The following is a 57671-nucleotide window of genomic DNA, read 5'->3' as shown; positions in this document are numbered from 1 at the left end:
ATTGCCATCTCTGATTCGGCTGCATTCCTCGAATAAATAGCGACGGTTCCACAACCCGGTTAACGAGTCTTGATTCGCCATTCGATATAGCTCATCAGTCACGTCTTTCATGTCGAGGATGTGTTGTACTCGGCAATAAAACTCTTCTTGGTTAAATGGCTTGTACAGAAAATCGTTGGCTCCGGCTTTTAGAAAACGAGCCGTTAAGGTTCGGTCACTGTTTGCGGACAGCCCAAGTATCGCGACATGGTTTCTATCAAAGTCGTGGCGAATCTCCCTAGTTAGGGTAATACCATCTTTATTCGGCATGTCATGATCGGTGATCACCAGAGTAATGTCTGGGTTATCTTTTAATGCTTGGAGGCCAAGTTCACCATCCTTTGCTTGAATGGTTTCGATAAACTGATGTTCTAGCAGGTAGGTCACGTGGTTACGCACCATGGCGGAATCATCTACCACTAAAGCTTTATGTGAGTGATTGGCAAGCAAGCGTTTTAGTAGTGGTCGTAAGTAAGAAACTGAAGCGGTACTGTCTTTGGTTATATAATCCAATACGCCTTTTGCGATCACTCTTTCTCTTACGGCATCACTGAACATAGCGGTAAGAATGATGACTCGAAGTTTGTACGATAGTACTAAATCAATGATCTCGCCGTCCTCTCCGTCGGGCAGACAGTAATCGAGAACCGCACACATAAAGTTGGTGTCGTTGTCTAAAATAATCTTTGCGTCCGAGCAAGACGCAGCTAACACCACATCAAACCCGATGGATGTTAATTGAGACTCTAAATAATTACGAAAAGCGCGGCTATCTTCTACAACCAAAATTCGGTTTAGCACTAGACCCTCTGATGACAAATCAATCCCTTGAATTAATTGTAATGCTTTGATTGGATTACGCCACGATAAATGCAGCTTTGATAACAATATTGGGTTAATTATCACTATTGGCTTAATGAGTTAGATTTATTATACTGTTCTTTTATACAGCTATTGGGTGGCAAGATGCAATTCGAGCGAAAAATTATCCATGTTGATATGGATTGTTTCTATGCAGCTGTCGAAATGCGAGACAACCCAAGTTACAGAGGGCGGCCTCTTGCGGTCGGTGGGCATGAAAAACAGCGTGGTGTTTTGAGTACCTGTAACTATGAAGCTCGTAAGTTTGGGATTCGCTCTGCGATGCCTACAGGGCAAGCGCTAAAGCTTTGTCCGTCACTGTTAGTAGTGCCAGGCCGAATGCAAGTTTATAACTCAGTATCAAAGCAAATACGCGCTATTTTTGAACGCTATACCTTAATCATTGAACCGCTATCGTTAGACGAAGCCTATCTGGATGTAACCGAATGTACCATGCTGCATGGTAGCGCAACCTTGATAGCGGAATCTATTCGAAAAGACATATGGAATGAGTTGAACCTAACGGCGTCGGCGGGTATCGCGCCGTTGAAGTTTCTTGCCAAAGTGGCTTCGGATCTCAATAAACCCAATGGTCAATACGTGATCCCGCCGGAAAGGGTACAAGAAGAGATCGATAAGTTGCCACTGGAAAAAATCCCTGGTGTTGGCAAAGTCAGCTTAGAAAAATTGCATCAAGCTGGATTTTACGTCTGCCTAGACATTAGAAACAGCGATTACCGAGAGCTGTTACTTAAATTTGGCCGAATGGGGGCGTCGTTATGGAAGCGAAGCCGAGGCATTGATGATCGAGAAGTGACCACCGAGCGGGAGCGAAAGTCCGTTGGCGTTGAGCGGACATTCAGCGAAAATATCTCTAGTTACGAGCAATGTTGGCAGGTGATCACCGACAGGTTATACCCAGAGTTAGATAAGCGACTTGAAAAAGCCAGCCCAGAAAAAGCCATCATTAAGCAGGGCATCAAAGTAAAATTTGCGGATTTTCAACAAACCACCATTGAACATATTCATCCCGAATTAGAGCTCGACGATTTTAGGCACCTACTTCGTGAAGTCTTAAAGCGTCAGCAAGGACGCGAGATTCGCTTGCTCGGTTTGAGCGTGATGCTTAAACCTCAAGAGCAAGCGAAGCAACTCAGTTTTTTCTAAGCGCGAGCGTGTACGATAGCTTGGACTACATCGGCAAACGGTAGGTGTTCAAGTGTAGCGAACCCCTCCATTTTCTTCGCTTTGGTTTTGGTTATCAAAGGTGTGGTGATGCCACAAAGAAACCTTGCCACGCTTTGGTCTGTTACCGAAGACGGGCAAGCTTGAAGAAAAGGGGCTATCCATTGCTGTATTTGTTCAATGGCCGCTAGGTGATGTTCGTGATGAGAACCCGGTAATTTAGCGACTTGCCCCATACACACCGAGCAGTGACCACATTTATCCGGTGCTTTTTCATCTGCAAAGTAGCGCGCAAGCTGATGACTCAAACACTGGTCAGATTCAAATAACTCAACCATATTTCGGATACGACCGATCTCACTGGCTTCTTTTTGTTCAAACAAGTTATATAACTCAAGAGCCAGTTGGGAAACGGGTTGGCTGGTGTCTATGACTTGATACACCTCAGTAATTTGCTTGCTTTCTAGTTCTATCCAGCCTTGCTCATTAAAGTAATCGATGGCGGCAACAACACGCTGACGAGGGGCGTTGTGGTATTGGTATAGCGCATCGAAATCAAGCTGGTGCCAAACTCGCGCCTTTGGAGCACATTGGAAGATGGCTTCAACGAAGGCTTGTCTCTCTCCTTGGAAGTGAGCCAAGATCTCGTGTTTGGTTTTGATTAATTTGAATCGATAATCGGCGAAATAACTGAACTTAGGGGAAATGACGTTTTTTAGTTCAAGATAAACCAGCAGTGTTTTCAACGATAACTGACGAATATTATACTCACGGGAAAGGTGATTAAGCGTAAATTCCCAGTCACCGTCTTGTTGGTAAATGAGCTGCAACACACCAGCAATCGCGGCTTCGTCTGGCGTATCGCCATAAACAAAGTTTTCCAGCACGGTTAACCCCATTTTATTGCCTAATAAAATACAGTCAGATTCGTTGCGGTCTCGGCCAGCTCTGCCAATCTCTTGGCTGTAGTTTTCAATCGATTTGGGTAAATCAAAGTGGATGACTTGGCGGATGTCGGCTTTATCTACGCCCATGCCAAATGCGATGGTGGCGACAATGCAGTTAATTTCCCCGAGCATAAACTGGCGTTGGATTGCTTCACGCACCTCAGAGGCTAGCCCTGCATGATAGGCGTGAGCATTAACGTCGAGCTTTTGAAGCTGTATAGCCACTTGCTCAGCGGTTTGCTGCAAGGTGACGTAAATGATGCTGGGTTTACTTTCTGATTCTTGCAGGTGGTTATATAACGCATCGAGTTTGTCGTCATTGTCACACGGTTTGATCATCAGATTAAGGTTAGGGCGATAGAACCCCGTGATCACGATATGTTCAGGAGCAATGGCAAATTTACTCTTCATATCCTCAATAACACTGGGTGTTGCCGTGGCTGTGAGCAGTAATACTTGAGGTATGTTCAACTGCTGCATGTATTGAGGTAGCTTTAAATAATCGGGGCGAAAGTTATGCCCCCACTCGGAAATACAGTGTGCTTCATCCACCACCATCATCGACAGTGGAATTTGGCTAATGAAGTGTCTGAAACGTTCGTTTTTGAGCCTTTCTACCGAGATCATCAAGATTTTTATTGATCCGTCGCGCACTCCTTGCATGACTTGCTGTACCGCGTCTCTGTCCATAGAAGAATCGATAGACGCCGCAGCGATGCCTTTACCTTGTAAGAAATCCACTTGGTCTTTGATTAATGCTAACAGAGGAGAAATGACCAAGGTCAGGTGTGGTAAATGTAGGGCAGGCAGTTGATAACAAAGGGACTTACCTGAACCTGTAGGAAAAATAGCAGCGCAAGAGTGGCCGGACATGACGGTATCAATCACCTCTTGTTGACCTTGTCTTAACGCATCAAAGCCAAAAATCTGTTGAAGTGAGTGTTCGATAGTCGGTGCTGTCATTGCTTCTTTCCCATATTTCGCTGATTCAGTGTATTCTACCCGTAAGTGAAATTAAGAGAGAGCATTTAGTGGATAAATCCGAGCTATGCCAACTAATACTGACTGAGTTGCATAAGGTGCATCAGGTTTCTTTGGCTGCCACCCAATCTGCTATTGAATCAGCAACCAACGAAGAAACCATTCCTGACAATAAATATGACACGCTGGCGCTAGAAGCTGCGTATCTTGCTCATGGCCAAGCACAACGGGTACAAGAGTGTGAAGAGAATATTCGTCAATACCGGGAGCTGGTATTAAGAGAATTTACGATAGATACGCCTATTACTGTCAGCGCGCTGGTGGAAGTTGTCGATGAAGATGATAAGTTGAGCTGGTTTTTTGTTGGCCCATGCGGCGGAGGTTTGAGTGTAAAGTTGCTCAATGAACAAGTTTCAGTTGCTGTAGTGACACCACAAGCACCACTAGGAAAAGCGTTGATGGGTAAATTTTTGCACGATGAAGTGGACGTTAAAATAGGTAATAAAATCCACTACTATGAAGTGACTCAGGTGTTGTAATTTTTGACATCGAGAAAGAACAAATAAGAGAGTATTAAGATGAAAAGATCATGGTTAGCCTTGGGGCTACTGCTATCAAGCCAAGGTGTGCTTGCCGGTCAGTGCAAAATAGATGTCGGCAATGAGGTTCACTTAGACGGTGCGCAGGTTGAAGTTTACCAGCAGGGCCAACCTAAAGTGCTCATTGATAAAGACAACAATGTATTCATCAATGGTGAAGCGTTGGATCTTGATCAGATGCAGCAACAAGCCGCGCAAGCTTACCGTGAAAAGATGAATAAGTACGTGCCCAAGGCAAAAACCATTGCCAACAGTGGTGTTGAGTTAGCGAAAGAGATTGTTGATGATGTCAGCAGCAGTTTTGACAACAGCGAAGCGTTCGACAACGTGAAAGTGGCCATTGATAAATTCTATGCCGACATAGAAGCTCGCTATACCCAAGACGGTAGCTTTGTATTAAAAGAAGAGGCATTTAGCGATGCTTGGAATAATTGGCGCAGTGAATTTGATCAGATGCGTGAAACCTTTGATTCTGAATTTTTCTCCAGTGCTTTTACTGCTCTATCTGAAAAAATGAAAACGGAAGGTGGCATTAACCTAACGGAGCTGAAAGACAAAATGACCGAGTTGAAAAATCAACTTGAAGCAAAAGTCAAAGGACGCTCTGAAGACATAAAACAAGATGCTGAGCAGTATTGCGACGAGCTTGAAGCAGTAGCGGAAGAAGAAAAAGCACTGCATGAAAAAATACCTGAGCTTAAAAACTATCGAGTATTTACGATTTAAACTGCAATAACGGTGCTGTAACGATGAGGCCACGTAAAGTGGCCTCTTTTTTTGCCAAATCCAGGCTTTTAAATTGGAACGTATGGCTGTGTATAGACATATTTACACTCGTTCCTATAAATATTAAAGCAAAATCATAGTGGATCTCACGTCCTTTACTTGCCTTAACAGTATTTTTTGTTAGTGTACCAGTCAACTAGTTCATGAAAGCATATTTACAATGGCAAACACACGCGAAAGTTTTGGTTCAAGATTAGGTTTTATTCTGGCGGCGGCAGGGGCTGCGGTTGGTCTGGGTAATATTTGGGGCTTCCCTACTCAAGCTGCGAGTAATGGTGGCGGCGCCTTTTTGATGGTCTACCTGGTGATGATCTTGGTGGTTGCTTACCCAATGCTGGTGGTCGAGATGGCGATTGGCCGACACGGTCAAGCAAACCCAGTTGATAGCATGCGCTCCTTGACTTCAAACTCCACTGGCAAGCGTGTTGGTAGCCTTATTGGTTGGGTTGGCCTAAGTGTGCCAAGTGCGGTACTCGCTTTCTACAGCATTGTAGGCGGTTGGTTAATCTGCTTCTTGCTTGGTGCAGTAACTGAATTACTCGGCATGGTGGACGCAACCGCTTGGTTTAAAGGATTTAGTGTAGAGCGAAACCTATTTGGTACCTTAACTTTCTACGTGCTGACGATTTTGATCGTGCAAGGCGGCGTGAAACAAGGTATCGAGAAATGGTCAACTCGCTTAATGCCAGCCTTGTTTGTACTGTTTGCTGTGTTATTTGTTTACATCATGATGCAAGACGGCGCTGTTGAAGGGCTTAAACATTACCTCATTCCAGACTTCGATAAAATCTGGAATCGTAAGCTGATATTAGCCGCTATGGGCCAGGGGTTCTTTTCTCTGACCATAGGTGGTTGTTCGATGCTGATTTACGGCTCGTACCTGAGTAAAAAAGAAAACCTGCCTAAGATGGCAATGAGCGTCACCTTAGTTGATAGTGCTGTCGCGTTTGTAGCCGGTCTTGTGGTTATGCCAGCAATGTTTGTTGCGATGCAAAAAGGCGTTGAGATTTACGCTCAAGATGGCTCGCTGTTAAGTTCAGACACGCTCGTGTTTACGGTGCTTCCTTTGATGTTTGATAGCCTTGGCGTGTTAGGGCTGATATTTTCTGTCGTGTTCTTCTTATTGTTAACGATTGCCGCACTGACATCCTCTATCTCTATGTTGGAATGCCCGGTTGCTTTGGTCAGTGAACGATTTGAAACCAAGCGTACGCCAACCAGTTGGGTGTTGGGCAGCTTAATCGCACTATTTAGTGTTGTGATTGTATTCAACTTCGGTGACCTGTTTGGCCTCGTTGCTATGATTGCAACCCAGTATCTACAACCAACCGCTGCGCTTATGTTCTGTCTCTTTGGTGGCTGGGTTTGGAACCGAAACAGCAAGATTAAAGAACTTGAGCAAGGTTATCCTGATTTCCAAATGGGCCTGTTTGGTAAAGTATGGCCTTTGTATGTTAAGTTCGTCTGCCCGATATTAGTCGCAACGGTGATCTGGGCTTCTTTCTAGTTCCGCTTTGTGCCTCTGAATTACCTTTAAACCCGCTAACCATGGTTAGTGGGTTTTTGTTTATACATTTGAGTATCTGCATGAATGATCAGTTGTTGGCTATTTTGACCATCTTGAGGATAAATAGCATAACCAATCGCGGATGATATTTGGCAGGTGCCCTCGCTGTATTCTATTGGAATGCTGATCACATGCTTGAGGCTTTCAATCAGTGCTTCGACCGTTTCAGTATTTTTAACATTATTAATCACAGCAACAAACTCATCGCCACCGTAACGAGCAACAACATCTGAGTGTCGGAGTTTACTGGTAATCCGCGTGGCAACGGTTTTGAGTACCACATCCCCCACGGTATGACCTAATGTATCGTTAATCTGTTTGAATTTATTGAGATCGAAAAACAGCACCGCAAGCTGTTGATCTTCTCGTTCTGCCAGATCAATCGAGTGCTGAAGATGCTCTTCCATCAAATATCGATTGGGCAGGGTGGTGAGCTTGTCGTGGCCGGCATGGTATTCCGCTTTTGCGACCGCATTATAAGCATCACCTAAGCGCTGCCCCATACGAATAGTGAGCGTCGCTAACGAATCTAACTCTTGGTAGTGAACCTTAGGTTTGGCTTGCCAGTAATGGCCACGGCCAATGCTTTCTATTAACCCACTTAAGGCGTTTAACTGGTGGATTGCCCCGCGAGCAACAAGGTTTGATTGGTATTTAATATAAAAGTAAAACAACAGGTAGAAGAAAAACAACCCGGCAACCATCAACCAGCCTATTTGCGTTAGTTCGCTTTTGATTTGGGAGTAACCGCGCTCAATTTGCTCTGCTGGTATCCAGTAAACCAGATTCCAATTCGTTTCCGGAAGTGTTGCCCAGCTAACAATTTTGCTTGCTTGTAACATCACTTCTGTCACACCGTTGTCGGACGCTTGTATTTGGGAAGTGAGGTTTTTCGTTTCTGCTCTCTGAGACAAATCAAATGTTTCTGGCTTAAAGTTGTCTTTCAGAATTGCTTTTCGGTAGTCGTGCTTCAGAAGTTCCTTTAGCTCCAAGTCTTGTTCTGCTTGGGTGGACATGGCAATGATTCGGCCTTGAGGACTAAGTACCATAGCGTATCCGCCCCAACCAATATTGAGGTTGAGAACCTCGTTGATCAGTTTGCTAAGAGTAATGTCTAAACCGACGACGGCTTCCAAGTGATCTATGCTTTGGGTGGAATATACCGGTGCGATGGAAGATATCATCCAGCCAGAGCCCGCAGGATCAAGGTAAGCGTCAGTCCAGACAGTAGAGCGAGTCGGATTATTCAGTTGATTGGCTTCGTAGTAAAAGTTGTAGCGTGGAAGATCCATTTTTGTTTTGTAGGTTGATTCCGGATCGAAGTAGGGATAAATGCGATTGTAAGAATCGTAAGTATTAAAATAGATTTGCGAGATGAGCGAATTAGATTGGTGAATGGATTTCATTAGCGGATCTAAAGCTGAGGTTCTCGTAACTTTATCTTTTTCTGTTTGGCCTATTGGGTGTATTCCGCTGTAATAAACCGCGGCTCCGCCAACGTCTTTGTGTGAGACATACATTCCTGACGGCGTAAAATGCAGATTATCGGCCTCTGGTGGTAAAGGGGTTTCGTGATCATTGATGATTCGGCTGACTTGATCTGCATAGATATTAGTGAGCATTGATACGCTATTTAGGCTATGGCTAACCGTCAAAGCGGCTTTTTTGGTGTGCAGCAGTAGGTCCTGATAGGCAAAATCTTTGGCTACTTTTACCGATTGTTCGTTACTTAAAGAAATCGTAAGCCAGTAGATCAATAAGAACGTGATTTCTATACAGATAAGGGGAAGGATAGCCGTCTTTAGAAAAGACCGCTTAATCATGTGCTGGATAGTGGGAAGCGTACGCTTTTTGAATTGCTTTGTTGCCATACCCGCCTACATTCTTACTAATAGATTACTTAGTAAGTTTAGACGGGTTTTTCTATTTAATCCGCTAGTTAGCGAGAAATGTGGCCGATATTTTACAAATTAACGAAATTGTCCAACCTCTGGGAGGAATTCGAATCCAGCTTGGGCTAATTTGGCTTCTAGTTCAGCCTTACCAATGTCAAAGAAACGGACTAGTTTGTCTAAATCGCCACCAAATTCATCTCTAAGCTTCATGTTGACAATACTCATCAGCATCACAGTATCCATGGATCCAAAATTAGCCAAATCCATGCTTAATCCTCAAAGTCTGAAATAAGAAGGTTAGCGGCGGCAAAGGCAGCACGTTCACGGGTTTCTTTGGGCAATGATTCATCGGCCGCGATGTCATTAAACGTTTTGAGAGCACAGGTGATCGCTTGTGGGATATAACCTTGATCGCCACTGCCAATCTGCGCATACAGCTCACGGACTAACGGGCAACAGTCGTAAATTTTCATAATATCTATCCATTTAAATGATAACTGATCTCAATATAACGTGAGTTAAGAGCAAACTCAAAAGTAGAGTTTGTTTTAGAACAAGTCGATGAAGAGAGTGGTGGGAAAGTAGGCAAAAAATTAATAGTTAGAGAGAGAACGGGGGGGAGCAGAATACAGAATTCGCTACGCTTACTAGAGGCTAGAAGCGCAGCGCTATAGCTTCTTTTCCGTATTCGCTGTTTACGCTTTGTCTCTCTTACTCTTTCACTTGCTGTTCAAGCTGGGCAACTAAATCGTCAGCTAACCCTAACTGGCTCGCTAACTCTTTTAGGTAGGCTTTTTCCATGAAGTTTTGTTCGTCGGCTACCAGCAGTGATGCAAGATAGATTTCTGCGGCCTGCTCAGGCGTTGCGGCATTTCGTGCCAGTTCGCTAGGGTCGAGTGGTTTGTTGAGTTCACTGGTCACTAACTGATTAACTAATTCACCAGCGCCCATGCTTTCTACCGCTTGTTGGATTTTTTGTTGCTCTTGCTCATCAACATGACCATCGGCTTTGGCTGCGGCAATCATGGCTTTTAGTATCAGGGTACTGTGTTGATCTTCGGTTAGCTGTGGTGTTGTATCGGTAGGAGTACTTGCGACGGAATGATCAGGCTGCTTTTTCTGCCAATCTCCGTAGACTTTAAAGGCGAGAGCTCCTAGAGCCGCAGCGCCACCAATCCCGGCTACTTTCTTACCCATTTTTCGTGTTTTCTTAGAACCCATTAATAAGCCAATCAAGCCACCACCAACGGCTCCAGCACCTAATGTAGCAAGCTGACTCTTATCCTGACCAAGCTTTTGTGCTCCTTGTCCCAGGCTTTGAGCGCCCTGAGAAAGGGTTTGACCACCTTGTTTCACTAGGTCTGAGTTGAGTGCTTGATTGAGTAAACTTTTAAGATCCATATTCGCCTCCATTAAGTTGATTAAGTGACGTTAACAGGTTGAACATGAATTGAAGATTAATGGCATAAAAAAAGCACCCATAAGGATGCTTTTTTGCGAGAGATGAATTTAGAATTCGTTCTATCTACGCCATTTGCGCTTTAACGTGCTCTACGATGTCGGCCATTGCGACAGCCGTTTTGTCACCGTTACGACGGTTTTTGTATTCGAAGTTGCCTTCATCAATGCTGCGATCACCGATAACAACTGTGTGAGGAATACCCACAAGCTCGATATCTTTGAACATAACACCAGGGCGTTCTTTACGGTCATCGAATAATACTTCAATGCCCATTGCGGTTAATTCTGCGTACAGTTTTTCAGCCGCTTCTTTAACACGCTCAGATTTGTGCATGTTCATAGGGACGATAGCCACTTGGAAAGGAGCAAGTGCTTCAGGCCAGATGATGCCGAACTTATCGTGGTTTTGCTCGATAGCCGATGCAACAACACGAGACACACCGATACCGTAACAACCCATTTCTAGAGTTGCGCTCTTACCATCAGGACCAAGCACGTTACAGTTCATCGCTTTTGAGTAAGTATTACCTAACTGGAAGATGTGACCGACTTCGATACCACGCTTCAGTTGGATAGTACCTTGACCACATGGGCTTAGGTCGCCTTCAACAACGTTACGTAGGTCTTCAACTTGAGCAAGCTCTACGTCACGACCCCAGTTGATGCCAAAGTAGTGCTTACCGTCTACGTTTGCGCCAGCGCCGAAGTCGCTCATTACAGCAACAGAGCGGTCAACGATGAATGGTAGCTCTAGGCCAACAGGTCCAAGTGAACCAGGACCAGCACCAACAAGCGCACGGATTGCAGCTTCATCAGCCATTTCTAGTGGAGAAGCAACCTGTGGAAGGTTTTCTGCTTTCACTTCGTTAAGCTCGTGATCACCACGGATGATTAGAGCAATGATATCTGCATCCACTTCATCAGAAGCTTTAACGAATAGCGTCTTAACGGTCTTCTCGATTGCTAGACCGTGTTGTTCTACAAGCTCAGCAATTGTTTTTGCGTTTGGCGTATCAACCAGTTCCATTTCTTGAGTTGGCACTGCAACTTCTTCAGCCGGAGCTAGTGCTTCTGCTTTCTCGATGTTCGCTGCATAGTCAGACTCAGATGAGAATGCAATGAGATCTTCGCCGCTTTCCGCTAGAACGTGGAACTCTTGAGAACCACTGCCACCGATTGCGCCAGAGTCAGCCAGTACAGGACGGTATTCAAGGCCCATGCGGTCGAATGCTTTACAGTAAGCATCGTGCATGATTTGGTAAGATTTCTCTAGGCCCGCTTTATCAATATCAAAGCTGTACGCATCCATCATTGAGAATTCACGTGCACGCATCACACCAAAGCGAGGGCGGCGTTCATCACGGAATTTAGTTTGAATTTGGTAAAGATTCAGAGGAAGTTGCTTGTAAGAATTAACGTCGTTACGAACGAGGCTCGTAATCACTTCTTCCGCTGTTGGGCTAAGAACAAACGGGCGTGAATGACGATCATTGAAGCGCAATAGCTCAGCACCCATCTTCTCAGAGCGGCCTGTTTCTTCCCAAAGTTCAAACGGCTGAACCACGGGCATCAAAGTTTCAACTGCACCGGCATTGTCGATTTCTTGACGAACGATGTTCTCAACTTTACGCAGTACACGCAGACCAGTAGGCAGCCAAGTATATAGACCTGAAGCTAGCTTACGGATCATACCCGCACGTAGCATCAGCTGGTGGCTGATAACTTCTGCGTCGTTTGGAGTCTCTTTAAGAGTGGCAAGAAGATAGTTACTGGTACGCATTCTATGGTATCCGTTTCATCATTGATAAAAGAAAATTTACTGCCATTGGTTACAACAATAAATTCGATATAGCCGACCATAATATCAGCCTATGAGTAATCTCAAAAGCGCTCAATTGCAGTAACTAACAAGCAATCCGGTGAAACCGTGAACTTTACGTTCAGATCGAACAAATTCACCGCATATTCTTTGTTATCCGTCTTATTTTTTTTATACGCGGGCCTAGGGTCTTGGCTCAACACTTGTTTGATCACGGCTTCAACTTGGCTGGCATTGTCGTGCTGCCGAACTTTGGCCAGTGCAATGGGAGTAAAGGTGACCTCTAGCGTTTCAGGTTCTTGCTGGGCATAACCGCCTGCGGCGTTAGGAATGGCGTCTGAGTATGGGATATAAGGCTTGATGTCTACGACAGGCGTGCCGTGTACTAAATCCACACTGCCCAGCTCTAACCAAGTTTGATTACCATCTTGGGTCACACCAAGCAATTCAACCGCAGACATGCCAATGCCATTCGGCCGAAAGGTTGCCCGAGATGCTAATACTCCAACACGTTCGTTTCCGCCTAATCTAGGTGGTCTTACCGTTGGTTTCCAGCCAGCATTCAGGTTTTGATCAAACAAAAATAATAACCAAACATGGCTGAACTGCTCTATACCACGAACGGATTCAGGGCAATTGGCTTCACCAAGCAGTTTAACTCTGGCGGTTGAACTCGGAGCAAGCCGAGGTTGGCGTGGTACGGCAAACTTTTCTTTGTATGGACTTTCTATTAACCCTATGGGCTCTATCTGGTGCATGTCTGTTCTGTGTATTGAGGAGCAATACCCTAAAACTATCACAAAAACACCGCACTTTCTTATTGATAATGATTATTAATTGCAATGTTATAACATATCATTTATTCTTGCATCATAAGGGTTTGAGAAACGAACCTGTGTTGAAGATATTTTTAAGGAGGAAAGAATGAAAGACGGTATTCACCCTGACTATAGAAAAGTGGTATTTCACGATACGAGCGTAGATAAATACTTTGTAATTGGCTCAACGCTAAAAACGGATCGCACCATTACCTGGGAGGATGGCAAAGAGTATCCCTATATGACATTAGATGTGTCGTCGGAGTCTCATCCGTTTTATACCGGTAAGCAAAGAGTGGTGAATAAAGAGGGCAGAATTGCTCACTATAATCGTAGATTTGCTCAATTTAGCAAAGAGGGTAAATAGCCATGAAAGTACTGAGCTCATTGAAAAGCGCCAAGAATCGTCACCCTGATTGCCAAATAGTAAAAAGAAAAGGCCGCATATTTGTCATATGCAAATCGAACCCTCGCTTTAAGGCTGTGCAAGGAAAATCCAAGAAAAAATAGTTTGGGGATAATACTGTGCAGCAGGTGTACGAGAACACCTGCTCACAAGGTGGTCGAAAAATCCAATTTAATTACATTTACCAGATGAATGTATTGATTTTCATTACATTTTGTAACATTTGCGGTTTTGAAAACTCTTTCTTGTGACGTAATCTGCCGATGCTTTTTGATAGGTATGTCAATTACGCTAGGAATCAATTACAAGGAGGAAACGGATGAGTTCATCTGCTTCGAATACGCAACAAGCCCCTAAAAAACCCCTTTTTACCCGTTTCCTTGATAGCGTGGAATATCTAGGTAATTTGCTGCCTCACCCAATCACACTTTTCGCTATTTTCTGTGTTGCCATTTTAGTGTTATCTGGTGTTGCTGGATATTTTGATGTGTCGGTAATAGACCCTCGCCCAGAAGGCGCTGCCGGTCGTGCTGCGGATGGAACTATTGAAGTCATTAGCTTATTGAATGCTGATGGTTTGCGCCTTATCGTGACCAATTTAGTGAAAAACTTCGTTGGCTTTGCCCCTCTTGGAACGGTATTGGTGGCTATGTTAGGTGTGGCCATTGCTGAGCACTCAGGCATGCTATCTGCTGCAATGCGTGGCATGGTCATGGGTGCGTCAAAACGCATGGTGACGTTCACTGTCGTGTTTGCTGGTATTATTTCTAATACTGCCTCTGAACTTGGCTACGTGGTATTGATTCCACTGGCTGCTATGTTATTCCATTCTTTAGGTCGTCATCCATTAGCGGGTCTCGCTGCTGCATTTGCCGGTGTGTCTGGTGGTTACTCTGCCAACCTCTTGATTGGTACCGTTGATCCTCTGCTTTCTGGCATTACAGAAACCGCAGCACAAATGATTGACCCAACCTACACAGTAGGCCCTGAGGCGAACTGGTACTTCATGTTCATCTCTACCTTCTTTATCTCAATCACTGGTGCGTTTGTTACCGAGAAAATTGTTGAGCCTAAGCTGGGTAAATACAACAGTGAAGAAGCGTCGGAAGATTTGACCAACGATAGCATGGGTAAACTGACGGCTATTGAGAAGAAAGGCCTTAAAATTGCGGGTATCGCGGTTTTGGTTGTGAGTGCTTTATTGGCGTGGACCGTTGTTCCTGCTGATGGCGTGCTACGTAACCCTGATACCGGTTTGATTGCGGGCTCTCCGTTCTTGAAAAGTATCGTTGCCTTCATCTTTGTGTTCTTCGCTATTCCGGGTTTTGTTTACGGTAAAGTCGTTGGCACAATGAAAAACGATCGTGACGTCATTGATGCAATGGCGAAATCAATGTCTTCAATGGGCATGTACATCGTTCTTGTTTTCTTTGCTGCTCAGTTTGTTGCTTTCTTTAAGTGGACCAACTTTGGTCAAGTGATCGCCGTTGGTGGTGCAGACTTCCTACAGACGGTTGGCCTAACTGGCCCTACGCTGTTCTTTGCGTTCATCGTGATGTGTGGCTTTATTAACTTGATGATTGGTTCGGCGTCGGCTCAGTGGGCGGTAACTGCGCCTATCTTTGTTCCAATGCTAATGTTGGTTGGTTACGCGCCAGAAACGATTCAGGCGGCTTACCGTATCGGTGATTCAACCACCAACATCATCACACCAATGATGAGCTACTTTGGCTTGATCTTGGCGGTAGCCACTCGCTATATGAAGAACTTAGGCATTGGTACGTTAATCGCGACCATGCTTCCATACTCGATTTGCTTCTTAGTGGGTTGGAGTATTTTGTTCTACGTGTGGGTGTTTGTCTTCGGCTTGCCAGTTGGCCCGGGCGCAGCAACCTACTATACGCCTTAAGCTGGTTTTCTCGGCTCATCAATCTAGTTCTGAACATTAACCCTGTTCATGACAATAAAACCGAAGCACTTGAGTGCTTCGGTTTTTTCGTCTAATCAGTAGGCGGTTACAGCATTAATGCAGCAGAACACAGCAATAAGGCCGCCATGGTGTAATTGAATATACGAGCAATATTGGGTTGAGCTAGCACGCGCTGTAGCTTTTGACCTGCCACCGTCCAAATACTCACTGAGGGTAGGTTTACTATGGCAAACCCTAATGAAATGATCGCCATACCTTGCCAAGACCCCGACACGTTATAGACCCCAATCGCTGTAATTGCCATGGACCAAGCCTTTGGATTGATCCACTGAAAGTTAGCGGCAGCAAAAAAGCTCATTGGTTTATAGCTAGAGTGCTCAGTACTCACTGGTGGGCTCATCGCAATCTTGAACGCTAAATACGCTAAATAGCCCAAACATAACACTTGCAAGATGTCTTGGCTGATAGGGTATTGGTGGAAAATACCCATTAACCCGAGCCCAACTAAAACCACCATAAAACTAAAACCAAAAGTGATGCCAAGCATATGTGGAATGGTGCGTTTAAAGCCAACGTGAGCACCAGAGGTCATGAGCATAATGTTGTTTGGCCCAGGTGATACGGTAGAAGCAAAAGCAAAAGTGATGAAAGCAAAGAGTTGTTGAATATCCATGTCGACTCCGATGTCGTTGAAATCTGTTCCTTGTATGTTAGTGATGAGTCGGGTAAATTTTGTGCTTATATTTGCACTAAATTGATTTAATCCACAATGAAGTGAGCTTATGGATAAGTTTGACGAAAGAATATTGCGCGAGCTAAAAAGTAATGGCCGTTTGAGTAATGTAGAACTGGCAGAGCGCATTGGCTTGTCACCGTCTGCTTCATTACGACGAGTGCAAGATTTAGAGCGTTCAGGTGTGATTAAGGGATACAGAGCCGTATTAGATGCCAATAAAATGGGCATTGGATTTGTGGCCTACGTGACCATAGGACTAAACAATCACAGCAAAAAATCGCAATTGGGTTTTGAAGAAGAAGTGAGTCAGGCAGACGCGGTGACTGAGTGCCACAACATCACGGGAACCAACGAGTACTTACTGAGAGTAGAAACAAAAGATCTTGCTGCCTATAAGCACTTTCACTCCAATATTTTAGGGGAGATCCCACAAGTGAAAGCGATCGGTACTTTAGTGGTTATGGAGACGCCTAAAGACGAGCGCTAGTTTCCAGATAAGAGAAAGGGCAGCGTAGAGTAGAGCTGCCCTTGAATAGAGATAGCGTTTAATCGAACTAGCGAACGACTTCACCTGATTCGATGATGGTCTTACGCACTACGTCAGTAAACTCTAACGCTTCTTTGCGAATTTTAGCTTCATCAACTGTCAGCATTTCACGATCTTGCATTAAGATTTTACCCGCAACAATTGAGTGTTTTACATTGCCTGCGTTCGCAGAGTAAACCAATGCAGAGTACGGGTTGTAAACTGGGATCATATTAGGCGCTTTAGTATCAATTACGATGATATCCGCTTGCTTGCCGACTTCTAATGAACCAATGGTGTCTTCCATATGCAGTGCACGAGCTGCGCCCATCGTCGCCATGTCGATAACTTTAATCGGAGGCATAGCAGCACGATCTTTATTGACAAGCTTGTGAACCTTAGCGACTTGGTTGAACTCATCAATGGTGCTCAAGCCGTTACCCGACATTGGGCCATCGGTACCCAAACCAATACGTAAACCCCGATCATACATTTTTAATGCAGGAGATACGCCCTTCGCCGACTTGATGTTCGCACTCATATTATGAGCAATACCAACGTCCGCTTTTTTGAGTAATGCAATATCATTGTCATCAGCGAGGATAACGTGAGCCGCAATTAAGTTCTTGTTTAGCGCACCAATGCTATCCATGTAAGCGATAGGAGATAAACCGTTTGAGCGCTCTGCGATCTTCTCTTCTTCACGGTGAGATTCAGCAAGGTGAATCATTACAGGTACATCTTTTTCTAAAGAGAGTTTGGCAACCTTCTTAAGGATTTCAGTGGTATTGGTGTAAGGCGCATGCGGAGCAAATGCTGGCGTAATACGTGGGTGATCTTTGTATTCTTCAATGAAGTTCAACGCGTACTGAATGCCTTCTTCAGCGTTAGCCGCATCAGCCACCGGGAATTTGATAACCGACTCGCCCAAAATGGCACGCATACCTATAGTGTCTACCGTTTTAGCCACTTCGTCTTCAAAATAGTACATATCTGCATAAGTGGTTACGCCGCCTTTGATCATTTCAACGTTACCAAGGTTTGCGCCAATACGAACCATGTCACGAGAAACCAATTTAGACTCAAGTGGGAAAATGTAACGGTGTAAACGATCCGGCACATCATCTGCTAATGAACGAAATACCGTCATGGAAACGTGAGTATGGGTATTGATTAGGCCAGGCATAACGATATCGCCATCGACGCTCAGCGTTTTGTTCGCTTTGTATTGCTTAGCTAACGCTTGGTCACCTACGGCGATAATCTTGTTGTCTTTAACCACAACAGTGCCGTTTTCATACACGGTTTTTTCTTGGTTCATGGTAAGAACCATGGCATCAGTAATGATGAGATCCGCAGGCTTTGCAGCGGCAGCAGAAAAAGAAAGTAGGCCAAGTACAGAGGCCAAAAGAGTGTGTTTCATTTTCATATTTAATCCTTGGAACAGGAGGGAGGTGCTGGCGATTATAGGCTTTATAAATACTGATGCAATCGTTTGTTTTATTGTTATTGGGATAAAAAAAGAGCTAACCGAAGTTAGCTCTCTCAATGTTTATATTGTAGCAGAAGACCTTACCAGCCCTTAACTACGCCACCTTGGAAGATTTCCATTGCTGCGTTGTATACTTCGTCAGTTTGGTATGCTTTAACGAAATTTTGTACATTTTCAGCGTTTAGATTTTCTTCACGTGAAACGATTAAGTTTACGTATGGAGAGTCTTTGTCTTCAACGAAGATGCCGTCTTTTTCAGGTGTTAGGTTAATGCTGCTTGCGTAAGTTGTGTTGATAACAGAAAGCGCGACATCATCAAGAGAGCGAGGCAGTTGTGCTGCGTCTAGTTCTACGATAGAGATGTTCTTTGGGTTTTCTACGATGTCACGAACTGTTGCTAGTAGACCAACGTTTTCACGCAGTTTTAACAGACCTTGTTGCTCAAGAAGCAGTAAAGAGCGACCTAGGTTAGTTGGATCGTTAGGTACAGCAATACGAGAACCATCAGCAATCTCATCAACCGATTTAACTTGCTTAGAGTAACCTGCGATAGGGTATACAAATGTGTTACCCGCGATAGTCAGTTTGTAACCACGGTCAGTCACTTGCTGATCAAGGTATGGTTTGTGTTGGAATGCGTTTACGTCGATTGATGTGTCATCCAAAGCGGCATTTGGTGTTACGTAATCAGTAAAAGTAACAAGTTCTACTTCCAAACCGTACTTGTCTTTCGCTACTTTAGCAGCCACTTCGGCTACTTGAGCTTCGGCACCCGCCATTACGCCAACTTTGATTTTGTTGTTATCAACGGCTTTTTCACCACAACCGGTTAATACGGCTGCTGTTGCGGCAAGGGCGAGTAAACTTTTAAGGCTAAATTTCATGGTAATCTCCTTTTAATGAATCCAATTTATATTTTTTATTAGGTGTCTGACTAATCTTGTTGTTCGAGGCAAATTGCTCAAGGCAATGGCCTCTATCTTCTATCGGTGGTCAACTTTACGAACCAGTGTGTCACCAATAGATTGAATAATTTGTACCAGTACAATGAGCATCACTACTGTTACAGCCATAATGGTTACGTCGTATCGGTGGAAGCCATATCGAATGGCTACATCACCAAGACCACCACCGCCGACGGTTCCCGCCATTGCTGAGTAGCTCACCAAGGTAACCAAAGTGATGGTCACTGTGTTGATGATGGTTGGCAGAGCTTCCGGAAGCAGTACTTTCGTAATAATTTGAGTCGGAGTCGCGCCCATAGATTGCGCCGCTTCCACCAGACCTGACGGTACTTCGAGTAATGCGCTTTCTATTAAACGAGCAACAAACGGAATAGCACCGATGGTTAACGGAACAATCGCAGCTGTTGTGCCGATGAATGTGCCGATTAACAGCTTAGTGACCGGAATAATCGCCACCATGAGCACTAAGAAAGGCACAGAACGACCAATGTTAACGATGGCGCCCAATATGGCATTGAGTTTAGTGTTTTCAAGCAGCCCACCTTTTTTGGTGGTATGGAGGATCACACCAAGAGGGATGCCAACCGCAAACCCAACAATACCAGCGACCGCAACCATGTATAAGGTTTCCCATGTTGCGCCAAGTAATAAGTTGCCATTTAGGCTAAGCCACTGCGTTACAGTATTAAAGGACATAACCAAGTACCTCTACTTTTACGTTGTTTTCACGTAGGAATTCGATAGCGGCAATGTCGTCTTGTTCTGTACCGAACAGTTCTGCGACCATCATGCCGAATTTTACGCCACCAGCGTAATCAAGATCCGAGCTTAAAATGCTGACATCAATATTGAATTTTCTCGCTATTTGCGTCACCAGTGGTGCGTCTACTGTTGCGCCTGTGAACTCTAAGCGAACCAATGGATAACTGCCTTCAACCCGCTTTTTCTTGAGGCGGATTTGGTAATCTTCTGGAATAGACAAGTCTAAGGTAGAGCGAATAAATTGATGAGCCAGCTCTGTTTTAGGGTGTGCAAAAATGTCGCCAACCGTGCCCTTTTCAACTAATTCGCCGTCGCCAATAATCGCTACTTGATGACAGATGCTCTTAACGACATCCATTTCATGGGTGATAAGTAACATGGTGATGTTTAGCTTACGGTTGATTTGCTTAAGCAGTTCAAGAATCGATTGAGTGGTTGCCGGATCAAGGGCACTTGTTGCTTCATCACAAAGCAGTACTTTTGGGTCTGATGCTAATGCGCGAGCAATCGCGACACGCTGTTTTTGACCGCCGCTTAAATTAGCAGGGTAGGTATCACGTTTGTCAGATAGCCCAACTAAAGACAATAACTCAGATACTTTGGTTTCAATCTTGTCTTTGCTTGCATCCGCTAATTCAAGTGGCAATGCGATGTTGTCAAATACCGTGCGTGAAGAAAGCAGATTGAAATGCTGGAAAATCATGCCGATGTTACGGCGAGTTTTGCTTAAATCTGATTTAGAGAGCTTAGTAAGGTCAACACCATCAACGATGACTTCACCCGATGTTGGTGCTTCTAACATGTTTACGCAACGAATAAGAGTACTTTTACCCGCACCAGACGAACCAATGACACCAAAAATCGTCCCTTGAGGTATGGTTAGGTTGATATCTTTCAGGGCAACAATTTCTTTAGTGCCTTGATAGAAAACCTTATTTACTTGATTAATTTCAATCATTCTTCGAAACCTGTGCAGAGTTGGCTGTAATCAACATGACGCCGTATATGGCCAATTTACTGTTGTTTATTCGATAAATCGGTTACCGAATAGTGTATGTTTGAGCTGGTTGGCTAGCAATTCAGCAGAAAATGTTGACCTTGCTCTCAATTATTAGTCGATGCTATGGGTTTCACATTTTTAAGTCAATAGATATTTTTACGTCTAGACGTCTAAAAGGTAATTGAATAGTGCTAACCGCTATAAAGCATGTAATAATTTGCGTTATAACTAGTTAATGAGGGTAGCATTTTGGCTAAACCTGCAGTGTTTTTAGATCGTGATGGCGTCATTAATGTCGATCATGGCTATGTGCATGATGAGCATGATTTTGAGTATGTAGAGGGCGTTTTTGAAGCGGCAAAAAAATTCCAAGACATGGGATTCATGTTAGTACTGGTAACAAACCAGTCTGGGATTGCTCGAGGCATGTTCAGCGAAGATCGCTTTCTATCGTTGACTCAATGGATGGACTGGAACTTTGCCGATAATGGCGTTGAGCTGGATGGCATCTATTATTGCCCACATCACCCTGAACATGGCGTTGGCAAATACAAACAAGATTGTGATTGTCGTAAGCCAAAACCAGGCATGTTCCTATCTGCAAAAGAATTTCTTGATATCGATATGGCTAAATCCGTCATGATTGGTGACAAGGCCGAAGATATGATGGCCGCAGAAGCGGCGGGTGTAGGGACCAAAATATTGGTACGCACTGGTAAACCTGTTACCGAGAAAGGTGAGTCTTTAGCAACCGTGGTAGTCGATAGCATTGCTAACGCACCTGAATTTCTGGCTTCACGATAACCTATTGGTGAATGATGTCTTCCAAAATAACGTTAATTAAAAAGCTATCATCACGTGGTGTTTTAGCCTCAGTGACTCTGGTGTCGCTCAGCGCTTGTATGTCACAACCAAAGGTTGTCGATCAAGTCTATCGTTGCAGTGATCATTACGATGTAGTCGTGAGTGATCGCAGTGAAACGAAAATACACGTCGAAATGCTAGGAAAATATTACGTGTTGAATCGCATCGCGAGTGCTTCTGGTGAGAAATTTAGGACCCACGATGAGCAAGTGAAGATGTGGTTTAAAGGTGAACAAGCCAGCATAAAAAACAGTGGCTACCCGATCCAGATGTGTAATTTGGTTGTTCCGATGAATAACATCGACGCTCCATCTAATGACACTATGTTTTAATGAGCACCGCGTAATACTGCTGTGACTTCATGTAAACCAACCATATACACAACTAATAAAGACAATCTTATCTATGAGCAAAAAACTCACCATTGTTGATATCGCTAAGCTTTCAGGTGTCGGGAAATCTACTGTATCTAGGGTGCTAACCAATGATCCAAAGGTAAAACCTGAAACACGACTAAAGGTTGAACAAGTGATAGCAACTCACGGTTATGTGCCTTCGAAGTCGGCTCAGTCGATGCGTGGCGGTAGTCAAAAGGTGGTGGGCGTTATTATTTCTCGTTTGGATTCCGCTTCAGAAAACAGGGTTGTCAGCGCAATGCTGTCGACTTTGTATGGAGCGGGATATGACGTTGTGATTATGGAAAGCTTGTTTGATAGCATTAAAACCAATGAACACTTGGACGTATTAAAGCGACGCAACGTTGATGGCGTTATTGTGTTCGGCTTTACTGATTGCGATGTTGCAAAGCTAGAAAGCTGGCAACAACGCATAGTTGTGGTGGCAATGGATACCGAGAACGTTTCATCGATTAACTATGATAATAAAGCCTTGATCCGGAATGCGCTTACTTACTTAGCTGCGTTAGGGTTAGACGATATTGCCTATGTTGGCGTCGATCAAAGTGATACCACAACAGGGCGTTTGCGTTTGCAGGCGTATCAAGAGTGGTGTACAAATCAGAACGTATCACCTCAAGCGATAACGGGTGAGTTAAGTCATGAAAGTGCTTATGCTTTGGTCGACAGGGTACTAACCGAAACCACTCAAGCCATTGTTTGTGCCAGTGACTCGCTTGCTCTTGGCGTGATAAAAAGGCTCCAAGAGCTTGGCCGTACTGATATTCGTGTCACTGGGATTGGAGGCAATCCTTTACTATCATTCCTTTTCCCTAATACATTCAGTATTGATCCAGGCTATCACCAAGCCGGCGAGAAAGCCGCTAACCTATTGATACAGCAGCTATCAGGTAATATTGGTGTGCAACATATTACTCAAGCCCCTCTTACTTAATAACGAAATATACCAGCAGTGTTGACTAAGTTTTCTACACTCTTTATGTGATCATGTTCAATTAATGGGAATGTTCCCATTTCATTGTTCTGATTGATTTGGCATTATCATACCAACTTATGGGAACAGTCCCATTTATAAAAAAGACAAACCGAATTCCAATAGGGTGGACATGAATATGAGTAGGATTTCGAGCCAAGACGTTTCTCGTCTTATTGAGCTAGTCGGGGGCAACGACAACATTGCAAGTGTGAGTCATTGCCTTACTCGATTACGCTTTGTGTTAAATGATACCGATGCGGCTGATCCAAAAGCGTTGGAAGCTTTGCCTTTGGTCAAGGGCTGTTTCACTAATGCGGGCCAGTTCCAAGTTGTGATCGGGACAGAAGTAGACGATGTTTACAAAGAACTGATCAAACAAGCTGGTAAAAGTGAGACCAGCAAAGACGACGCGAAACTGGCGGCTCGTCAGAACATGAATATTCTAGAGCGCGGTATTTCGCATCTGGCGGAAATCTTCGTTCCTCTGCTGCCTGCAATTATTACTGGTGGTCTGATCCTTGGCTTTCGTAACGTCATCGGCGACATTAAAATGTTCGATGGTCAAACTCTTACGCAAATCAGTCAATTTTGGGCAACGGTCCACTCTTTCTTATGGTTAATCGGCGAAGCAATCTTTTTCTTCTTACCTGTTGGTGTTTGCTGGGCGACCGTTAAAAAACTTGGAGGAACGCCAATTCTGGGTATCACCTTAGGTGTGACCTTAGTTTCCCCGCAACTGATGAATGCTTACGCCATCGGTAAGGAAATTCCGCAAGTTTGGGACTTTGGTTGGTTTGTTATTGAAAAGGTTGGGTATCAAGCTCAGGTCATTCCTGCCATGTTAGCCGGTGTTGCTCTGGCGTTTATTGAGACTAACCTGAAACGTATTGTGCCTGCTTACTTGTATTTAGTGGTAGTGCCATTTGTTTCTATCATCCTTTCTGTGATTTTGGCGCACGCGTTAATTGGCCCATTCGGTCGTATTATTGGTGATGGCGTTGCGTTTGCTGCAAAAGCTGCCATGACCGGTGACTTTGCTGTTATCGGCGCAATGGTGTTTGGCTTTCTTTATGCTCCGCTGGTTATTACCGGTGTGCACCACACAACCAATGCCGTTGACTTGCAACTGATGCAAGAAATGGGTGGTACGCCAATCTGGCCTTTGATTGCACTATCAAATATTGCACAAGCATCTGCTGTTGTCGGCATCATTATTATTAGCCGCAAAAATGGCGAGCGTGATATCTCAGTTCCTGCGGCTATCTCTGCTTACCTTGGTGTGACAGAACCTGCGATGTACGGCATTAACTTGAAGTATAAATTCCCAATGTTGAGCGCCATGATTGGTTCTGCGATTGCAGCGGCGATTTGTGGTAGTGCCGGTGTGATGGCGAATGGTATCGGTGTGGGTGGACTACCAGGGATTCTCTCAATTCAACCTCAGTACTGGTCTGTGTATCTAATTGCAATGGCTGTCGCGATAGTGGTTCCTGCTGCTCTTACTTTGTTCATGTACAAACGAGCTCAAGGTAAAGGCGAGCTAACAGCAGTCAGTGCCTAACGCATCTGAGTTCTATCAGTAATCATTTTTAAATGAATATGAGCGGTTATGTCGACGTGATGATATCGGCGGCCGCTCTATTTTCAATATTTTCTATTTTACATCGTTAAGTAAGTGAGCTTTGAAATGATGGCAGAACAAAAAGACTGGTGGCGCACGGCGTCTATCTATCAAATTTACCCTAAAAGTTTTTGTGACAGTGGAAGTCGTGGAACGGGCGATATAAAAGGGATCATTTCTAAGCTCGATTATCTAAAAGATCTGGGTGTGGATGCCATTTGGCTAACACCGGTTTATCAATCACCGATGATTGATAATGGTTACGACATTTCAGACTATTACTCGGTTAATCCAGAGTTTGGCACAATGGATGATCTCGAGCTGTTGCTGGCACAAGCTCACCAACGTGATATTCGTATTATTATGGATATCGTGGTTAATCATACTTCAACGCATCATCAGTGGTTTCAGTCTGCATTGGGTGACAAAAATAGCCATTACCGAGACTACTACATTTGGCAAGACCCAATCGATGATGAAGTACCGAACAACTGGCAGTCCAAGTTTGGTGGCAGTGCGTGGGAGCTAGATGGTGAAACCAACCAGTACTTTTTGCATTTATTTGCCAAAGAGCAAGCCGACTTAAATTGGGAGAACCCAAAAGTGCGCGCTGAAGTCAAAGAAGTGATCAGCTTTTGGGCAGAAAAAGGCATCGATGGTTTCCGTTTAGATGTCATCAATTTGATTTCTAAGCAGCAAGACTTTCCTAACGATGATATTGGTGATGGTCGTCGTTTTTATACCGATGGCCCGCGTGTACATGAATATTTGCAAGAAATCAGTGAAGCGGTATTCCAAAAGTACGGCAGTGTCACGGTGGGGGAGATGTCTTCTACAACGCTCGAACATTGTCAGCAATACTCCGCTAACAATAGTAAAGAGTTGTCGATGGTGTTTAACTTCCATCATTTAAAAGTCGACTATACCAACGGAGACAAGTGGACCAACGCGCCATTTGATTTCTTACAGTTAAAAGAGATTTTTAACCATTGGCAAACCGGTTTAAACGGTAAAGGTTGGGGAGCGCTGTTTTGGTGTAACCACGACCAACCACGCATTGTTAGCCGCTTGGGAGACGATAAACAGTACCGCATTGAGTCGGCCAAAATGCTGGCTGCATCGGTACACATGATGCAAGGCACGCCGTACATCTACCAAGGTGAAGAAATCGGCATGACCAACCCAGGCTATACCAGCATTGATCAGTACCAAGATGTTGAAAGTACCAACATGTACGACATCATGGTGAAACAGCAAGGCGTTGAAGAAGCGGACATGCTAGCCATCTTGGCACAAAAATCTCGTGATAACTCTCGTGCACCGATGCAATGGGACGACTCAACACATGCAGGCTTCACACAAGGCACACCTTGGCTCCAAGTCGCGGGTAACTATCCTCAAATCAACGCGCAACAAGCAGTCGCTGATACCAATTCGGTTTACTATTTTTATCAGAAGTTAATTCAGATGCGTAAAGAGGTTGAGGTGATAACGACAGGTGATTATCTGGATTTACTGCCTAATCATTCGAGTGTCTTTGCTTACCAGCGCCAATCAGAAACGCAAACTTTGGTGTGTGTGAATAATTACTATGGCAATGAAGTCGAAGTGACGTTACCAGTACAGATTGATGTTGCGAAAGGCCGTTATTTATTGGGTAACTATTCAGCCATTGAAGATACACCAGTGGCAGCTAAACAAGTTCTTAAACCGTATGAAACGCGTATTTTTCTTATTGAGCACTAACTTTCTTGTGGGCCACTTGCTAAGGAGTCAATTGAAATTGGCAGGCAAACCCCTAAGTGGTTCCCAGATAAAGTAAGATTTAGTCGTTACAGAATGTGGCTTTGGAGTCGTCTCCAAAGCCTTTTTTATACCCAAAGTGAGTCGGAGGGAGTGTTAACTGTATTTAACAGTGTAGCGAGTTGGCTTGTGGTTCATTGCCAATACGAGGTTGAGCATTACGGCCCCTAACACAGACACTGCGATGACTTCTAACGATACAAAAAAGAAAGAGGTAACAAGGATCGCCGCATCAATCATCATTTGGCTCTTACCTACCGAGAAGCCAGTCTTATCTTGAATAACCAGACACAGTACATTGAACCCACCTAAGCTTGAACGATGCCTAAATAGAATTAGCATGCCTAAGCCCATCAACAAGCCGCCTACGATAGCGCAGTACACATCGTTAATCGCATCAACACTAATAACGTGATGTAGGTTGTCGGTGAAAATTGAGACGAGCGCACCAGAGATCGCACTATTGAAAGCGAAACGAGGCCCAAAACGACGCCAAGCCAATAGATAAAACGGGCAGTTAGCGATGAAATAGATCATACCGAAGCTTAATGGCACAAATTGAGTCAATAAAAGGGCAAGGCCCGTGGTGCCACCAGTGAGCAAATTAGCCGATTGTAGAAAGAACACGCCCTGGGCGACAACAAATGTGCCGGTTAAAATAGCAATCCAATCTTCTTTACTTGAGTGTTTTTCCATCATTTTTATAGTTATCTAGCCATTAGAGGCGTGAATAGTAGAGAAAAGTTTGTATTTTCGGTAGCTACAAAGGTAAAAATGACGCTAAGGCATGTAACTGAAGCTTTACACCGTGTAAAGCTGGTGGTTGACACTTATCGGTGATAAGTTAATCATATTGACCTTGATGATGCTAAGGACTAATGCACATCATGAGATATTTACATAAAGAAAGTGTAATTTACACTTTATGACCTAGATCAAATTATGTAGAATATCGGCAATTAATACGGTGACGAAAACGTTTGCTTTTGGTCGTTGTGTGGTTTTTTGAAACTTTGAGATTATCTGAGTCAGGAGATACAGATGCTAAAGCGTGACATGAACATCGCTGATTATGATGCGGATCTATTTACCGCAATCCAGGAAGAAACTCTTCGTCAAGAAGAGCATATTGAGCTAATTGCTTCAGAAAACTACACCAGCCCACGTGTAATGGAAGCACAAGGCTCTCAGCTAACGAACAAATACGCAGAAGGCTACCCAGGTAAGCGTTACTACGGCGGTTGTGAGTTTGTTGATAAAGTAGAAACGCTAGCAATCGAGCGTGCATGTGAGCTATTTGGCGCACAGTATGCAAACGTACAGCCTCATTCTGGTTCTCAAGCTAACAATGCTGTTTACATGGCGTTGCTAAATGCAGGCGATACAGTACTAGGCATGAGCCTTGCTCACGGTGGTCACCTAACTCACGGTTCTCCAGTAAACTTCTCTGGTAAGCTTTACAACATCATTCCTTACGGTATTGATGAAGCTGGCCAAATTGATTACGAAGAAATGGAAGCACTAGCAGTAGAACATAAGCCTAAGATGATCATCGGTGGTTTCTCTGCATACTCTCAAGTTTGTGATTGGGCGCGCATGCGTGAAATCGCAGACAAAGTAGGCGCTTACTTCTTCGTAGACATGGCACACGTTGCTGGTCTTATCGCGGCAGGCGTTTACCCGAACCCAGTTCCTCATGCTCACGTAGTAACGACTACGACGCACAAAACACTAGCTGGCCCACGTGGCGGTCTTATCCTTTCTAACGAAGGCGAAGATCTTTACAAGAAGCTAAACTCAGCTGTATTCCCTGGCGGCCAAGGTGGCCCTCTAATGCACGTTATCGCGGGTAAAGCAGTAGCGTTCAAAGAAGCGTTGGAGCCTGAGTTTAAAGAATACCAAACTCGCGTTGTTGCTAACGCAAAAGCAATGGTTGCTGAATTCCTAGCTCGCGGTTACAACATCGTTTCAGGTTCTACAGAGAACCACCTGTTCCTAGTTGACTTAATCGACAAAGACATCACAGGTAAAGAAGCCGATGCTGCACTAGGTTCTGCCAACATCACGGTTAACAAAAACTCAGTACCAAACGATCCTCGTAGCCCGTTTGTTACTTCTGGTATCCGTGTTGGTTCTCCTTCAATCACTCGCCGTGGTTTCTCAGAAGAAGATTCAAAAGCACTTGCTGGTTGGATGTGTGACATCCTTGATAATCTAGGCGATGAGTCTGTTATCGAAGCAACAAAAGTGAAAGTTCTAGAAATCTGTAAGCGTTTGCCTGTATACGCTTAAGCTTGAAGGCTGAAAGCTAGAAGCTAGAAACGATAAGAGCAAGAGACCGTTTGGTTCCCTTGCTCTTTTTTTTGTATCTAAATCGAATAGAAGAAGTAGAGTTGGGACTTCATTCGTAAGATGATGCCTCGAATAACGTCAAGAAATGCCATGAATCCAACTGGTTTTTCTCCGCTAACCCACGCTAACCCAACCGAGCCGACGGGTAAGTCGTAGCCGTCACTTTCTGCTACTTTAAGTCGCACAAAGTGGTGCTTGTTTTGTAAGTTTTTCCCAGTTGTCGCACGTACCGAATCATCAAACCCAAGTAAGTTACCTTGTGCTTCTCCCGTTGCTTCAACAATGCCTTCCACTTCTGCTGCAAATACCTTTCCGGGGTATACCGATGAGGCAAATTCTGCCGCTTGGCCGGGTTTTACATTTCGGATTGCTTGATGATTTACGCGCATCAAAACGTACTTTTCATTAGTGTACATTTGTAAACGAGGCATCATTGATACCCTTTGTCCTTCGCGCAAAATGAAATTGGTAACAAAGCCGTCAGCGGGTGCGTATACCTTGGTACTGTCTAAATCCCATTGCGTTTGTGCTATCTGTTCATCAATGGTACGTAAGTCGGCGCGCCTGCTTTTTACCGCCAACTCTGCCTTAGTGATGGCTAGTTTTGCTTTATCGGCATCGACGCGCTTTTTCTCTATCTGTGAGTTAATAACGCTAATGTTTTGCTTCGCCATTTCAACGCTGCTGGTTTGCTTATCAATGTCGCTGGCGGTAATCGTGTTCTTTACAACTCTATTTTGTTCGTTGTAGCGTTTGAGCATTTTGTTTTGTAGTTCATAGTCGATTTTAGCTGCGGCTAATTGGCCCTTTGAGGTTTCTAGATCTTGTAAGAATGATTGGTAGCTTGCTTTAGAAATAGCGATGTCTTCCTTTGCAACATCCAGTGCCACTTCTGCTGCTTCCTTTTTCACCGTTATTTGATTGAGGGCGATTTGGTAGCGGGTGTCGTCAAGCTCATAAATCAACTGGCCTTTTGTCACGTCTTGATTAGGCTTAACGTAAATACGCTCTACCTTTCCAGTCACATTGCTGGAATCGGGACGCAGCTGAATATGAGGCGACTGAACCACTGAGCCTCCAGACAAGTCCATCGGGGTAAAGTTAATAAGCCCAACCCAAACGAACAGCAGCCATGAAGTTCCGCCCAGATAAGCGAACGACTTAGTTGCTTTATTCCAAGGCATACCGACCATTCGTAATAGGTAAATAAATAGTGACCATACTGCTAAGCCTTCTAACATTTTGGATCCTCTTGTTTGATTGCTACGGGTGTATGACGCCATGTGTCTCTAAGGTTGATGATGGCTTTTTCCATATCAACAAACGCGAGAATAACGGCCAATACCCATACCCAGTGCCAAACGAAGCCAATCCATGTGAGGGCAGTAATCAATCCGATTTGATGATGATCTTTACTGTGTGCTTTGTTGATTGGTAGTTCATGTAATTTCCAGAAACCAAATACCGCAGCGCCAATAGTAGCGATTAGGATTACTGCTGCGACAATGTGTAGTGCCGTATCGGCACCTGTTCCTACAAACGGGACACTAAGTAAACTCATTAAATACTCCTAATGATTAATATGAGCGTATTGTGATTTAGAATTGAATAATGGGTTTTAATATGACAGATTACTTAATTAATGAGGTTATATTGATGTAATTGGTAAGGTGGTGGTTATGGGCAGTGTTCATTTCATGCGTGCGATAGCAATTGTTAATATCGGAGAGCTAGCGGTAAAACGGTATGGGATAGACATCAATCAATTAGGCATACCAGAATCGGTATTTCTCAACCCGATGAACTTGATCCCAATTGGTGAAGTGAACAACTGGTTTAGCCTTTTAGTACAACAGACAGCGAACCCAGACATCATCCTTGAACTGGCACAGGTCTTAGACATAGAAAGTATGGGATCCATCGGGCGCTGGTTGTTCTCGGGCTACGACTTGGCTTCCACCATTCGGCGGATTAATTATGGTGTGGGGAGCTTACAATCTGGCGCGTTCATGGCCGGCGCTCAAGTTGGTTCCATTATTAAATGGACTTATAACAACTCCAGTTTTTCACCACAAGTCAAAGTGCACGATAGCGTGCGTGCAGCAGTATTCATGACGAAAGTACTGCGTGAATACCTAGGTGCAGACTTCGCGCCTCAACGGATCATGATTTCTGGCGTATGTAAAAATGAGCAAGCGTACAAAGAATTTTTTGGCTGTGACATTGGTTGGAGTCATTCAAAAACCGAGGTATGGATTCATTCTGACTTAAGGCTAGCAACCAAGCAATCTCGTCAAATTTCGAATAAACGTTTGGCGATGAATTTTGCAGAGCTGGATGAGATATTGAACATGCCAGAACCAGAAGATGAGCTAAAAGTGATCTATGAAATGGTTAACTATAGCCGCTACTTTGGTTTACCAACCCTGTCTTCGGTATCAAGCTTACTGGGCTTGTCGGAGCAGCAGTTTCAACGCCGATTACATAGCCTAGGGCTTAACTTTTCGACCGTATGCGGCTATGTGATGAGTAATGTTGCGGTTGATTTACTCAGCAAAGGGATCGAAGTCGATCAGATTGCCGTGAGGTTAGGTTATACCAACGTAGCCAGTTTTAATCGAATGTTCAAAAAACATCGTGGCTTAACCCCTAAACAATACATCCGGCATTTTCATGATGTTTTTTAGTGCACTCTCAAGTAGAGTCTTGATAACCACCGACCAAACTCGGTTACTCGTTTTCACGCCTGTGTGGTAATGTTTACCCGATTACATTCCATTGGATTACCGTATTTACATGAGCTTTTTATGCTTAAAATACTGCGGTCTTTGCCACAGATACTCCTTATTTAAACGAAAAGAATTATTATGAATTTTGATATCAATGCACTGAAGCACCACCAACTGGTCGAAGATGGTCAACTAGAAGGGTGTTACATTCATCAGCCAGGACAGGGTAGTCAGCAAGATGATGAAGCTGTGTTAGCAGAGCGCCAAGCGCTGGAAAAGATGGGGTATAAGGTAATACAGGTTCAAGCTAAAGGCGGAACAACAACGTTTGCCGAGGCAATGCAAAAGCTTGCGAAGAAGACGGGCCACCAACCCAATGACTAAGCGAATGGCTATTGAGGTTTGTAACATTCGGTAATGCCAATTAATCGACTGTCCCTGTTGAGTGATTTCGATATGCACTCTGTTGAAAATTGAAACGCTTGCGGATGAACATCTAGGGATGCCAATCCGCCGATTTCAACGTTCTGAATAATTTTCAGTCTATTCGGGTAATAAAGGTTTGGTCGTCATCCATAAAAGCCACAAAGCCGCCGTGATAGATAAACACCCGGCCACGCCCCTCAACTAGGCAGGCAAGCTGTGGGTTCAGATCTTCTTCATTATCCTTGCTTTGAAAAGTTCCGGTATCGGTGATTACGCCGCGGAGTGTAGGCAAGTACCCATAAGTGCGCTTGGCTTGACCAATCAGGTCCAATTCGCTAGTGGTAGAGAAGCAAGAGGGGATCGCACCAGCCTCTTCGATAAATAGAGTTTTCAGTTCTTCAAAAGCGGTAATCACCAGCCAGTCGATGCCGTTAACATGATGGATAAACATAGAGTTTCTCGATAATTCTAATGCGGAGATTCTATCACTATCAGGGGCAGAACGTAGCAGAGATTTGGTTACTAAAGACGGTAATTCTGTGCCATTTTTGGACATTCACTAGGTCAACTTGAAACACGTTTTTGCCCCATTCCTTCTTACCCTATTGTTGACTCTCATTTCACTAACCTGCCATTTGACCAACTTTTACTAATACATGTAATGTGACTACTGCGTCGAGAGAACATCACCAAACAGGAGCGAATTCGCTTGGACGAAATAGAAAATATCATAAGTCGATACGACGAAGCTTATGTTGGCGACAGTTTAAGAACGCTAGAGGACATAAATAGATTTACGGGTACTTTCGTAAAGGATGTGGCCGAAATTTATGATTGCATTACAAGGATTAGAAACATCGAGCGCAATCCTACTGGTTTCAACTTAGAAGATGCTCCTATTTTGGGATTATTGACGAGGATCTGGAAGCTACTCAAAGAAGTTGTAATCTACTACGAACAGGATAATGCAGAAATTATAAGTATTTTAGAAAGGCCGCTAATCGAAGCAGCAGTAACTGCCGAATATTTGTTATTAAGTGAATCTGATGTAATTGAAGATTACAGAAAGTGCTCATACAAAGATAGATTGAGAATACTTCGTGAGTTAAAGGAAGGCTCTAGATTTTTTGAGACCAAAGCAGGAAAACGGCTTCTTAAGTCAGTTCAAGAGAAAATGGACTTAGAAGGCTTCACAGAAGAAGACTTCAAGGTACAGAAGAAAAATCGATGGAAGCTTCAAGGGAAGACTTTTTTTGACATATTTAAAGAAATTACATACGAGGATCTATACAAGTACACTTACGGGATGATGTCTGAGTCTATTCACGGTTCTTGGAACGAGTCTATGGACTGGTGCCTTCAAAAGAATGAGGATGCAACATTCTCTGTATACCCTTTTTGTCATCCAGCCGACATAAGATATATCTGTCCCACACTCAAATTTTGCAATGAGTCATACAGGCTTTGGTTGAGACGGATTGATTGTGAAGACGAGAATATGACCAATATCCTTGACTGGATTGAAAGAGTTAACAATAGAATATTTATGATATTTGACCAGAAGTATGATGGGTCAAATTGCTAACTTCCAAGCCAAAGAATGCTACTGCTTCAGCGGCTTATGGTATCACTCATAATTATGACAGTTGGCACCTTGTGACACAAAAACTCCCCATTTCAAGTTTCAGCCACTCAAATTCGGGATTAGATTTGCTAGGCTCATGTGAATAACTCTACCTTTAAATATTTTGCGTACAGGTTTTGTCTTGCTGCTGCTCTTCTAAAGCATTGAAGATGACACAGAGTGATTCATGGCATCTTTCGCAGAGGTCATTGAAGTGGTTTCTAAGTGAACCAAAATCCTTGATAGCATCTAGTCTGATTTGCTCAGCGGTTTGTCCTGAAATATGCCCCTTGAGGACGCTTCTCAGATTATGAGCATCATGCCAAGGAGTAATGTCGAAGCGATGAGTACATAAACGCCAGTCGTAAGTCTTCGTAAACTGATAATTTAAATGGTCCACCTGTTTACGTTTAGTGGTGCTAAAGGCGAAAAAGATAAGAGCAAGAGATCCGTTTGGGTTCTTGCTCTTTTTTTATCAAATGCCAATGTGCCCACCTAGTCATGGTCTATTCATGTGTTGGAGCGAGGTTATGCTTACAAACTTCAAGACAAAGGGCGTTTAACGGACCTCATTAGTTTTTGAAATGATAAGCAGTCCAAGTGAGAAGGTTGTGGGCAAGTTGCTACATGTTGAAGACTGTCTCGTACTACTTTCAAGCGCTTAATTTGAATATCAATCTCTTCGGTCTTCTGCGTGAGCAAAGTTCGGTCAATCGCCAATTCATCGGATGTATCAAACATCGTTGAGATTTCATTTAGTGATAATCCTGCAATACGTCCAAGTGAAATAATATTCAATTTATTCAACACCTTTGGTGAGTATTGTCGCCTCAACCCTTTTCTTCCATTTGAACGAATAAGACCGATTCTCTCGTAATATCTTAGTGTTGAAGGAACGAGTCCAGACTCCTTCGAAACTTCTGCAATGTCCATAAAATTCACTGTTGACTTAAAGTCAGCTTCAAGTGGTAAGGTATTTTCAAATATAACAATTTTTAGATAAAGCACAAATTACGGGAGTGATGTTAAATGGAAAGTTTCGTCTGGTTACAAGCGATATTGATTGGTATTGGTGGGACTTTAGTGATGGATGCATGGGTTTGGCTGCAAAAAAAATTGTTTGGAGTGCCATCACTTGACTATGCACTCGTGGCCCGCTGGTTCGTTTTAATTTCAAAAGGGCAGCTGATACATCGCCCAATCATGGCGACACCAAAAGTTAAAGGAGAAAAGCTTTTGGGTTGGATATTACACTATTTGATAGGTATCGTTTTTGCGATGGTTTTAGTTTCACTTTGGGGGGAGGCGTGGCTAACAGAGCCGAGTTTTATTCCTGCTTTGTTTACTGGCATTGTGACGTTAGTATTTCCATTCTGCGTTATTCAACCTTGTCTTGGCTTTGGGGTAGCAGCAAGTAAAACACCTAATCCGTGGAAAGCACGGTGGTTTAGTTTATTGGCACATAGCGCTTACGGAGTCGGTCTATTTGTGAGCGCTCTAGTGGTAACAATCCTATTTTAATCCCTGAACGATGTCGTGTGTCGCTTAGTGTTATTTACCCCATGTAGAGACCATTCGTCGACGGCTAAATGGACGAATGTCATGGCAAATTTATGCCCCGAAATAAGTAAAGGGCACCTGCGCTCGCTTAAGCCTGTTTCTCCAGCCCCAAATATAAAAAGAGCAACAGACCTTGCGGTTCTGTTGCTCTTTTTTAAACCTTAAAGCGAAGCGTCCTACAGCCTAAAGCCGAGCAGGGAGCCCGCGACCAGCCTTAATTACTTATTAATACTGATAATTTCGCCAGACTTACAACGGAACTGGTAGTAACGAGTGCTTTCGTTGAACTTAGACAGGCCTTCACCGCTGCAGTAGTCTGCGTTGATGTCACGCATGACTTCTAGAGTTTCAGCGCTACGAAGAGCGAATTTAGAATCGTCAGCACAAACGATACGAACACGGCCGTCATCGCTGGTGGAGTAAACTTTTACTTCAGTGTTACAAAGCTCAAACGATGCATCCATGTAGTTGTCTTGTTGACTTGGTGCTGAAGCACAACCGGTTAAAGTGAATGCAAAAAGTGCCGCTGCTGCAAATAATTTCATGGGTAATATCCAATTCAATTTTTATAGATGTTAAGTTGAAGACCAAATTGGCAATAGATGCGGTGTTAAACTGTTGAGCCCGCTTGTCTATCAACTTAGTGTAAATTAATCACTTTTTAGTTTAACGTACTAAACGTGTTGAGTAAAATTTAGACATAAAAAAACGCCCCAACGAATAGGTTGGGGCGTTTATAATCAATTGGTTACTTAACTTCTTCGCCTTTCGCTTGAAGATCTGCGTGATAAGACGAACGTACAAACGGGCCACAAGCCGCATGAGTAAAGCCTAACTCTAGGGCAATCTCTTTTAGCTCATCAAACTCCGATGGCGGTACATAACGTTCTACAGGTAGGTGATGGCGGCTCGGCGCTAAGTACTGGCCTAGGGTTAACATAGACACGCCATGTTCGCGTAAGTCTTTTAGTACTTGAACGATTTCTTCTTTGGTTTCACCAAGGCCCATCATAACGCCTGACTTAGTCGGCACGTCTGGGTGTTGTTCTTTGAACTTCTTCAGTAGGTTCAACGACCACTTATAGTTCGCGCCCGGGCGCGCTTTACGGTAAAGGCGTGGTGCGGTTTCTAAGTTATGGTTAAACACATCTGGCGGGTTATCTTTCAATAACTCTAATGCAACGTCCATACGGCCGCGGAAATCGGGGACGAGTGTTTCAATGCGGATGTTCGGGTTCTGTTCACGAATTTCACGGTTACAGTCAGCGAAGTGTTTTGCACCGCCATCTCTTAAGTCATCACGGTCTACAGAGGTGATCACCACGTATTTTAATTTCATGTCAGCGATGGTTTTTGCCAGTTGCTTAGGCTCTTCTGCGTTTGCAGCCATAGGGCGACCATGGGCAACATCACAGAATGGACAGCGGCGTGTGCAGATAGCACCCAAAATCATGAACGTGGCGGTGCCGTGGTTAAAGCACTCAGCAAGGTTAGGGCAAGACGCTTCTTCACATACAGAGTGAAGGTTGTTCTTACGCATCGCAGATTTGATTTCTTGAATGCGGTGGCTATCTGACGGTAACTTGATTTTCATCCAGTCAGGTTTACGCAACACTTCTTTCTGCTCTGTTGGCATGTTCTTGACGGGAATTAATGCCATTTTGTCAGCGTCACGATATTTGACGCCTTTTTCCATCTGGATAGGTTTGCTCATGATTGTTCGCTTTCTGTAAGAATGTCTACCTGCTTGTAATCAAGTATAGAAACAAGCTCTTGAACTAATGATTTTTCAATGTCAGCTAACTCTATCGAGTTCACTAAATCGCTGACTTGAATCATTTCCATTCCTTGATAACCACATGGGTTAATGCGTAGAAACGGGGATAAATCCATATTTACGTTGAGTGCAAGACCGTGAAATGAACAACCTTTGCGGATGCGCAATCCCAATGAACAAATCTTCTTTCCGTCAACGTAAACACCCGGAGCATCAGGTCGTGCTGCGGAGTCAATATCATAATGGTTTAACGCACCAATGACAGTATTTTCGATATGAGTGACCAATTCGCGGACACCCATTTTCTTACGGCGTAGATTAATTAAGAAATACGCGACTAACTGCCCAGGGCCATGGTAAGTAACTTGACCACCTCGGTCGCTTTGCACTACGGGGATATCACCAGTGTTGAGAAGGTGTTCGGCTTTACCTGCTTGTCCTTGAGTAAATACAGGGTTGTGTTCAACCAACCAAACTTGATCAACGGTTTCGTCGTCTCGAGTATCTGTAAACGCGTGCATGGCTTGCCATACTGGCTGATAGTCTTGTCGACCGAGTTTTTTTACAACTAACTGATCTTGGACGCTAGACAAAGATAGACCCTCAGGTGCTTCAGAGTATATAAAGTAAAAGGATTATAAACGTGTTTGGCACAACTAACTACCAATAAACGGACAAAGTTGTTACATCTTGAATAAATTCAATCTAACTGTTTGAAAGATTTTAAAGAAAACGGAACTGAGTGGATAAGTAAGGTGGTTGAGTGGTGTGCAGATACAAAAACAGCGACTCGTGGTCGCTGTTTTAACATTGTTGCTTCGGAACTTAATTTTTAACTCATCAGTGTGAGTGATTAAAGCACCATGCGAACAATGTCGATTTCACCCAATTCTTTGTATAGGGTTTCTACTTGTTCAATAGACGTCGCGGTAATGCTTACAGAGACCGAATTGTAAGTGCCTTTGCCACTTGGCTTAACACTTGGGCTGTAATCACCCGGAGCGTGACGTTGAATAACCGCAAGAACCAACTCTGGTAGTTCTGGCTTAGCGTAGCCCAATACCTTGTAAGTAAACTGACAAGGGAACTCAAGTAGATCTTTCAGTTTTGCATCAGAGTTGATGTTCATAGTGATGGAATGCTCCAATTTGGTTATTTTCGGTGCGGAATAGTACTGCCATTCGCACAGGATCTCAAGAACAACAAAAGCCGCACTAGGCGGCTTTTAAAGTATTATGTCAGCGGATTTTTAGTTAAACCAGCTCTTGAATAGTAGAACGATGTAATCTAGCAATCGGCTGAACAAGCTACCTTCATCAACACTTTCTAGTGCTAGAAGTGGGTATTCAGCGATGTCTTCACCGTCAACTTGGTAGAACAAACGGCCTACTACGTCACCTTGGCTAATCGGAGCTTGCAGTTCAGTATCCAGTACAAAGTTTGCGCTCATGTTTTTAGCTTGGCCACGAGGAAGCGTAACGAATGTATCTTCAGCAACGCCTAGCGCGACTGTGTCGCTTGCGCCCATCCAGATTTTCTCGCTTACGAACGTTTCGCCTGCTTTATGAGGAGAGACTGTTTCAAAAAAGCGGAATCCGTAATTCAGTAGTTTTTTACTTTCGGCTTTACGAGCATTCGCATTTTTTGTACCCATAACCGCTGCAACTAAGCGCATTTTGCCTTGAGTAGCAGAACTAACCAGGCTGTAACCTGCGTTATTTGTGTGGCCAGTTTTAATGCCATCTACGTTCATGCTTTTATCCCAAAGCAAGCCGTTACGGTTGTATTGAGTGATGCCGTTGTAGGTAAACTGTTTTTCAGCGTAGATACGGTACTCTTCAGGTACGTCACGGATAAGTGCTTGTCCAAGCAAAGCCATGTCGTAAGGCGTTGAGTAAAGTTCGTTGTTATCTAAACCGTGTACGTTGGCGAAGTGGCTGTCATCCATACCGATAGACTTAGCCCAAGCGTTCATCAGATCAACGAATGCGTCTTCAGAACCTGCTACGTGCTCGGCCATTGCAACACAAGCATCGTTGCCCGATTGAATGATGATACCGCGGTTCAGTTCTTCAACAGTGACGGTTGTACCCACTTCGATGAACATTTTTGATGAATCTGGGAAGTTTTTCGCCCATGCATTTTTGCTGACCACTACCTTATCGCTAAGGGCAATGTTGCCGCGATCGAGTTCTTGGCCGATAACATAACTTGTCATCATCTTGGTCAGACTTGCAGGAGAAAGACGCGTGTTCATTTCTTTTTCGGCAAGTATTTTACCTGAATTGAAATCCATCAACACGTAACCCTTTGCTGCAATCTCTGGAGCATCAGGGACAACAATTGGTGCTGAATGTGCGTAAGGTGCCAAGCTAGCCGTTACAGCTGCTGAGGCAATGAGCAAAGTTTTTAAGTATGATTTTTTCATTTTTTAATAATCGTTATGTAATTTTTGAAGCTAAACTGCCCGTATCTTAGCAGAATCAATCGGCTAAGTCAGAGTGTTAGAGCGAAATTGAAATTGTTATTGTCACAGTCCATGTCAAGGTTGTGCTCTAAAGCGTTTAATAAAAGCGGAGGGATAACCTTCCGATTGTACTTGGATCAACGTCGCTTTTGTTAAATCTGCGTCAGTAAAGGGCCCAAGGAATATTCGGTGTACCGACTTATCTGCCTGGGTAAAACTTTTGACTGATAGTTTTTGACCCATTTTCTGGGCTAAAGTTCGCGCTTTTTCACCATCTTTTGATGCGGCGAACTGAATAATAAACTGATGGGTATTATTCAGTGGCGTATTGCTTGGCTTTTCGACCGTGATGTATTCGATTTCTACGTTGGCTGTACCTGTTTTTAGGACGTCCAGTTTATACGCTGCAGCGTAACTTAGATCGATGATTCGTCCATCATGAAAGGGGCCGCGGTCATTGACTCTTACTATCGTCGTTTTGTCGTTGTCTTTGTTCGTGACCTTAACATAGCTTGGTATTGGCAATGTTTTGTGTGCTGCCGACATGGAGTACATGTCATAAACTTCACCGTTAGATGTTAAGTGGCCATGGAATTTTTTCCCGTACCAAGATGCAATGCCTTGTTGTTTGAAGTCTTTAGGCTGTTTTACTATTTGATAAGACCCACCACGTAAGGTGTAGTCTTTGTTGCCGCCTAAGCTGATAGGTTCGTATTTTGGGTGCGCATCTTCAAGATGCTCAACGGCAATCGGTTTGGCTGGGGCTAGGTCATCATCAATACTATAGCGGCCTTTATCAGAACTCGAGCAACCAGCCAGTATTAAAGGTGTTGCAAAAGCGAGCAGTAGAATCTTTTTCAGCATGATATTAGGTCGCCTTAGAGAGCATTTTTCTGTGTGTATGAATCGACATTAAAATGCCAAAACCTGCCATGAGCGTCACCATTGATGTTCCACCATAACTAATAAGGGGTAGGGGAACCCCAACTACAGGTAAGATGCCACTCACCATGCCAATATTTACAAAAATGTAGACAAAGAAACTCAGTACTACACTGCCTGCCATCATGCGGCCGAAGGCTGTCTGAGCTTTACTAGCGAGGATCAGGCCTCGACCAATAATAAATAAGTAAATACTCAGGAGTGCAATAACGCCGATCATTCCCCATTCTTCAGCGATAACAGCGAAGATGAAATCAGTGTGACGTTCGGGCAAAAACTCTAATTGTGATTGAGTGCCATGAAGCCAACCTTTACCAGACATGCCACCAGAACCGATAGCAATTTTACTCTGAATAATGTGGTAGCCAGCACCAAGAGGGTCGGATTCCGGATTAAACAAGGTTTTCACTCGTACTTTTTGGTATTCCCGCATTAAGAAGAACCAAAGCACAGGGATAAAAGCGCCAACCGCAATGGCGGCTGCCCCGATGATTTTCCAACTGATCCCAGCCAAAAAGATAACAAAAATACCAGAAGCAGCAATCAAAATGGACGTGCCAAGATCCGGTTGTTTTGCAATTAATATGGTTGGAATAAAGACCATAAGCAAAGAAACAAATAGAGTTCGAATCGTTGGTGGTAGTGCTTGCTTACCTATGTAACGAGCCACCATTAGTGGTACGGCCAACTTGAGTAACTCTGAAGGCTGAAAACGGATGAATCCAAGGTTGAGCCACCGCTGGGCTCCCTTTGAGGATTCGCCAAAAAACAGTACGCCAAGCAGTAACAGAGCCCCGGAAACAAACAGCAGAGGCGCAAGCGCTTCATAGGTTCGAGGCGGGATCTGAGCAAGAACAAACATGACAACCAAAGAAAGCGCCATACGCATGGCTTGGCGATCCATCATCGCTAGGCTTTGCCCACTGGCACTGTACATAATGACCAAACCAAAGGCCATTAACAGTAAAATCCCCAATAACATAGGTAAGTCGATGTGCAGGCGATCAAAAAAGCTACGGTTCTGACCCGTTGGGTTTAATTTCATTGTGCTTTATCACCGTCTTTTTTGTTGAGCAATACATGATCAAATATCTTACGCACGACAGGGCCACCTTGCGATGAACCTCCGCCAGCATTTTCTAATACGATAGTAACCACAAGCTCTGGTGCTTCCCATGGAGCAAAGCCGGTATAAAGGGCGTGGTCGCGTAAATGCTCTGCGAGTTCGTCTGCGTTATATTCTTGGTCTTCTTTTAAGCCGAATACCTGCGCGGTCCCGGATTTTCCTCCGGTTAGATATTCGGTTTTATAGAACGCCCTTCTTGCTGTACCGCGCTTGCCATGGTTAACCAGCTTCATGCCGTTTAGAGCGATATCCCAGTATTTATCTGGAACCCCTTCAATGGGCGGATAAGTTTCAATTGGGGCCATTATTCGATTGTAGGGTTCAACAGATTTGTCGATCGTTGCGCGTAATAAGTGCGGAGCCATGACTGTACCTCTGTTAACTAATACAGAAGTGGCTTTCGCAAGTTGCATCGGTGTTGAGGTCCAATAGCCTTGGCCGATACCAACCGGAATGGTGTCACCTTGATACCAAGGTTGGCGATGGCGGCCCATTTTCCATTCGCGAGTTGGCATGTTGGCTTTACTTTCTTCTCGAATATCAATGCCGGTGTAATCGCCGAAGCCAAATAGCATCATCCATTCGGAAATACGATCAATGCCCATGTCATAGGCAATTTGATAGAAGAAAGTGTCGACGGATTCTTCAATTGATTTGGTGATGTCGACCTTACCGTGCCCCCAACGTAGCCAATCTCGAAACGGCTTGGTTTTTGAATTTGGTATTTTCCAATAACCTGGGTCGTTACGTGTGGTGTTCGTCGTGATCACTTTTTCTTGTAATGCCGCCACCGCCATAAAGGGTTTAATGGTTGATGCTGGCGGGTAAATACCTAACGTTGAACGGTTAACCAACGGGCGGTCTTTGTTTTCAAGCAGTGCTCGGTAGTCTTTACCAGAAATACCATGTACAAATGAGTTCGGGTTGTAGCTTGGACTAGATACCATCGCAAGTACGCCATTATCTGATGGGTCCAAGACAATGGCTGAGCCACGACGGCCATCAAGTAATCCGTAGATAAAATCTTGCAAGTTGATGTCTAAATTCAGAACGATATCTTGCCCTGGTATTGGCGGTACGTATTTAAGTGTTCTGATGACGCGGCCACGGCTGTTGACTTCAACTTCTTGATAGCCAGCCGTGCCATGAAGCACATCTTCATAAAATCGTTCAATACCAATTTTACCAATATCGCGAGTTGCCTGATAATTTGCCGCTTTGTCTTCCAGTGTTAAGCGGTTTAAATCTCGATCATTAATGCGAGAAACGTAGCCAATAACATGGGTTAAAGACGCGCCAAACGGGTAGTTTCGCTTCAAAATAGCGGAAACTTCAACCCCTTTAAATTCATGTTGATTGACGGCAAATAAAGCAACTTGCTTCTCTGTTAGTTGGGTCAATAACGGGACGGATTTAAATCGCCTGGTGCGGCGTCGCTCTTTGTTAAAAGCGTCGACTCTGGCTGGTGATATATCGAGAAATGTTTGTAGTCGAGCGATGGTATCGTCGATGTCGTCTATTTTTTCCGGTGTCAGCTCTAGGCTAAAAATGGGGCGATTTTCGGCCAGTAATATGCCATTTCGATCGTAAATTAGACCGCGATTGGGCGCAATAGGCACCACTTTAATTCGGTTGTCATTGGAACGAGTTTTGTAGTCTTGGTACTGGTTAACCTGAATATTATAGAGATTTAGCAGCAACACCCCCATCAAGGTTACAATGCCGACAAACGCGACAATGGCTCGACGAGAGAAAAGCGCGGACTCAGCATGGTAATCTCGGATTTGGGTGCGCATGCGTCTCATGGAATTCTATTCTCGGTGGTAAGGGTGGTTCGCGGTTATGCTCCACGCACGGTATAAGCTTTCTGCCATAACAACACGCACCAACGGATGCGGAAGTGTTAATGGCGAAAGTGACCAGCTTTGCTCAGCCGCCGCTTTACATGCTGGTGCTAAGCCCTCTGGGCCACCGATGAGAATCGACACATCGCGTGCGTCGAGTTTCCAATTCTCTAATTGCTGGGCAAGTTGCTCTGTATTCCAAGGCTTTCCAGGAATATCAAGCGTGACAATGCGGTTACCCTTTGGAACTGCTGCTAACATAGCTTCGCCTTCTTTTTGCAAGATACGAGCAATGTCTGCGTTTTTACCGCGTTTACCTGCGGTGATTTCAATCAGTTCTAAAGGCATGTCATGAGGGAAGCGACGGCGATATTCAGTAAAGCCTTCTTCCACCCATTTCGGCATTTTTGTGCCAACAGCGATCAGTTGAATCTTCAACGAATTAGCTCCACAGTTTTTCTAGTTGGTATAGCTCGCGATGCGTATCTTGCATAACGTGAACCATAGTAGAGCCAAGATCAACAACAACCCATTCGCCTTCTTGTTCACCGTCAACGCCTAAAGGCTCTAGACCTGCTTTTTTCGCTTCGCGTGATACGTGATCAGCAATAGAAACAACATGGCGCTTTGAAGTACCAGTACAAACAATCATGTAATCCGTTACTGATGATTTGCCTTGTACGTCAATCATTACGATGTTTTCTGCTTTCATGTCGTCAGCTTTGTCAGCTAAAAAGTCTTTCAGTTGTTCAAGTTGCAAGGTAGTTTCCTCAAAATTAGTCAATTTAAAGCGGGCAGGAGTATAGCACGCTTTTTCGATCAGCTAGGGATGAGTGCGTCAGGTGCGCAACACTCAAGCGATAACTGCGCAAGTAATGGCCAAACGGAGCCGTAACTTGTTTTACTTTCGATTTCAGCTTTGGTCACTAGCGACAATAGTTGTGCCAATTTAGCGGGCTGAAGCCGCCCAATCGCCGCGTTATACAAGGGGCGTTTGATTTGCCAAATACGTCGAGTTTCAAATATACGGCTGATGGGCTGTTGAGTCATCTCGCTGTGTATTTCGAGTAAGAGTAATAGCTCTTTTTGTATGGTGCGAAGCATGATGATGGCTTCAACACTTTCAGACTCTAACTGACGTAGAATTCGTTGTGCACGCTTACTTTGCCCGGCCAGTAGTGCATCGACCCACTGAAATGGGGTGAAATGGTTATGGCGGCTTAATGCTTCTTCAACACGCACTAATGTTAGTTGGCCATCGGGATAAATGAGCGCCAGTTTTTCTAAGCTTTGCGAGAGCGCTAATAAGTTGCCCTCATGCCATTGCGCGAGCATTTGAGTTGCTTGCGTGTCAGCCACTAAATTAAGAGCTCGGCAACGCTGCGCAACAAATTGAGGCAGGCGATTGATGTCTGGTGTTAGGCAGTTAACGATCGCAGCGTTAGCCGAAAGGGACTTAAACCACTTACTGCTCTCTTGCTGACGTGTGATTTTCTGGCCAATAAAGATCAACAGTATGTCTGGGTTCAGAACACTCACTAATTGGGTTAACTCTTTTGCCGCGCCAGCAGGAAGCCCTGAATCTGGCACTTCAAGCTCGATAATTTGGCGAGTGGAGAACAAGCTTAATGCTTGGCAGCAGTCGTAGACTTGGTTCCAATCCAGTTGTGCATCCAATGCGAAGCGGTGTTTTTCATCAAAGCCTGATTGTTGAGCTTTTTGATGAATGGCCTGCCTGCTTTCGTGGATAAGCAGTGGTTCGCTACCAATGATCATATAAATCGGGAAGAGTTGTCGTTCCAGATGTTCTGGTAATTTGTCAGCAAAAATGCGCATGACGATTATAACTCTTCCAATTTTGTTTCAGTGCTTTGAGTGACACCTTCGTCAATGAGTTGCTCTTCTTTTTCGAGCTCTGCTTTTAATCGTGCCATTTGACGCAAGATCTGACGAGCCGCTAGCTTTTCCATTTCATCCAGAATCATTTCTTTTTCTTCTGATTTTGCTAGGGCGGTTAATGGGTTATCAAGGTAACTGCGGTTAACGGTGGTGGAATACGTTTGGCTACCCACGTTTGGAATCGTCACTCGGAATTCTGCGGTGTACGTTAATTCATATTCTGCTGCCCGGCTATTTTGATACAGCGATAGGGTACGCTCTTCCGAAGAGCCGCTAACTAGGTGCAGATTAGGGGTGCTTTCAGACGGGGCAACCATGTCTACGCCATTCATGTGCAGCTCAGTACGCACGTAACGGGTTAACGCGCTGTACGAATCGTAACTTGTGAAAGACAAGCGAGACACTTCGTCTGGTAGTAAGTACGTACCACGGAAGCTGAAACCACAGGCGGTCGTCAGCACGGCAATCGATGCGACGATAAATAAACGGATAGATGGAGAGGAAAAAAGACGGTTCACTAAAGAACTCCCTTGGAATTAGCAAAATAGGCTTTTATAAATGCTCTGTAAAAAAGCACTGATAAAAACCAAATAAACAGGGTGATTACTCACCCTGTTTTATTCGATTACTGAACCTTGAATTAGTTTCAGTTGGCTCAGCTTATTGTGACTAGTTCGCTACGATGTTCAGAAGTTTTCCTGGTACGTAGATCACTTTACGGATAGTTAGTCCGTCTAAGAACTTAATCGCGTTCTCGTCGTTAAGGCCAAGTTCACGAACTTGCTCTTCAGTGGCATCAGCGGCAACGGTGAGTTTTGCTCGCAATTTACCATTGATCATAACAACGATGGTTTTTTCATCTTCAACCAATGCTTTCTCATCGAAAGTTGGCCATGTTGCTGTATCAACATCTGATTCGCCTAATGCCATCCACATTTCGTACGAGATGTGTGGAGTCATTGGGTAAAGCATGCGAACAACGGCTTTTAGTGCCTCATCAAGGATAGCGCGATCTTGCACTGATTCTTGTGGAGCCTTCGCCAGTTTGTTCATCAATTCCATGATTGCAGCGATAGCGGTGTTGAATGTTTGGCGACGACCAATATCATCCGTTACTTTTGCGATGGTTTTGTGCACGTCACGGCGAAGTGCTTTTTGGTTGCCTGACAGAGCAGCAACATCAACGGCTTCAGAAGCGCCTTTTGATGAATGTGCGTGAACCAGTTTCCAAACACGTTTTAGGAAGCGGTTAGCCCCTTCAACGCCAGACTCTTGCCATTCAAGTGTCATGTCGGCAGGAGAAGCAAACATCATGAATAGACGCACGGTATCAGCACCGTATTTGTCGACCATTTCTTGTGGGTCGATACCGTTGTTCTTAGACTTAGACATTTTGATCATGCCTGAGTGCTCAACGTTACGACCTTGGTCATCAACGGCGGTTTCAATGCGGCCTTTTGCATCGCGTTCAATCGTTACGTCCGTTGGGGCAACCCACTCTTTAGTGCCTTTCTCGTTCGTGTGGTAGAAAGCGTCGGCTAGTACCATACCTTGACAAAGAAGTTGCTTGAACGGTTCGTCAGACGTTACATAGCCTGCATCACGTAGCAATTTGTGGAAGAAGCGAGAGTACAATAGGTGCATACAAGCATGCTCGATGCCACCCACGTACTGGTCAACAGGTAGCCAGTAGTTTGCTTTAGCAGGGTCTAGAATGTCGTCTGCTTGTGGCGAACAGTAACGTGCGTAGTACCAAGATGATTCCATAAAGGTATCGAAGGTATCGGTTTCACGCAGTGCTGGTTCACCATTGAAAGTGGTCTCAGCCCAAGACTTATCGGCTTTGATAGGGCTAGTCACGCCGTCCATTACGACGTCTTCTGGCAGAATAACCGGTAGTTGATCTGCAGGCACTGGGTGAACTTCACCATCAGCTGTTGTTACCATAGGGATTGGCGCACCCCAGTAACGTTGACGAGAAACACCCCAGTCACGTAGACGGAAGTTAACCGTTTTCTTGCCTTTGCCTTCTGCTTCTAATTTAGCTGAGATAGCATCGAATGCGTCTTGGAACGCTAGGCCGTCAAACTCACCAGAATCAAACAATACGCCTTTTTCAGTGTAAGCCACTTCAGAAACGTCAAGCTCGCTGCCATCTTCAGGTTTGATGACAGGAACGATGTCTAGTTTGTACTTAGTTGCGAACTCGTAGTCACGTTGGTCATGTGCAGGAACGGCCATAACAGCGCCTGTGCCGTAATCCATCAATACGAAGTTAGCAACGAAGATTGGCACTTCACGACCGTTAAGCGGGTGGATAGCGGTTAAGCCAGTATCCATGCCTTTCTTTTCCATTGTTGCGAGTTCTGCCTCAGCAACTTTGGTGTTACGGCATTCGTCTACGAACGCAGCAAGTTCTGGATTTGTCTTTGACGCTTTTTCTGCAAGTGGGTGACCAGCTGCGATGCCAACGTATGTCACACCCATTAGCGTGTCTGGACGGGTTGTGTAGACTTCTAGAGGCGCTTCTTCACCATTAACGGTAAAAGACAGCTCAACACCTTCTGAGCGACCAATCCAATTACGCTGCATGGTTTTCACCATTTCAGGCCAACCTTCAAGGTTGTCTAGATCATCTAGCAGCTCTTGTGCGTATTCTGTGATCTTAATAAACCACTGTGGAATCTTCTTTTGTTCAACAGGAGTGTCACAACGCCAGCAGCAACCGTCTTCTACTTGTTCGTTAGCAAGTACAGTTTGGTCATTCGGGCACCAGTTAACAGAAGAAGTCTTTTTGTACACTAGGCCTTTTTCGTAAAGCTTAGTAAAGAATTCTTGCTCCCAACGGTAGTACTCTGGTGTACAAGTTGCGAACTCACGTTTCCAATCGTAACCAAAGCCCAATAGCTTAAGCTGGTTTTTCATGTATTCGATGTTTTCATATGTCCACGGTGCAGGTGCCGTGTTGTTTTTAACAGCTGCGTTTTCAGCGGGTAGGCCGAATGCATCCCAACCGATAGGCTGCATAACGTTTTTGCCTTGCAGACGTTGGAAACGAGATACCACATCACCGATGGTGTAGTTACGTACGTGACCCATGTGCAGTCGACCACTTGGGTACGGGAACATAGACAGGCAGTAAAATTTATCTTTCGTTGAGTCTTCAGTAACAACGAAAGTTTCGTTGTTATCCCAGTGCTCTTGAACTTTTTGTTCAATTTCTTGCGGGTTATATTGCTCTTGCATCGATGATATCCGGTTATCTTGGAATTTGTGAGATCGGTTAGATCAGATTCGTTTTGATCAGCATAGAATACATAAAGGAGAGACAGTCAACAATAGCCAATGCACGGAGGTGTTTAATGCCTAAGCGTAAAGCCAGTTACGAAGAGATGCTAGAAGGTGTCGTCGATACACTAAAACACAGCCCAGAAGAGTTAGAAAGGGCAGTGGATACGTCGGCGGAAGTGGTGTCTGCGGCCAGTGATATGACCAAAGACGAAATGGCACTAATATCTGCCTATGTGAAATCTGATCTCAAAGAGTTCGCAGATAACTATCAACAAGATAAAGAAAACAGCCCGTTTTATTTGATGTTGTCAGATTCCATTTGGCAAGGTTTGCTCGATATCACAGACAAGACCCAAGTTGAGTGGCAAGAGCTTTTCCTTGATTTAGAACACCGAGGTCTATATCAAGTAGGGGATGTCATTGGCTTAGGATATTTAGTGTGCGATAAGTGCAACCATAAAACGCGATATACTCACCCGACAAGCATTGAGTCTTGCAGTAAATGCGGTAGCGGCGCGTTTACACGCCATGCATTGAAACCATAAATAGATAGCTCATCAGGCGGGCTTCGCCTTGAGGGCACGAAGCGGTCGAGACCTCTATAGCAAGAGGGCTAGGCCGCTTCGTCGTTAAAAAAGCGGCATCAATGCTAGAGCGGCAGCACAATTCTAATCATCGTCTTTAGCCTTTAACCTCGCCATCATAAAGCCTAAAGCCAAACTTAGCCCAACCAAAATATACAAGGGCCATGTACCTACATGCCTATATGGCGTCATGCCAGTCGTAGACGTTACGGTTGTCTTTAATACTTGGGTTTCAAACTGCGGTACTTCACTGATGATTTTGCCTTGATAATCGGCGATCGCGGTTACGCCATTGTTGGTGGTACGGATTACCGGTTTACCTAACTCTAACGCACGCATGCGAGCAATTTCCATGTGTTGTAGTGGGCCTATTGAGCGGCCAAACCAAGCATCATTAGACAGCGTTAAGATAAAATCTGTTTGTTCGGTAATGTTCTGCCTAACTTGTTCGTTAAAGATGATTTCATAACAAAGAGCCGGGGCAAGGTGGCGACCGTTTGCTTCAATATTCGTTTGAACAAAGTCCCCGCGGCTAAAAGAAGACATCGGCAAATTAAAGAAAGGAGCCAGTGGCCTTAAAATAGCTTCAAATGGCACGAACTCACCAAAAGGCAATAAGTGATGTTTGTTGTAGCGAGGTTGAGTCTCGTAGTTGTACTCACCGTGTTCGTTACTACCTAAAGATATAATGCTGTTGTAATACTGGTTTCGTTTAGGCTGAGTGACAACTCCGGTGATCAGCGCCGTGTGATTCATCTTGGCTGCAGAGTCGAGGTTGTGCAAAAACGAAGGAAGCTCTCGTTCGAATGCAGGAATGGCGGCCTCTGGCCAAATGATGATATCGGCATCCCAATTTTCACGGCTGAGATCGGTGTAGCGCATCAATGTTGGCCAGCGCTGGCTTGGTAGCCATTTTAAGTCTTGAGCGATATTGCCTTGAATTAAGGCGACCAAAGTTTCACTTTGTGGATCTTCTTTTACCCATTGTACCGATTGAAGCCCGCCGGAAAGAGCAAACAAGGCCGCAGGCATCGCGAGGTAAGCGACTTTTCTTTCAAGCAGAGCCATACTGATGGCGCCACTTACGAGCAGCAGCACGTAAGAGATGAGGTCAACCCCGCCAATAGGCGCAAAGCTGGCCAATGGGCTGTCTATTTGACTGTAACCCAATGTTAACCAAGGGAAACCTGTCATTACCCAGCCACGTAGCCATTCTGATATTAGCCACAAGACGGGAGCACCAATGAGTAGCTTTAGCCAATTAGGTTTGTAGAACCAGCGATTCAATGCGCCAGCGAACAGAGCGGGATAAATTGCAAGATAACCAACCAAGCCTGTCATCAGCAGCACGCTGACCGGTTTTGGCATGCCACCAAAGTTATCAATACTGACGTGTACCCAGCTGATCCCAGTTGCGAATTGACCAAAGCCCCATGCATAGCCAATAGCTAAAGCTTGTTTGGTTTTCACTTGGTTTAATAGCAGTAAAAGTACTGTTGGGCTAATTATGGCGAAAAGCCACATCTGATAGGGAGCGAATGCAAGGGTAGTTGAGGCGCCAATAAAAACGGCCACTAAAGGCCGCCACAGGCGATGAATCCATTTCTGTATCATCTGTCTATTCTTTTCGTTAATTCAGCTCCTAGCGCAGTTTGTGGCGCTAGGAGTGAATACTTTATTCTTCTTCAGTTGCAGGAAGAGGCTGGCTATCTGGAATCGTCACTTGAAGTTGTACGACTCGACGGTTATCAGCTGCGGTTACTTTGAAGTTATAGCCGTCAATTTCGACTATTTCACCGCGAGATGGCAAGTGGCCAAAGCTGGTCATTACCATCCCCCCCACTGTATCCACTTCGTTGTCGCTGAAGTTGGTACCGAAGGTGTCGTTAAACTCTTCAATCGTCGTCAGGGCTTTGACGGCAAATGTGTGCTTACTCAGTTTGCGAATGTCGACTTCTTCTTCGTCATCAAACTCATCTTCAATTTCCCCAACAATTTCTTCAAGGATATCTTCAATGGTCACAAGGCCTGAAACGCCACCAAACTCATCGACGACGATGGCCATGTGGTAACGTTCTTCGCGAAACTCTTTCAGTAGGCGATCGACTCGCTTACTTTCAGGTACGACGACGGCTTGGCGGATAACTTGCTCGATATCAAAATCGGCGCTGTCTGATCCTAAGTATTTAAGTAGGTCCTTCGCTAATAGAATGCCTTCTACATGGTCTTTATCTTCGCTAATTACTGGGTAGCGAGAGTGTTGAGCGTCGGTGAGAAGTGCAACCAGTGCATCTAAATCATCGGTTCGTTCAACGGTGACCATTTGAGAGCGTGGCAACATGATGTCACGTACACGCATCTCTGATATTTCCATGACTCCTTCGAGCATGTCTCGAGTGTCGTGGTCTATCAGGTCATTTACTTCAGAGTCACGGATGACATCTACAAGCTCTTGGCGATCTTTTGGATCACCTTGAAAAATTTGACCTAGGCGTTCAAAGAAGGACTTTCTACTCGGACCTTCAGTTTTTCCTTCCGAAGGAGGAGGTTGATTATCGGCGTTCATTAGTTCTCTGTCGTTATCGCTATCAAATGTGTGATAGCACACTTTATAGTAGGCTAAAGGCTAAAGCTGGCTACTATTGTTTTTCTGCGATGTATGGGTCTTCGAAGCCCATAGATTGCATAATTTCTGTTTCGAGAGCTTCCATTTCGTCGGCTTCTTCGTCATCAATATGATCATAACCTAACAGATGCAAGCTGCCATGTACAACCATATGCGCCCAATGTGATTGCAGGGTTTTATTCTGCTCTTTTGCTTCACTTTCGACAACTTGACGGCAAATGATGAGATCGCCTAATAGATCGATTTCCATCCCGGGAGGTGCCTCAAAAGGAAAAGACAACACATTGGTTGGTTTGTCTTTTCCACGGTACTCATGGTTTAGCTGGTGGCTTTCTTTTACATCAACAATGCGAATGGTGACTTCGGCTTGCGCCTGAAACAAGCTGACCGCTTTTGTTAACCATTGTTGAAAGTCTTGCTCACTTGGCAAGCCACTTTCACTTTCGACAGCAAGTTGCAGATCAAGTTCGATAGTCATTTATTCGTTACCTGGTGTAGTTGTGCTTGGTTGTGTAGTTTCAACTTGTTTTGGGGCGTATTCTTCACGACGTTGACGTTCGCGCTCTTTACGTTCTTTGGAGTCTTTTGCTTCCCATTTTTCATACGCAGTAACAATGCGAGCTACGACGGGGTGGCGCACAACGTCGTCGGCTTGGAAGAAGTTAAAGCTGATTTCATCTACATCGCTTAACACTTCAATCGCGTGTCTTAGGCCTGATTTAGCACCACGAGGTAAGTCGATTTGGGTGACATCACCTGTGATCACCGCACGCGAGTTAAAGCCGATACGCGTCAGGAACATTTTCATTTGCTCAACGGTAGTATTTTGGCTTTCATCTAAAATGATAAAAGCATCGTTGAGTGTGCGTCCACGCATGTACGCAAGCGGTGCGACTTCGATGACGTTGCGCTCAATGAGTTTTTCTACACGCTCAAAGCCAAGCATTTCAAACAATGCATCGTAAAGAGGGCGTAAGTATGGGTCTACTTTTTGGCTCAAATCACCCGGCAGAAAACCTAATTTCTCACCGGCTTCAACCGCTGGTCGCGTAAGCAAAATACGGCGAATCTCTTGGCGCTCTAGTGCGTCTACCGCTGCTGCAACCGCTAGGTAGGTTTTACCTGTACCAGCCGGCCCAATACCGAAGCTAATGTCGTGCGTAACCATATTAACCAGGTATTGGCTTTGGTTCGGTGTACGAGGCTTAATAATGCCTTTTTTGGTACGAACGAAGACTTCTTTACCTGGCTGGAAATCGTGACTTGTGATTTGTTCAAGTGCGCCGGTTTCTTTAATAGCTAAATGAATATCTTCCGGCTCAATGTCTGGAATGTTGCCACGTACAGGCGCTGTGTTGACATAGAGCGTCTTTAATATTTCGAGAGCCGCTGCTGATGTATGTGGCTGACCCACGATAGAGAATGCATTGCTGCGATGATTTATTTCGACACCTAGACGGCGTTCAATTTGTTTAATGTTGTCATCAAATGGGCCGCATAAACTTGCAAGACGCTGGTTATCGGAAGGTTCTAAATCGATTTCTAAAGTAATGATTTTATTGCTCAATGTAGCCTCACTTATTGGCAAACCAGCACGGAATCGATGCGTTACAACGTCGAGGTAACATGAATGCATTCCGGTTGCTGTTAGTGTTCGGATTCAAAAGAGCCCGATTAAAAACCGGGCTCTTTAATATTAGTCTTTATTTAGACACTAAGGCGTGAAAGTTGCAACACCTAGCTCATCTTCTCTGCGAGTTTTTGCCATCATTTGTGTTGGTGACATGACACTACGTAGATCCATGTCTTTCTCTGTGCGGATAAGCTCGCCACGCAATGAGTTAGTAAATACGTCGACGATTTTCACATCAACGAATTGGCCAATAAGATCCGCAGAGCCTTCAAAGTTAACAACGCGGTTATTTTCGGTACGGGCACGCAATTCCATTAGGTTCTTTTTCGAAGGGCCTTCAACCAATACGCGCTGTTCTGTACCTAGCATTAAGCGAGAGAAGCGCATTGCTTGGCTGTTCACTTGCTGTTGAAGTTCGTATAAACGCTCTTTCTTGGTTTGCTCGCTTAAATCACATGGGTAATCGGCTGCAGGCGTACCTGGGCGAGGAGAGAATACGAAGCTAAAGCTCATATCAAAATCCACTTCTTTAATCAGCTTCATTGTGTCTTGGAAATCTTTGTCGCTTTCACCTGGGAAGGCAACAATGAAATCTGAACTGATCTGAATGTCTGGTCGCGCTTTACGAAGCTTACGAATGATAGATTTGTATTCGATCGCAGTGTGTGGACGTTTCATCATCGTTAGAATGCGGTCAGAACCAGACTGTACTGGTAAGTGTAAGAAGCTTACTAGTTCAGGCGTGTCTTCGTACACTTCAATGATGTCGTCAGTGAACTCTAGTGGGTGACTGGTGGTAAAGCGAATACGGTCAATACCATCGATAGAAGCTACCATGCGCAATAACTCAGCAAAACTACAAATGTCGCCATCGTGAGTTGGGCCGCGGAAGGCATTTACGTTTTGACCGAGTAGGTTCACTTCACGCACGCCTTGCTCTGCAAGTTGAGCCACTTCGAATAATACGTCATCCATTGGACGGCTTACTTCTTCACCACGAGTATAAGGTACTACACAGTATGTGCAGTACTTAGAGCAACCTTCCATGATTGAAACAAATGCGGTTGCTCCCTCTGCACGAGGTTCTGGTAAGTTATCGAATTTCTCGATTTCAGGGAAAGAGATATCCATAACCGGCGCTTCGTTGTCGCTTGATGATTTGATCATCTGTGGCAAACGGTGCAGTGTTTGTGGGCCAAAGATCACGTCAACAAATGGTGCGCGTTTACGGATATGGTCGCCTTCTTGAGTTGCAACACAGCCGCCGACGCCAATCACAACGCCAGGTTTTTTGTCTTTCAGTCTTTTCCAACGACCAAGCTGGTGGAATACTTTTTCTTGTGCTTTTTCGCGGATTGAACACGTATTCAAGAGTAGTACGTCTGCTTCCTCAGGTACTTCAGTTAGCTCGTAGCCATTTGCAGCATTTAGCAGGTCAGCCATTTTTGACGAATCGTATTCGTTCATCTGGCAGCCCCAAGTTTTAATTAGCAGTTTCTTACTCATTTTATGTTCGCTCGGTCGTTAGTTTAATTTAAGGGAGCAAATCGCCCAGTGTATCTCCGCCAAGTGGCGGCAAGCGGCGTATTGTACTGGTTTAGAAACCGCCTGACTAGCGATCCGATGAATCTTCTCATGTTGCGGTGCTTCAAAGATTATGGCGCAGCCGCGTTGACTGACCCCAAAAGGCGTTAAGGTATTTTTATTCGCAAATAGAGGTGGAGTGAGTACAATGAAAAACAGTCGAGTAATCAAGGTTGTGGAAGTATGGATAATCAGCAGTTTGAGGTCGCCATTGTTGGTGGCGGTATGGTCGGTGCAGCGTTGGCTGTTGGCTTTGCTAAGCAAGGCAAGCAGGTCGCACTCATTGAAGGCTTTGCTCCAAGTGATTTCTCGGCCGAACAAGCGATGGATATCCGAGTGTCTGCTATTTCTCAAACTTCGGTTGATTTACTGAATCAACTGAATAGCTGGTCTCATACAAAAGGAATGCGGGTGTGTCCATATCGCCGGTTAGAAACGTGGGAGCATCCTGAATGCCGCACCCGCTTTAGTGCTGATTCACTGCAACTTGACCAATTGGGCTTCATAGTAGAAAACCGCTTGATTCAGTTGGGTTTATGGCAAGAGTTTTCTAACTACTCAAATTTGGTGACTTTTTGCCCGGATTCGATGACATCAATGGATTTCACCGTTGAAAGTAACACACTGCATTTAAGTTCTGGGCAGAGTATTGATGCCCAATGGGTGCTGGGAGCTGATGGTGCGAATTCGAAAGTTCGTGAACTAGCCGGTATTGGTGTGACCGCTTGGGATTATCGTCAACATTGTATGTTGGTGAATGTTAAAACCGAATTGGCACAACAAGACATTACTTGGCAGCAATTCACTCCAACCGGGCCTCGTTCGTTTCTACCTTTGTGTGGTCATCAAGGATCGCTGGTATGGTATGACAGTCCAAATCGAATTCGCCAGTTGGTCAATTTAGCACCCGAAAAACTTCGTGACGAGATCCTCAAACACTTTCCTCAAGAATTGGGTGATATAGAGGTGCTTCAAGCTGGCGCGTTTCCTCTCACTCGTCGTCATGCACAGACCTATGTGGCACAACGGTGTGTTTTAGTTGGTGATGCGGCGCACACGATTAACCCGCTAGCTGGGCAGGGTGTGAACCTTGGTTTTAAAGACGTGGCTGCGCTATTGATGGCAGTAGAAGATAAAGGGCTAACGGCTCAAGCGATGAGCCAATACCAACGTACGCGTCGTTGCGACAATTTGATCATGCAATCAGGGATGGACGTTTTTTATAAAGGGTTTAGTAACGACTTGGCACCTCTTAAATTCGCACGAAACGCTATTTTAAAGTTGGCTGATCAAACGGGCCCTGTGAAACAAAAGGTTTTGAAGTACGCATTAGGTTTGTAACAACACTCAAGATAAGCAGACGACTTGGAAAAGGAGAGCAATGATAGCTCTCCTTTTTTATACCCACGGATTAATTACAGCGCGACGCAAACTGGGGCGTCTATCTTAAGTTCGAAGCCAGTGGCGTTTAACTTGCCAGACTCTAGATCGCGAGCGTAACTGATGATGTTATTTGAGTGCTGATTAGCCGCAATTAACCACTGACCATCTGGTGTAATACTGAAGTCACGTGGGAAATGACCATGAGTGGGTATGCTATCGACATAAGTGAGTGTCCTGGTTTGCGCATCAATAGAGAACCAGCTTATTTTTGATTGATGCCGACCAGAGACATAAATGAACTGTCCATCAGGAGATAGCTTAATTGCCGCCGCTGCTTCGCCTTTTTCTTCTTCAGGCAAAATATCTACCTGTTGAATTACCTTCCAACTCACTTCTTGCGCCACGTTGATTTCTCGCTCCAGTACCAATACTGTTTCACTCAATTCACACACTACATAGCAATAATCTTCATTGTGACTAAATACGAGATGCCTTGGGCCACTTCCTGCTGGTGCGTTGATTTTATGTGTGCATATTACTGATGTTTTATCGAATGGCTGAGATTCGGAGTACTGGTATAAACAAATTTCATCAGAACCAAGGTCAACGGTCGCGAACTGGTGAGAATGTTTCAAAAATACAGCTTGATGCGCATGAGCTTGAGTTTGCCGTTCTTTGTTTGGTCCAGAACCATGATGCTGCAATGTCACCACTGATGCTTCTACGTGTCCGGATTGGTGGAGTGTAAAAATATTAAAGCTACCCGATGAATATTGAGAGGTGATCGCGAGTCGCTGATCGGGGCTAATGGTGATATGGCAAGGGTGATTTCCAGAGATAACTGCGTTAGGTCGCTGATTCTTAGGTACCGGAATATCAGACTCTGAGTGAGGAACGAATCGCAATGATGGTGAATCAGATGCTTGAACCTCACTACTTAGGTAGCAACCATGGCTCGTAGAACAAGTGAATGATGGGTTGGTCGCTTCAACATAAAGTGTCAGATCAGTCATTTCACCTGTGATCACATTCAGTTGAAATCGGTATAACCCTTGGCTTGTATTGTTGTCGGTATAGCAACCAACTAAAACAGGTAGTCTATTCATGAGATCCACAGTCAAAAAAATAAGTGACTGTTATTGTGTAATAAACGAATGAACTTGAAGAGGGGGAGATTGGATAATATTAGTGATATGGGCTGCAAATTTAAGCAGAATGTATGCATTAGCAATCATTTGATAAAATTCAGGTAAAAGAAAACCCAGTATAAAAATACTGGGTTTCTTTCGTCTCTATATCTCAAGAGAAATAATGGTGCGGTCGGAGAGACTTGAACTCTCACACCTTGCGGCGCCAGAACCTAAATCTG

57 protein-coding genes (1 of these 57 running past the window's edge) are annotated in these 57671 nt (G+C 44.4%); 20 read left to right on the top strand and 37 right to left on the bottom strand.

Translation table 11 applies throughout. The features are described 5' to 3' along the window. Positions 1-840 carry the 5' portion of a diguanylate cyclase gene (locus tag QWZ04_RS13710; RefSeq protein ID WP_290328846.1) on the bottom strand. It extends 390 nt beyond the left edge of the window, so only the first 840 of its 1230 coding nucleotides appear in the window; it begins with the start codon at positions 838-840; its stop codon lies off the left edge, out of view. Positions 841-1005: 165 nt separating this feature from the next. On the opposite strand from QWZ04_RS13710, the gene dinB reads away from it, so the two are divergent. Beyond that, positions 1006-2067, top strand: a complete 1062-nt coding sequence (gene dinB / locus QWZ04_RS13705) for a DNA polymerase IV (RefSeq protein WP_290328845.1) — start codon at positions 1006-1008, stop codon at positions 2065-2067. Here the strand turns inward: dinB and QWZ04_RS13700 are convergent. Next, the gene (locus QWZ04_RS13700; RefSeq protein WP_290328844.1) at positions 2064-3995 is read right to left on the bottom strand and encodes a RecQ family ATP-dependent DNA helicase; all 1932 of its coding nucleotides are present in this window, start codon (positions 3993-3995) and stop codon (positions 2064-2066) included. The genes dinB and QWZ04_RS13700 overlap by 4 nt on opposite strands. A 68-nt stretch (positions 3996-4063) precedes the next feature. Here QWZ04_RS13700 and QWZ04_RS13695 point away from each other — a divergent pair, with 68 nt between their 5' ends. The 3 genes from QWZ04_RS13695 to QWZ04_RS13685 all read left to right on the top strand — a co-directional run bounded on the left by QWZ04_RS13695 (position 4064) and on the right by QWZ04_RS13685 (position 6905). Continuing rightward, the gene (locus QWZ04_RS13695; protein ID WP_290328843.1) at positions 4064-4552 is read left to right on the top strand and encodes a transcription elongation factor; all 489 of its coding nucleotides are present in this window, start codon (positions 4064-4066) and stop codon (positions 4550-4552) included. Between the two features lie 39 nt (positions 4553-4591). Then, positions 4592-5338 carry a YggN family protein gene (locus QWZ04_RS13690; RefSeq protein WP_290328842.1) on the top strand — a complete coding sequence of 249 codons (747 nt, stop codon included), beginning with the start codon at positions 4592-4594 and terminating at the stop codon, positions 5336-5338. 220 nt (positions 5339-5558) lie between these two features. After that, the gene (locus tag QWZ04_RS13685; protein ID WP_290328841.1) at positions 5559-6905 is read left to right on the top strand and encodes a sodium-dependent transporter; all 1347 of its coding nucleotides are present in this window, start codon (positions 5559-5561) and stop codon (positions 6903-6905) included. 35 nt (positions 6906-6940) lie between these two features. Here the strand turns inward: QWZ04_RS13685 and QWZ04_RS13680 are convergent, their stop codons facing one another. From QWZ04_RS13680 to tsaA, 6 genes are all read right to left on the bottom strand, one after another. Next, complete coding sequence (locus tag QWZ04_RS13680; RefSeq protein WP_290328840.1) at positions 6941-8836, bottom strand: sensor domain-containing diguanylate cyclase; 1896 nt, start codon at positions 8834-8836, stop codon at positions 6941-6943. Between the two features lie 99 nt (positions 8837-8935). Further along, positions 8936-9127 (bottom strand): DUF4250 domain-containing protein, encoded by a 192-nt coding sequence (locus QWZ04_RS13675; protein WP_290328839.1) that lies wholly within the window; start codon positions 9125-9127, stop codon positions 8936-8938. Between the two features lie 2 nt (positions 9128-9129). Then, the gene (locus tag QWZ04_RS13670) at positions 9130-9333 is read right to left on the bottom strand and encodes a YaeP family protein (protein WP_102522112.1); all 204 of its coding nucleotides are present in this window, start codon (positions 9331-9333) and stop codon (positions 9130-9132) included. A 238-nt stretch (positions 9334-9571) separates the two neighbouring features. Next, positions 9572-10261, bottom strand: a complete 690-nt coding sequence (locus tag QWZ04_RS13665; RefSeq protein ID WP_290328838.1) for a tellurite resistance TerB family protein — start codon at positions 10259-10261, stop codon at positions 9572-9574. 124 nt (positions 10262-10385) lie between these two features. Further along, on the bottom strand, positions 10386-12101 hold the full coding sequence (locus QWZ04_RS13660; protein ID WP_290328837.1) for a proline--tRNA ligase: 1716 nt from the start codon (positions 12099-12101) through the stop codon (positions 10386-10388). Between the two features lie 101 nt (positions 12102-12202). After that, positions 12203-12898, bottom strand: a complete 696-nt coding sequence (tsaA, locus tag QWZ04_RS13655; RefSeq protein ID WP_290328836.1) for a tRNA (N6-threonylcarbamoyladenosine(37)-N6)-methyltransferase TrmO — start codon at positions 12896-12898, stop codon at positions 12203-12205. Positions 12899-13064: 166 nt separating this feature from the next. On the opposite strand from tsaA, the gene QWZ04_RS13650 reads away from it, so the two are divergent. The 3 genes from QWZ04_RS13650 to QWZ04_RS13640 all read left to right on the top strand — a co-directional run bounded on the left by QWZ04_RS13650 (position 13065) and on the right by QWZ04_RS13640 (position 15273). After that, complete coding sequence (locus QWZ04_RS13650; protein WP_290328835.1) at positions 13065-13325, top strand: type B 50S ribosomal protein L31; 261 nt, start codon at positions 13065-13067, stop codon at positions 13323-13325. A 2-nt stretch (positions 13326-13327) separates the two neighbouring features. Continuing rightward, the gene (gene ykgO, locus QWZ04_RS13645) at positions 13328-13468 is read left to right on the top strand and encodes a type B 50S ribosomal protein L36 (protein WP_290328834.1); all 141 of its coding nucleotides are present in this window, start codon (positions 13328-13330) and stop codon (positions 13466-13468) included. A 215-nt stretch (positions 13469-13683) separates the two neighbouring features. Continuing rightward, positions 13684-15273 (top strand): AbgT family transporter, encoded by a 1590-nt coding sequence (locus tag QWZ04_RS13640; protein WP_290328833.1) that lies wholly within the window; start codon positions 13684-13686, stop codon positions 15271-15273. Positions 15274-15379: 106 nt separating this feature from the next. On the opposite strand, the gene QWZ04_RS13635 is transcribed toward QWZ04_RS13640, so the two are convergent. Then, positions 15380-15967, bottom strand: coding sequence for a LysE family translocator (locus QWZ04_RS13635; protein ID WP_290328831.1), 588 nt, complete (start codon positions 15965-15967; stop codon positions 15380-15382). Between the two features lie 109 nt (positions 15968-16076). On the opposite strand from QWZ04_RS13635, the gene QWZ04_RS13630 reads away from it, so the two are divergent. Then, positions 16077-16517: an Lrp/AsnC family transcriptional regulator gene (locus QWZ04_RS13630; RefSeq protein WP_290328830.1), complete on the top strand. Its 441-nt coding sequence runs from the start codon at positions 16077-16079 to the stop codon at positions 16515-16517. A 67-nt stretch (positions 16518-16584) separates the two neighbouring features. Here the strand turns inward: QWZ04_RS13630 and QWZ04_RS13625 are convergent, their stop codons facing one another. The 4 genes from QWZ04_RS13625 to metN all read right to left on the bottom strand — a co-directional run bounded on the left by QWZ04_RS13625 (position 16585) and on the right by metN (position 20733). Beyond that, positions 16585-17985, bottom strand: coding sequence for an amidohydrolase (locus tag QWZ04_RS13625; protein ID WP_290328829.1), 1401 nt, complete (start codon positions 17983-17985; stop codon positions 16585-16587). Positions 17986-18128: 143 nt separating this feature from the next. Next, positions 18129-18932, bottom strand: a complete 804-nt coding sequence (gene metQ, locus QWZ04_RS13620) for a methionine ABC transporter substrate-binding lipoprotein MetQ (RefSeq protein WP_290328828.1) — start codon at positions 18930-18932, stop codon at positions 18129-18131. Positions 18933-19031: 99 nt separating this feature from the next. Further along, on the bottom strand, positions 19032-19709 hold the full coding sequence (locus tag QWZ04_RS13615; protein WP_290328827.1) for a methionine ABC transporter permease: 678 nt from the start codon (positions 19707-19709) through the stop codon (positions 19032-19034). After that, positions 19699-20733 carry a methionine ABC transporter ATP-binding protein MetN gene (gene metN / locus QWZ04_RS13610; RefSeq protein WP_290328826.1) on the bottom strand — a complete coding sequence of 345 codons (1035 nt, stop codon included), beginning with the start codon at positions 20731-20733 and terminating at the stop codon, positions 19699-19701. Before metN ends, QWZ04_RS13615 begins: the two co-directional genes overlap by 11 nt. Before the next feature lie 291 nt (positions 20734-21024). Between metN and gmhB the strand changes: the two genes are divergently transcribed. From gmhB to treC, 5 genes are all read left to right on the top strand, one after another. Beyond that, a complete protein-coding gene (gmhB, locus tag QWZ04_RS13605; protein WP_290328825.1) occupies positions 21025-21579 on the top strand; it encodes a D-glycero-beta-D-manno-heptose 1,7-bisphosphate 7-phosphatase in 555 nt (184 codons plus the stop codon). A 98-nt stretch (positions 21580-21677) separates the two neighbouring features. Beyond that, a complete protein-coding gene (locus tag QWZ04_RS13600) occupies positions 21678-21971 on the top strand; it encodes an MliC family protein (protein WP_290328824.1) in 294 nt (97 codons plus the stop codon). A gap of 73 nt (positions 21972-22044) precedes the next feature. Beyond that, positions 22045-22989, top strand: a complete 945-nt coding sequence (gene treR / locus QWZ04_RS13595) for a trehalose operon repressor TreR (RefSeq protein ID WP_290328823.1) — start codon at positions 22045-22047, stop codon at positions 22987-22989. 178 nt (positions 22990-23167) lie between these two features. Next, positions 23168-24592: a PTS trehalose transporter subunit IIBC gene (gene treB / locus QWZ04_RS13590; RefSeq protein ID WP_102522096.1), complete on the top strand. Its 1425-nt coding sequence runs from the start codon at positions 23168-23170 to the stop codon at positions 24590-24592. A 126-nt stretch (positions 24593-24718) separates the two neighbouring features. Then, on the top strand, positions 24719-26398 hold the full coding sequence (treC, locus tag QWZ04_RS13585) for an alpha,alpha-phosphotrehalase (RefSeq protein ID WP_290328822.1): 1680 nt from the start codon (positions 24719-24721) through the stop codon (positions 26396-26398). A 153-nt stretch (positions 26399-26551) separates the two neighbouring features. Here the strand turns inward: treC and QWZ04_RS13580 are convergent, their stop codons facing one another. After that, a complete protein-coding gene (locus QWZ04_RS13580) occupies positions 26552-27151 on the bottom strand; it encodes a YitT family protein (protein WP_290329174.1) in 600 nt (199 codons plus the stop codon). A gap of 345 nt (positions 27152-27496) precedes the next feature. On the opposite strand from QWZ04_RS13580, the gene glyA reads away from it, so the two are divergent. Further along, positions 27497-28747 carry a serine hydroxymethyltransferase gene (glyA, locus tag QWZ04_RS13575; protein ID WP_290328821.1) on the top strand — a complete coding sequence of 417 codons (1251 nt, stop codon included), beginning with the start codon at positions 27497-27499 and terminating at the stop codon, positions 28745-28747. Between the two features lie 77 nt (positions 28748-28824). On the opposite strand, the gene QWZ04_RS13570 is transcribed toward glyA, so the two are convergent. Next, on the bottom strand, positions 28825-30048 hold the full coding sequence (locus QWZ04_RS13570; protein WP_290328820.1) for an HlyD family secretion protein: 1224 nt from the start codon (positions 30046-30048) through the stop codon (positions 28825-28827). Then, entirely contained in the window at positions 30042-30368 is a 327-nt protein-coding gene (locus QWZ04_RS13565) for an MFS transporter (protein WP_290328819.1), read from the bottom strand. The genes QWZ04_RS13570 and QWZ04_RS13565 overlap by 7 nt, the downstream gene beginning before the upstream one ends. A gap of 118 nt (positions 30369-30486) precedes the next feature. On the opposite strand from QWZ04_RS13565, the gene QWZ04_RS13560 reads away from it, so the two are divergent. Further along, on the top strand, positions 30487-31494 hold the full coding sequence (locus tag QWZ04_RS13560) for an AraC family transcriptional regulator (RefSeq protein WP_290328818.1): 1008 nt from the start codon (positions 30487-30489) through the stop codon (positions 31492-31494). Between the two features lie 180 nt (positions 31495-31674). Beyond that, positions 31675-31920 carry a hypothetical protein gene (locus QWZ04_RS13555; protein ID WP_290328817.1) on the top strand — a complete coding sequence of 82 codons (246 nt, stop codon included), beginning with the start codon at positions 31675-31677 and terminating at the stop codon, positions 31918-31920. A gap of 154 nt (positions 31921-32074) precedes the next feature. On the opposite strand, the gene QWZ04_RS13550 is transcribed toward QWZ04_RS13555, so the two are convergent. After that, positions 32075-32413: a cytosolic protein gene (locus QWZ04_RS13550; RefSeq protein ID WP_290329173.1), complete on the bottom strand. Its 339-nt coding sequence runs from the start codon at positions 32411-32413 to the stop codon at positions 32075-32077. A gap of 258 nt (positions 32414-32671) precedes the next feature. Between QWZ04_RS13550 and QWZ04_RS13545 the strand changes: the two genes are divergently transcribed. Next, positions 32672-33547 (top strand): DUF5677 domain-containing protein, encoded by an 876-nt coding sequence (locus QWZ04_RS13545; RefSeq protein ID WP_290328816.1) that lies wholly within the window; start codon positions 32672-32674, stop codon positions 33545-33547. 582 nt (positions 33548-34129) lie between these two features. Here QWZ04_RS13545 and QWZ04_RS13540 read toward each other — a convergent pair. Next, positions 34130-34519, bottom strand: coding sequence for a helix-turn-helix domain-containing protein (locus QWZ04_RS13540; protein WP_290328815.1), 390 nt, complete (start codon positions 34517-34519; stop codon positions 34130-34132). A gap of 96 nt (positions 34520-34615) precedes the next feature. Here QWZ04_RS13540 and QWZ04_RS13535 point away from each other — a divergent pair, with 96 nt between their 5' ends. Then, entirely contained in the window at positions 34616-35107 is a 492-nt protein-coding gene (locus QWZ04_RS13535) for a DUF2938 domain-containing protein (protein WP_290328814.1), read from the top strand. A gap of 257 nt (positions 35108-35364) precedes the next feature. Here QWZ04_RS13535 and QWZ04_RS13530 read toward each other — a convergent pair whose 3' ends face one another. From QWZ04_RS13530 to leuS, 13 genes are all read right to left on the bottom strand, one after another. Beyond that, the gene (locus tag QWZ04_RS13530) at positions 35365-35691 is read right to left on the bottom strand and encodes a hypothetical protein (RefSeq protein WP_290328813.1); all 327 of its coding nucleotides are present in this window, start codon (positions 35689-35691) and stop codon (positions 35365-35367) included. A 203-nt stretch (positions 35692-35894) separates the two neighbouring features. Next, positions 35895-36860 (bottom strand): lipoyl synthase, encoded by a 966-nt coding sequence (gene lipA, locus QWZ04_RS13525; RefSeq protein ID WP_290328812.1) that lies wholly within the window; start codon positions 36858-36860, stop codon positions 35895-35897. Continuing rightward, on the bottom strand, positions 36857-37516 hold the full coding sequence (gene lipB, locus QWZ04_RS13520) for a lipoyl(octanoyl) transferase LipB (protein ID WP_290328811.1): 660 nt from the start codon (positions 37514-37516) through the stop codon (positions 36857-36859). The genes lipA and lipB overlap by 4 nt, the downstream gene beginning before the upstream one ends. A 260-nt stretch (positions 37517-37776) precedes the next feature. Beyond that, on the bottom strand, positions 37777-38052 hold the full coding sequence (ybeD, locus tag QWZ04_RS13515; protein ID WP_290328810.1) for a DUF493 family protein YbeD: 276 nt from the start codon (positions 38050-38052) through the stop codon (positions 37777-37779). Between the two features lie 120 nt (positions 38053-38172). Continuing rightward, positions 38173-39351 carry a serine hydrolase gene (locus QWZ04_RS13510; protein ID WP_290328809.1) on the bottom strand — a complete coding sequence of 393 codons (1179 nt, stop codon included), beginning with the start codon at positions 39349-39351 and terminating at the stop codon, positions 38173-38175. 114 nt (positions 39352-39465) lie between these two features. After that, positions 39466-40254: a septal ring lytic transglycosylase RlpA family protein gene (locus tag QWZ04_RS13505; RefSeq protein WP_290328808.1), complete on the bottom strand. Its 789-nt coding sequence runs from the start codon at positions 40252-40254 to the stop codon at positions 39466-39468. A gap of 4 nt (positions 40255-40258) precedes the next feature. Next, the gene (gene rodA, locus QWZ04_RS13500) at positions 40259-41377 is read right to left on the bottom strand and encodes a rod shape-determining protein RodA (RefSeq protein WP_290328807.1); all 1119 of its coding nucleotides are present in this window, start codon (positions 41375-41377) and stop codon (positions 40259-40261) included. Further along, a complete protein-coding gene (gene mrdA, locus QWZ04_RS13495) occupies positions 41374-43263 on the bottom strand; it encodes a penicillin-binding protein 2 (protein ID WP_290328806.1) in 1890 nt (629 codons plus the stop codon). The genes rodA and mrdA overlap by 4 nt, the downstream gene beginning before the upstream one ends. 6 nt (positions 43264-43269) lie before the next feature. Continuing rightward, positions 43270-43740: a 23S rRNA (pseudouridine(1915)-N(3))-methyltransferase RlmH gene (gene rlmH, locus QWZ04_RS13490; protein WP_290328805.1), complete on the bottom strand. Its 471-nt coding sequence runs from the start codon at positions 43738-43740 to the stop codon at positions 43270-43272. Positions 43741-43744: 4 nt separating this feature from the next. Further along, on the bottom strand, positions 43745-44062 hold the full coding sequence (gene rsfS, locus QWZ04_RS13485) for a ribosome silencing factor (protein ID WP_290328804.1): 318 nt from the start codon (positions 44060-44062) through the stop codon (positions 43745-43747). 59 nt (positions 44063-44121) lie between these two features. Next, entirely contained in the window at positions 44122-45138 is a 1017-nt protein-coding gene (holA, locus tag QWZ04_RS13480; RefSeq protein WP_290328803.1) for a DNA polymerase III subunit delta, read from the bottom strand. A 5-nt stretch (positions 45139-45143) separates the two neighbouring features. Then, the gene (locus QWZ04_RS13475; protein WP_290328802.1) at positions 45144-45719 is read right to left on the bottom strand and encodes an LPS-assembly lipoprotein LptE; all 576 of its coding nucleotides are present in this window, start codon (positions 45717-45719) and stop codon (positions 45144-45146) included. 151 nt (positions 45720-45870) lie between these two features. After that, complete coding sequence (leuS, locus tag QWZ04_RS13470; RefSeq protein WP_290328801.1) at positions 45871-48447, bottom strand: leucine--tRNA ligase; 2577 nt, start codon at positions 48445-48447, stop codon at positions 45871-45873. A gap of 116 nt (positions 48448-48563) precedes the next feature. Between leuS and QWZ04_RS13465 the strand changes: the two genes are divergently transcribed. Further along, on the top strand, positions 48564-49037 hold the full coding sequence (locus QWZ04_RS13465) for a zinc ribbon-containing protein (RefSeq protein ID WP_290328800.1): 474 nt from the start codon (positions 48564-48566) through the stop codon (positions 49035-49037). A 123-nt stretch (positions 49038-49160) separates the two neighbouring features. Here QWZ04_RS13465 and lnt read toward each other — a convergent pair whose 3' ends face one another. From lnt to miaB, 5 genes are all read right to left on the bottom strand, one after another. Then, the gene (gene lnt / locus QWZ04_RS13460) at positions 49161-50690 is read right to left on the bottom strand and encodes an apolipoprotein N-acyltransferase (protein ID WP_290328799.1); all 1530 of its coding nucleotides are present in this window, start codon (positions 50688-50690) and stop codon (positions 49161-49163) included. A gap of 61 nt (positions 50691-50751) precedes the next feature. Beyond that, positions 50752-51642 (bottom strand): CNNM family magnesium/cobalt transport protein CorC, encoded by an 891-nt coding sequence (gene corC / locus QWZ04_RS13455; protein WP_290328798.1) that lies wholly within the window; start codon positions 51640-51642, stop codon positions 50752-50754. A 73-nt stretch (positions 51643-51715) separates the two neighbouring features. Then, complete coding sequence (gene ybeY / locus QWZ04_RS13450; protein ID WP_290328797.1) at positions 51716-52180, bottom strand: rRNA maturation RNase YbeY; 465 nt, start codon at positions 52178-52180, stop codon at positions 51716-51718. Beyond that, complete coding sequence (locus QWZ04_RS13445) at positions 52181-53269, bottom strand: PhoH family protein (protein ID WP_290328796.1); 1089 nt, start codon at positions 53267-53269, stop codon at positions 52181-52183. It abuts the gene before it with no gap. Between the two features lie 147 nt (positions 53270-53416). Further along, positions 53417-54841 carry a tRNA (N6-isopentenyl adenosine(37)-C2)-methylthiotransferase MiaB gene (gene miaB / locus QWZ04_RS13440; protein ID WP_290328795.1) on the bottom strand — a complete coding sequence of 475 codons (1425 nt, stop codon included), beginning with the start codon at positions 54839-54841 and terminating at the stop codon, positions 53417-53419. 261 nt (positions 54842-55102) lie between these two features. On the opposite strand from miaB, the gene QWZ04_RS13435 reads away from it, so the two are divergent. Further along, positions 55103-56260 (top strand): 2-octaprenyl-3-methyl-6-methoxy-1,4-benzoquinol hydroxylase, encoded by a 1158-nt coding sequence (locus tag QWZ04_RS13435; protein ID WP_290328794.1) that lies wholly within the window; start codon positions 55103-55105, stop codon positions 56258-56260. A gap of 74 nt (positions 56261-56334) precedes the next feature. Here the strand turns inward: QWZ04_RS13435 and QWZ04_RS13430 are convergent, their stop codons facing one another. Next, positions 56335-57408, bottom strand: a complete 1074-nt coding sequence (locus QWZ04_RS13430; protein ID WP_290328793.1) for a lactonase family protein — start codon at positions 57406-57408, stop codon at positions 56335-56337. Between the last annotated feature and the right edge of the window lie 263 nt (positions 57409-57671).

The organism is Vibrio tapetis subsp. quintayensis (genome assembly GCF_030409945.1).
Lineage (GTDB): Bacteria > Pseudomonadota > Gammaproteobacteria > Enterobacterales > Vibrionaceae > Vibrio > Vibrio quintayensis.
The sequence above is the reverse complement of the archived record's forward strand: the minus strand, read 5'-3'. Positions and strand labels throughout refer to the sequence as shown.

Coding starts and splice junctions, on each gene's coding strand:
- dinB (WP_290328845.1), top strand. CDS start 1,006: ATGCAATTCGAGCGAAAAATTATCCATGTTGATATGGATTGTTTCTAT.
- QWZ04_RS13700 (WP_290328844.1), bottom strand. CDS start 3,995: ATGACAGCACCGACTATCGAACACTCACTTCAACAGATTTTTGGCTTT.
- QWZ04_RS13690 (WP_290328842.1), top strand. CDS start 4,592: ATGAAAAGATCATGGTTAGCCTTGGGGCTACTGCTATCAAGCCAAGGT.
- QWZ04_RS13685 (WP_290328841.1), top strand. CDS start 5,559: ATGGCAAACACACGCGAAAGTTTTGGTTCAAGATTAGGTTTTATTCTG.
- QWZ04_RS13680 (WP_290328840.1), bottom strand. CDS start 8,836: ATGGCAACAAAGCAATTCAAAAAGCGTACGCTTCCCACTATCCAGCAC.
- QWZ04_RS13675 (WP_290328839.1), bottom strand. CDS start 9,127: ATGGATTTGGCTAATTTTGGATCCATGGATACTGTGATGCTGATGAGT.
- QWZ04_RS13670 (WP_102522112.1), bottom strand. CDS start 9,333: ATGAAAATTTACGACTGTTGCCCGTTAGTCCGTGAGCTGTATGCGCAG.
- QWZ04_RS13665 (WP_290328838.1), bottom strand. CDS start 10,261: ATGGATCTTAAAAGTTTACTCAATCAAGCACTCAACTCAGACCTAGTG.
- QWZ04_RS13660 (WP_290328837.1), bottom strand. CDS start 12,101: ATGCGTACCAGTAACTATCTTCTTGCCACTCTTAAAGAGACTCCAAAC.
- tsaA (WP_290328836.1), bottom strand. CDS start 12,898: ATGCACCAGATAGAGCCCATAGGGTTAATAGAAAGTCCATACAAAGAA.
- QWZ04_RS13650 (WP_290328835.1), top strand. CDS start 13,065: ATGAAAGACGGTATTCACCCTGACTATAGAAAAGTGGTATTTCACGAT.
- ykgO (WP_290328834.1), top strand. CDS start 13,328: ATGAAAGTACTGAGCTCATTGAAAAGCGCCAAGAATCGTCACCCTGAT.
- QWZ04_RS13640 (WP_290328833.1), top strand. CDS start 13,684: ATGAGTTCATCTGCTTCGAATACGCAACAAGCCCCTAAAAAACCCCTT.
- QWZ04_RS13635 (WP_290328831.1), bottom strand. CDS start 15,967: ATGGATATTCAACAACTCTTTGCTTTCATCACTTTTGCTTTTGCTTCT.
- QWZ04_RS13630 (WP_290328830.1), top strand. CDS start 16,077: ATGGATAAGTTTGACGAAAGAATATTGCGCGAGCTAAAAAGTAATGGC.
- QWZ04_RS13625 (WP_290328829.1), bottom strand. CDS start 17,985: ATGAAAATGAAACACACTCTTTTGGCCTCTGTACTTGGCCTACTTTCT.
- metQ (WP_290328828.1), bottom strand. CDS start 18,932: ATGAAATTTAGCCTTAAAAGTTTACTCGCCCTTGCCGCAACAGCAGCC.
- QWZ04_RS13615 (WP_290328827.1), bottom strand. CDS start 19,709: ATGTCCTTTAATACTGTAACGCAGTGGCTTAGCCTAAATGGCAACTTA.
- metN (WP_290328826.1), bottom strand. CDS start 20,733: ATGATTGAAATTAATCAAGTAAATAAGGTTTTCTATCAAGGCACTAAA.
- QWZ04_RS13600 (WP_290328824.1), top strand. CDS start 21,678: ATGTCACAACCAAAGGTTGTCGATCAAGTCTATCGTTGCAGTGATCAT.
- treR (WP_290328823.1), top strand. CDS start 22,045: ATGAGCAAAAAACTCACCATTGTTGATATCGCTAAGCTTTCAGGTGTC.
- treB (WP_102522096.1), top strand. CDS start 23,168: ATGAGTAGGATTTCGAGCCAAGACGTTTCTCGTCTTATTGAGCTAGTC.
- treC (WP_290328822.1), top strand. CDS start 24,719: ATGATGGCAGAACAAAAAGACTGGTGGCGCACGGCGTCTATCTATCAA.
- QWZ04_RS13580 (WP_290329174.1), bottom strand. CDS start 27,151: ATGGAAAAACACTCAAGTAAAGAAGATTGGATTGCTATTTTAACCGGC.
- glyA (WP_290328821.1), top strand. CDS start 27,497: ATGCTAAAGCGTGACATGAACATCGCTGATTATGATGCGGATCTATTT.
- QWZ04_RS13570 (WP_290328820.1), bottom strand. CDS start 30,048: ATGTTAGAAGGCTTAGCAGTATGGTCACTATTTATTTACCTATTACGA.
- QWZ04_RS13565 (WP_290328819.1), bottom strand. CDS start 30,368: ATGAGTTTACTTAGTGTCCCGTTTGTAGGAACAGGTGCCGATACGGCA.
- QWZ04_RS13560 (WP_290328818.1), top strand. CDS start 30,487: ATGGGCAGTGTTCATTTCATGCGTGCGATAGCAATTGTTAATATCGGA.
- QWZ04_RS13555 (WP_290328817.1), top strand. CDS start 31,675: ATGAATTTTGATATCAATGCACTGAAGCACCACCAACTGGTCGAAGAT.
- QWZ04_RS13550 (WP_290329173.1), bottom strand. CDS start 32,413: ATGTTTATCCATCATGTTAACGGCATCGACTGGCTGGTGATTACCGCT.
- QWZ04_RS13540 (WP_290328815.1), bottom strand. CDS start 34,519: ATGGACATTGCAGAAGTTTCGAAGGAGTCTGGACTCGTTCCTTCAACA.
- QWZ04_RS13535 (WP_290328814.1), top strand. CDS start 34,616: ATGGAAAGTTTCGTCTGGTTACAAGCGATATTGATTGGTATTGGTGGG.
- QWZ04_RS13530 (WP_290328813.1), bottom strand. CDS start 35,691: ATGAAATTATTTGCAGCAGCGGCACTTTTTGCATTCACTTTAACCGGT.
- lipA (WP_290328812.1), bottom strand. CDS start 36,860: ATGAGCAAACCTATCCAGATGGAAAAAGGCGTCAAATATCGTGACGCT.
- ybeD (WP_290328810.1), bottom strand. CDS start 38,052: ATGAACATCAACTCTGATGCAAAACTGAAAGATCTACTTGAGTTCCCT.
- QWZ04_RS13510 (WP_290328809.1), bottom strand. CDS start 39,351: ATGAAAAAATCATACTTAAAAACTTTGCTCATTGCCTCAGCAGCTGTA.
- QWZ04_RS13505 (WP_290328808.1), bottom strand. CDS start 40,254: ATGCTGAAAAAGATTCTACTGCTCGCTTTTGCAACACCTTTAATACTG.
- rodA (WP_290328807.1), bottom strand. CDS start 41,377: ATGAAATTAAACCCAACGGGTCAGAACCGTAGCTTTTTTGATCGCCTG.
- mrdA (WP_290328806.1), bottom strand. CDS start 43,263: ATGAGACGCATGCGCACCCAAATCCGAGATTACCATGCTGAGTCCGCG.
- holA (WP_290328803.1), bottom strand. CDS start 45,138: ATGCGCATTTTTGCTGACAAATTACCAGAACATCTGGAACGACAACTC.
- leuS (WP_290328801.1), bottom strand. CDS start 48,447: ATGCAAGAGCAATATAACCCGCAAGAAATTGAACAAAAAGTTCAAGAG.
- QWZ04_RS13465 (WP_290328800.1), top strand. CDS start 48,564: ATGCCTAAGCGTAAAGCCAGTTACGAAGAGATGCTAGAAGGTGTCGTC.
- lnt (WP_290328799.1), bottom strand. CDS start 50,690: ATGATACAGAAATGGATTCATCGCCTGTGGCGGCCTTTAGTGGCCGTT.
- corC (WP_290328798.1), bottom strand. CDS start 51,642: ATGAACGCCGATAATCAACCTCCTCCTTCGGAAGGAAAAACTGAAGGT.
- ybeY (WP_290328797.1), bottom strand. CDS start 52,180: ATGACTATCGAACTTGATCTGCAACTTGCTGTCGAAAGTGAAAGTGGC.
- miaB (WP_290328795.1), bottom strand. CDS start 54,841: ATGAGTAAGAAACTGCTAATTAAAACTTGGGGCTGCCAGATGAACGAA.
- QWZ04_RS13435 (WP_290328794.1), top strand. CDS start 55,103: ATGGATAATCAGCAGTTTGAGGTCGCCATTGTTGGTGGCGGTATGGTC.
- QWZ04_RS13430 (WP_290328793.1), bottom strand. CDS start 57,408: ATGAATAGACTACCTGTTTTAGTTGGTTGCTATACCGACAACAATACA.